General features: G+C 28.8%; 48 protein-coding genes, 3 pseudogenes and 1 other annotated feature. Of the genes and pseudogenes, 10 read left to right on the forward strand and 41 right to left on the reverse strand.

The window, feature by feature from the left end:
- The 4 genes from CSGHG_RS24865 to ord all read right to left on the reverse strand — a co-directional run.
- On the reverse strand, positions 1-200 hold a 200-nt coding region (locus CSGHG_RS24865), incomplete at its 3' end, for a LytTR family DNA-binding domain-containing protein (RefSeq protein WP_279232739.1).
- Between the two features lie 55 nt (positions 201-255).
- Positions 256-600 (reverse strand): response regulator, encoded by a 345-nt coding sequence (locus tag CSGHG_RS24870; RefSeq protein ID WP_279232740.1) that lies wholly within the window; start codon positions 598-600, stop codon positions 256-258.
- 90 nt (positions 601-690) lie between these two features.
- On the reverse strand, positions 691-2,004 hold the full coding sequence (locus CSGHG_RS09780) for a sensor histidine kinase (RefSeq protein WP_162130913.1): 1,314 nt from the start codon (positions 2,002-2,004) through the stop codon (positions 691-693).
- A 317-nt stretch (positions 2,005-2,321) separates the two neighbouring features.
- Positions 2,322-3,368 carry a 2,4-diaminopentanoate dehydrogenase gene (gene ord, locus CSGHG_RS09785; protein ID WP_010294545.1) on the reverse strand — a complete coding sequence of 349 codons (1,047 nt, stop codon included), beginning with the start codon at positions 3,366-3,368 and terminating at the stop codon, positions 2,322-2,324.
- A gap of 548 nt (positions 3,369-3,916) precedes the next feature.
- On the opposite strand from ord, the gene CSGHG_RS24645 reads away from it, so the two are divergent.
- Both CSGHG_RS24645 and CSGHG_RS25075 read left to right on the forward strand, forming a co-directional pair.
- Positions 3,917-4,105 (forward strand): lipoprotein intramolecular transacylase Lit, encoded by a 189-nt coding sequence (locus CSGHG_RS24645; protein ID WP_010294548.1) that lies wholly within the window; start codon positions 3,917-3,919, stop codon positions 4,103-4,105.
- Positions 4,106-4,193: 88 nt separating this feature from the next.
- Positions 4,194-4,559, forward strand: coding sequence for a lipoprotein intramolecular transacylase Lit (locus tag CSGHG_RS25075; protein WP_081496292.1), 366 nt, complete (start codon positions 4,194-4,196; stop codon positions 4,557-4,559).
- A gap of 94 nt (positions 4,560-4,653) precedes the next feature.
- Here the strand turns inward: CSGHG_RS25075 and CSGHG_RS09795 are convergent, their stop codons facing one another.
- The 7 genes from CSGHG_RS09795 to CSGHG_RS09830 form a co-directional block, all read right to left on the reverse strand.
- Positions 4,654-5,685 carry a hypothetical protein gene (locus CSGHG_RS09795; RefSeq protein ID WP_010294550.1) on the reverse strand — a complete coding sequence of 344 codons (1,032 nt, stop codon included), beginning with the start codon at positions 5,683-5,685 and terminating at the stop codon, positions 4,654-4,656.
- 71 nt (positions 5,686-5,756) lie between these two features.
- Positions 5,757-6,443, reverse strand: a complete 687-nt coding sequence (locus CSGHG_RS09800; RefSeq protein WP_010294552.1) for an early set domain-containing protein — start codon at positions 6,441-6,443, stop codon at positions 5,757-5,759.
- 198 nt (positions 6,444-6,641) lie between these two features.
- Positions 6,642-7,829: a pentapeptide repeat-containing protein gene (locus tag CSGHG_RS09810; protein ID WP_010294554.1), complete on the reverse strand. Its 1,188-nt coding sequence runs from the start codon at positions 7,827-7,829 to the stop codon at positions 6,642-6,644.
- Between the two features lie 83 nt (positions 7,830-7,912).
- The gene (locus CSGHG_RS09815) at positions 7,913-8,299 is read right to left on the reverse strand and encodes a zinc-ribbon domain-containing protein (RefSeq protein WP_010294556.1); all 387 of its coding nucleotides are present in this window, start codon (positions 8,297-8,299) and stop codon (positions 7,913-7,915) included.
- A 189-nt stretch (positions 8,300-8,488) separates the two neighbouring features.
- On the reverse strand, positions 8,489-8,716 hold the full coding sequence (locus tag CSGHG_RS09820; RefSeq protein ID WP_010294560.1) for a hypothetical protein: 228 nt from the start codon (positions 8,714-8,716) through the stop codon (positions 8,489-8,491).
- A gap of 257 nt (positions 8,717-8,973) precedes the next feature.
- Positions 8,974-10,329, reverse strand: a complete 1,356-nt coding sequence (gene brnQ / locus CSGHG_RS09825) for a branched-chain amino acid transport system II carrier protein (RefSeq protein ID WP_010294564.1) — start codon at positions 10,327-10,329, stop codon at positions 8,974-8,976.
- A gap of 132 nt (positions 10,330-10,461) precedes the next feature.
- Positions 10,462-10,722 (reverse strand) — a binding site (T-box leader).
- A gap of 821 nt (positions 10,723-11,543) precedes the next feature.
- Positions 11,544-11,981 carry an ACT domain-containing protein gene (locus tag CSGHG_RS09830; RefSeq protein ID WP_010294566.1) on the reverse strand — a complete coding sequence of 146 codons (438 nt, stop codon included), beginning with the start codon at positions 11,979-11,981 and terminating at the stop codon, positions 11,544-11,546.
- 415 nt (positions 11,982-12,396) lie between these two features.
- Here CSGHG_RS09830 and CSGHG_RS09835 point away from each other — a divergent pair, with 415 nt between their 5' ends.
- The 4 genes and pseudogenes from CSGHG_RS09835 (at position 12,397) to CSGHG_RS24180 (ending at position 16,499) form a co-directional block, all read left to right on the forward strand.
- Positions 12,397-13,605: a dicarboxylate/amino acid:cation symporter gene (locus CSGHG_RS09835; RefSeq protein ID WP_010294568.1), complete on the forward strand. Its 1,209-nt coding sequence runs from the start codon at positions 12,397-12,399 to the stop codon at positions 13,603-13,605.
- A 574-nt stretch (positions 13,606-14,179) separates the two neighbouring features.
- On the forward strand, positions 14,180-15,943 hold the full coding sequence (locus tag CSGHG_RS20445; protein ID WP_010294571.1) for a DUF3472 domain-containing protein: 1,764 nt from the start codon (positions 14,180-14,182) through the stop codon (positions 15,941-15,943).
- 19 nt (positions 15,944-15,962) lie between these two features.
- A pseudogene (locus tag CSGHG_RS24875) lies at positions 15,963-16,010 on the forward strand (hypothetical protein); the annotation flags it as partial.
- A gap of 171 nt (positions 16,011-16,181) precedes the next feature.
- A complete protein-coding gene (locus CSGHG_RS24180; RefSeq protein WP_235700139.1) occupies positions 16,182-16,499 on the forward strand; it encodes a putative mucin/carbohydrate-binding domain-containing protein in 318 nt (105 codons plus the stop codon).
- Between the two features lie 96 nt (positions 16,500-16,595).
- On the opposite strand, the gene CSGHG_RS23190 is transcribed toward CSGHG_RS24180, so the two are convergent.
- A complete protein-coding gene (locus CSGHG_RS23190; RefSeq protein ID WP_155844751.1) occupies positions 16,596-16,754 on the reverse strand; it encodes a hypothetical protein in 159 nt (52 codons plus the stop codon).
- A 238-nt stretch (positions 16,755-16,992) separates the two neighbouring features.
- Between CSGHG_RS23190 and CSGHG_RS09850 the strand changes: the two genes are divergently transcribed.
- Positions 16,993-18,216 (forward strand): HlyC/CorC family transporter, encoded by a 1,224-nt coding sequence (locus CSGHG_RS09850; RefSeq protein ID WP_026022304.1) that lies wholly within the window; start codon positions 16,993-16,995, stop codon positions 18,214-18,216.
- A 620-nt stretch (positions 18,217-18,836) separates the two neighbouring features.
- Positions 18,837-20,123, forward strand: a complete 1,287-nt coding sequence (locus tag CSGHG_RS09860) for a radical SAM/SPASM domain-containing protein (RefSeq protein WP_010294576.1) — start codon at positions 18,837-18,839, stop codon at positions 20,121-20,123.
- Between the two features lie 279 nt (positions 20,124-20,402).
- Here the strand turns inward: CSGHG_RS09860 and CSGHG_RS09865 are convergent, their stop codons facing one another.
- From CSGHG_RS09865 to rlmD, 23 genes and pseudogenes are all read right to left on the reverse strand, one after another.
- Positions 20,403-22,901, reverse strand: a complete 2,499-nt coding sequence (locus tag CSGHG_RS09865) for an ABC transporter permease (protein ID WP_010294579.1) — start codon at positions 22,899-22,901, stop codon at positions 20,403-20,405.
- Complete coding sequence (locus CSGHG_RS09870; protein WP_010294582.1) at positions 22,898-23,578, reverse strand: ABC transporter ATP-binding protein; 681 nt, start codon at positions 23,576-23,578, stop codon at positions 22,898-22,900. The genes CSGHG_RS09865 and CSGHG_RS09870 overlap by 4 nt, the downstream gene beginning before the upstream one ends.
- A 100-nt stretch (positions 23,579-23,678) precedes the next feature.
- Complete coding sequence (locus CSGHG_RS09875; protein WP_235700126.1) at positions 23,679-24,482, reverse strand: sensor histidine kinase; 804 nt, start codon at positions 24,480-24,482, stop codon at positions 23,679-23,681.
- A 116-nt stretch (positions 24,483-24,598) separates the two neighbouring features.
- On the reverse strand, positions 24,599-25,276 hold the full coding sequence (locus tag CSGHG_RS09880; RefSeq protein WP_010294585.1) for a response regulator transcription factor: 678 nt from the start codon (positions 25,274-25,276) through the stop codon (positions 24,599-24,601).
- Between the two features lie 591 nt (positions 25,277-25,867).
- Entirely contained in the window at positions 25,868-26,602 is a 735-nt protein-coding gene (locus tag CSGHG_RS09885) for a hypothetical protein (RefSeq protein WP_010294587.1), read from the reverse strand.
- Positions 26,603-26,608: 6 nt separating this feature from the next.
- The gene (locus tag CSGHG_RS09890) at positions 26,609-28,843 is read right to left on the reverse strand and encodes a gluzincin family metallopeptidase (RefSeq protein ID WP_010294589.1); all 2,235 of its coding nucleotides are present in this window, start codon (positions 28,841-28,843) and stop codon (positions 26,609-26,611) included.
- Positions 28,844-29,722 carry an ATP-binding cassette domain-containing protein gene (locus CSGHG_RS09895; RefSeq protein ID WP_010294591.1) on the reverse strand — a complete coding sequence of 293 codons (879 nt, stop codon included), beginning with the start codon at positions 29,720-29,722 and terminating at the stop codon, positions 28,844-28,846.
- A gap of 576 nt (positions 29,723-30,298) precedes the next feature.
- A complete protein-coding gene (locus CSGHG_RS09900) occupies positions 30,299-32,845 on the reverse strand; it encodes an ABC transporter permease (protein ID WP_010294595.1) in 2,547 nt (848 codons plus the stop codon).
- A complete protein-coding gene (locus tag CSGHG_RS09905) occupies positions 32,842-33,531 on the reverse strand; it encodes an ABC transporter ATP-binding protein (protein WP_010294597.1) in 690 nt (229 codons plus the stop codon). The genes CSGHG_RS09900 and CSGHG_RS09905 overlap by 4 nt, the downstream gene beginning before the upstream one ends.
- A gap of 82 nt (positions 33,532-33,613) precedes the next feature.
- Positions 33,614-34,601 (reverse strand): annotated as a pseudogene (locus CSGHG_RS20450) (sensor histidine kinase).
- Positions 34,588-35,274 carry a response regulator transcription factor gene (locus CSGHG_RS09915; RefSeq protein ID WP_010294599.1) on the reverse strand — a complete coding sequence of 229 codons (687 nt, stop codon included), beginning with the start codon at positions 35,272-35,274 and terminating at the stop codon, positions 34,588-34,590. The pseudogene CSGHG_RS20450 and the gene CSGHG_RS09915 overlap by 14 nt, the downstream one beginning before the upstream one ends.
- Positions 35,271-35,465, reverse strand: coding sequence for a hypothetical protein (locus CSGHG_RS09920; RefSeq protein ID WP_010294600.1), 195 nt, complete (start codon positions 35,463-35,465; stop codon positions 35,271-35,273). Before CSGHG_RS09920 ends, CSGHG_RS09915 begins: the two co-directional genes overlap by 4 nt.
- Positions 35,466-35,771: 306 nt before the next feature.
- Entirely contained in the window at positions 35,772-36,605 is an 834-nt protein-coding gene (locus CSGHG_RS09925; protein ID WP_010294603.1) for an undecaprenyl-diphosphate phosphatase, read from the reverse strand.
- The gene (locus tag CSGHG_RS09930; protein WP_010294605.1) at positions 36,605-37,354 is read right to left on the reverse strand and encodes an ABC transporter permease; all 750 of its coding nucleotides are present in this window, start codon (positions 37,352-37,354) and stop codon (positions 36,605-36,607) included. Before CSGHG_RS09930 ends, CSGHG_RS09925 begins: the two co-directional genes overlap by 1 nt.
- Positions 37,347-38,264, reverse strand: coding sequence for an ABC transporter ATP-binding protein (locus CSGHG_RS09935; protein WP_010294607.1), 918 nt, complete (start codon positions 38,262-38,264; stop codon positions 37,347-37,349). Before CSGHG_RS09935 ends, CSGHG_RS09930 begins: the two co-directional genes overlap by 8 nt.
- Before the next feature lie 154 nt (positions 38,265-38,418).
- A complete protein-coding gene (locus CSGHG_RS09940; RefSeq protein ID WP_010294612.1) occupies positions 38,419-39,033 on the reverse strand; it encodes a helix-turn-helix domain-containing protein in 615 nt (204 codons plus the stop codon).
- An 18-nt stretch (positions 39,034-39,051) separates the two neighbouring features.
- Positions 39,052-39,314: pseudogene (locus CSGHG_RS23595) on the reverse strand (transposase).
- 342 nt (positions 39,315-39,656) lie between these two features.
- Complete coding sequence (locus CSGHG_RS22680; protein ID WP_010294619.1) at positions 39,657-40,655, reverse strand: GNAT family N-acetyltransferase; 999 nt, start codon at positions 40,653-40,655, stop codon at positions 39,657-39,659.
- Positions 40,656-40,832: 177 nt separating this feature from the next.
- Positions 40,833-40,937 carry a cysteine-rich KTR domain-containing protein gene (locus CSGHG_RS25080; protein ID WP_412766365.1) on the reverse strand — a complete coding sequence of 35 codons (105 nt, stop codon included), beginning with the start codon at positions 40,935-40,937 and terminating at the stop codon, positions 40,833-40,835.
- A gap of 51 nt (positions 40,938-40,988) precedes the next feature.
- Positions 40,989-42,245 carry an erythromycin esterase family protein gene (locus tag CSGHG_RS09955; protein WP_010294623.1) on the reverse strand — a complete coding sequence of 419 codons (1,257 nt, stop codon included), beginning with the start codon at positions 42,243-42,245 and terminating at the stop codon, positions 40,989-40,991.
- 101 nt (positions 42,246-42,346) lie between these two features.
- The gene (locus CSGHG_RS24650) at positions 42,347-42,445 is read right to left on the reverse strand and encodes a cysteine-rich KTR domain-containing protein (RefSeq protein ID WP_081496310.1); all 99 of its coding nucleotides are present in this window, start codon (positions 42,443-42,445) and stop codon (positions 42,347-42,349) included.
- A gap of 227 nt (positions 42,446-42,672) precedes the next feature.
- Entirely contained in the window at positions 42,673-43,236 is a 564-nt protein-coding gene (locus CSGHG_RS09960) for an HD domain-containing protein (protein ID WP_010294625.1), read from the reverse strand.
- Between the two features lie 809 nt (positions 43,237-44,045).
- Positions 44,046-45,446 carry a 23S rRNA (uracil(1939)-C(5))-methyltransferase RlmD gene (rlmD, locus tag CSGHG_RS09965; RefSeq protein WP_010294627.1) on the reverse strand — a complete coding sequence of 467 codons (1,401 nt, stop codon included), beginning with the start codon at positions 45,444-45,446 and terminating at the stop codon, positions 44,046-44,048.
- A gap of 374 nt (positions 45,447-45,820) precedes the next feature.
- Here rlmD and CSGHG_RS09970 point away from each other — a divergent pair, with 374 nt between their 5' ends.
- Positions 45,821-46,735, forward strand: a complete 915-nt coding sequence (locus CSGHG_RS09970; protein WP_010294630.1) for a transposase — start codon at positions 45,821-45,823, stop codon at positions 46,733-46,735.
- A 384-nt stretch (positions 46,736-47,119) separates the two neighbouring features.
- Positions 47,120-48,142: a threonine aldolase family protein gene (locus CSGHG_RS09975; RefSeq protein ID WP_010294632.1), complete on the forward strand. Its 1,023-nt coding sequence runs from the start codon at positions 47,120-47,122 to the stop codon at positions 48,140-48,142.
- A 216-nt stretch (positions 48,143-48,358) separates the two neighbouring features.
- On the opposite strand, the gene CSGHG_RS09980 is transcribed toward CSGHG_RS09975, so the two are convergent.
- From CSGHG_RS09980 to CSGHG_RS10005, 6 genes are all read right to left on the reverse strand, one after another.
- Positions 48,359-48,718, reverse strand: coding sequence for a DUF1540 domain-containing protein (locus CSGHG_RS09980; protein WP_010294634.1), 360 nt, complete (start codon positions 48,716-48,718; stop codon positions 48,359-48,361).
- A 171-nt stretch (positions 48,719-48,889) separates the two neighbouring features.
- A complete protein-coding gene (locus CSGHG_RS09985) occupies positions 48,890-50,923 on the reverse strand; it encodes a methyl-accepting chemotaxis protein (protein ID WP_010294638.1) in 2,034 nt (677 codons plus the stop codon).
- A gap of 572 nt (positions 50,924-51,495) precedes the next feature.
- Positions 51,496-53,262 (reverse strand): pyruvate kinase, encoded by a 1,767-nt coding sequence (gene pyk / locus CSGHG_RS09990; protein ID WP_010294642.1) that lies wholly within the window; start codon positions 53,260-53,262, stop codon positions 51,496-51,498.
- A 110-nt stretch (positions 53,263-53,372) separates the two neighbouring features.
- Positions 53,373-54,344 (reverse strand): 6-phosphofructokinase, encoded by a 972-nt coding sequence (gene pfkA / locus CSGHG_RS09995; protein WP_010294645.1) that lies wholly within the window; start codon positions 54,342-54,344, stop codon positions 53,373-53,375.
- Between the two features lie 594 nt (positions 54,345-54,938).
- Positions 54,939-55,451, reverse strand: a complete 513-nt coding sequence (locus tag CSGHG_RS10000; protein WP_010294646.1) for a hypothetical protein — start codon at positions 55,449-55,451, stop codon at positions 54,939-54,941.
- A 111-nt stretch (positions 55,452-55,562) separates the two neighbouring features.
- The gene (locus tag CSGHG_RS10005; protein ID WP_010294648.1) at positions 55,563-57,182 is read right to left on the reverse strand and encodes a carbon starvation CstA family protein; all 1,620 of its coding nucleotides are present in this window, start codon (positions 57,180-57,182) and stop codon (positions 55,563-55,565) included.
- Positions 57,183-57,671 lie beyond the last annotated feature (489 nt).

Genomic DNA, 57,671 nt, shown 5'->3' on the forward strand with positions numbered 1-57,671 from the left:
TTTGATGCTATTAAGCATATTTCTCCATTTTTTAAATATATTAATTTTTCTTTAGTATCAATTTCTTTTATATAATTTTTATTTACTATGAATGACTTATGACATCTATAAAAATCTTCACTCAACTCTTTTTCCATATCTTTCAATTTTCCATAAAACTCTATTTGTCTTTTTATTCCATGTAGAATTATTTTATGCATATTATGTGATGTTTCAAAAAATAATATTTCATTATAATCTACATTTATAATTTTGTCATAAACTTTTATACTTATACTTTTTTACTTTTTCTTTATTTAATTTCCTCTTAGCTTTTAAAATACATTCTTCCACTCTTTTTTCTAATGTATTTATATCCCCTTTATATATATAATCCATAGCTTCTACTTTATATAAAAAAGTAAGATAACTCATCTCTAAATGTGCTGTTATAAATATTACTACTCCGCTAGAATCATATTCTCTTATTTTAGAGGCAAGTTCAATTCCATTAATATCCTTATTTAAATCAACATCTAAAAAATAAACGCCTACAGTTTCGCTATTCTTTAAATATTTGATTATATCATTTGGATTATCTGTAGAAATTTTAACATCCAAATTTATATTTTTTCTTTTGCTATTTTTTTATTATTCTATTAAATTTTTGTCTCTGACTTTTATCATCTTCACAAAGAAAAATATTTATAACTATCCCTCCATTGAATAAATTTCTAATGTCTGTATAAATTCCCCATTATTTAATTGAATATCAAATATTACATTTTCATATTTATCTAACACTTCTCTTAAATTACTAAGACCTAGGCCTCTATTCTCACCTTTTGTTGAAAAGCCTCTTAAGAATAATTTACTTATAGGTGGTAAAGCCTCTTTATAGTTATTTATTACTATTATCAAAATAGATTTTTTCTTTTTTATAATCCCTAATTTTAAAAATGGTTTTTCACATTGCAAAGAAGCTTCTATAGAATTATCTAATATAATTCCTACTACCCTACATAAATCTAAAATATTCATTTTCACCTCTTTTATAGGATCAAATATATCTATATTTAAATTTATTCCTTTTTCCTTTGCAACTATCATTTTAGATGACACTATACCTTTTAGTTCTAAAATCTCAATATTTTTTAAAACACATAGTTTAAAATTATTTGAATTCATTTCCTCACTTAAAGGTGCAATATTTTCATTAAAAAATTTTTTTAGTCCTACCATATCACCCTCATCTATATATCCGGCCATAGATGAAATAATATTTATATAATCATGTCTGAACTTTCTTACCCCTGCATATACTGATTCTAAATTAGATGTGTATTCTCTTAAATTTTTTAAATGTATTTTATCATTTTCAAATTGAATTTCTTTTCTTACAGTGATAAGAACTGAATAAATAATAAGTATTAATGTTATAAAATATATTAAAAATAGTGCTCCATTAAATTTAACTAATTTATTTGATATAGCAAAACTTTCGTTTAATATTATGTTTACATAATATATTAATAATGTTAATGATAATATTATTAACACCAAAACAGAAGTTTTAAATTTAAAGTAAAAATCTATCATAGATAAATTTTTTCTAAATAATTTTCCAACAAAATAACTTATAAAATAAACAGCTACATAGACCATAATCCAATCCACTAAAAGCTTAGTATATGTAATTTCAATATTTAAAGCTAAATCAACATTAAAAAAACCTATTTTTATCCAATCAACAATATAATCTCCTATAACAAAAGTTATTGTTGAGAAGATTACGGTCATAGTACCTAGTAAAAGTTTTTTATTTTTTATATAGTATACTATTATCAAAATTATATTAATAATAATTACTGGCAAGCAATCGCTTACATATGTAGGTAAATATTCTTCAAAATAAGTAACTGTTATTGTTATTATATCTATTACTGCTAATATTAAAATAGTCTGTTTTATATTGAACTTTATATTTGATATGTTTATAAAACTTCTATAAATAATCGTAGACAAAAGTATTATATATAGTATTAACATTTTAACCACTGCCTTATATTTATTTATTAACAATATTATATATAAGTTAATTAATACCTTATTTTAATATAACATAAATTATAAATTATTTACATATCCATTTATTACTCATTGTAAATATTTAAATAAATTTATAATTTTACCTAAATATTTTATTTTTTTCTTTAATTTTAATTTATTTTTTTAATTTACTTAACTTTATATATTTTAAAATAAGATTATTTTCCACAAAAAAGCAGCTTAAAACTTAATTTCAAACTGCTTTTCACTAAAAAATATACTTATATTTCTATTTATTTTTTAATAAAATCCCTATAATCTCCCATTATGGCTCTTGGCACTGGTAAGTCTATCATTGTTTTTAACCCTGGATCCGCATTTATAACATGAGGTATCATATTCACACACATAGCTATAGTTCCAAGACCTCCATCAACCTCTGGCTTAATTGACATACTAACCTCTGGAGTTCCTTTTATTGTTATATAATCTCCTGTATATGTTCCTTCCATTTCAGGTTCAATTTGTTGAGGATGTATCATATCTATTTTCACTTCTCCATCAACATAACCTTGTCCTACCATATTTACACCTGCCACATCCCCAGCTGCTGCAAATCCATATGGTGCTTTTCTATCTACTTTAGTTATAATAGGACTCATTTGTTGTTCAAATTTATCAACTTTAAAACCAATAGCATCCCCAATCATTCTTACTGATTCTGCAAATCCAACATGTCCTGCTAATTTGCCACTTTCAATCCCTTTATTAAAATCTTCAACTGATAAACCTACTCCTTGTTCTTCCATAACTGCTGGTCCAAATGGAGATAAACTATTTACTCTTTTAGCTTCTATATGTTCAACATCTGTCATACATCCTGTTAAGCATACAACTAATAAATCCATTATCAACCCTGGGTTAATACCTGTTCCTAAAATTGATACACCATTTTCCTTAGCTATTTTATCCAATTCTTTTGAAATCTCTGTATTTTGTGCCTGTGGATAAGACATTTCTTCTGCTGTAGATATTACATTTACTTTTTTTTCTAAGGCAAACTTTAATTTTGGAAAAGCATTTTTAGTAAAAGAATCTGTAGCACATATACAAACATCACAACTTTTTTCAGTCAAAACATCTTCGATATTAGCTTGCACTACTACATCTTTTCTATTGCCCTTTTCAATATTTAATATATCAAATATACTCCTGCCCGCTCTTTCTGGATGCATATCACAAACTCCTATTATTTCTACACCCTTTCTTCCTAATAAAACTTTAGCCATACCACTACCCATAGCTCCAAATCCCCAAAGTGCTACTTTTACATTTTCCATATAACTTACCCCCATTTTATTTCTTATATTTTGAAGAAATCTTAACTTAAAATTACTTTATAAGCCTTTTAAAATTTAAATCAAATTAAAATTCCAAGCATGTCCTATTTATTCATATAAATATTAGAATATAAATCTTAAATTTATACAAATCTAAATAGCTTATATCATAATTATCATGCAAAATTCGTGCCAAGATTTTATTGAAATAACCTATCATATTATAATAATTATTATAGTAGTTATTGATTTATACCATCATTTCTTAAATTTACTTTTCTAATCTGCAACTTATTTTGCTTAAACATACCTCTTTCATTACAGTTTTTTCTATATATCATCTGAATTTTTAAAAATAGCAACTTTTTTTGCCTTCAAGTGCATATTTTTATGCTATTTTTAATTAATACATTCATGCATATCCACTATTATGAAATTTAATAAAACTTTAACATTTTAATTTATCCTTTCTTAGTTTTAATTGAATATTTGTCTTTTAAAAATGGAAAACTATTCATATATGTTTTTTATTTTTAGGAGGAATTTATGTGAATTTTAAATATATATTTTTAAACTATTTTTTGGCATTTTGTATAAGTATATTTATAATAATATCAGCAGTATTCTCAGTATGTATGTTTAAACCGTTATATTATTTTGATATAAACGCATTAAACTTACAATCCAGAATGCCTATATCTATATATGAAATCAAAAAAATTATAACTATGCAGTAGATTATATATTAGAAAAGACAGATGATAATTTTCTTTACCTTCTCTACCATCTTCTGAAAATGGTAAAACTCATTTTTATGAAGTTAGGATGATATTTAAATCATTAAAAAGTTTATGGATTATTACTTTTGGAATTAGTATTTTATATGGAATATTTAAAATTATAAATAAAGATTATTTATTTTTTAAATATAGTGGAAATATACTAATTACATTCTCAGCATTAATAGTATTAGCATCCTTATTTAACTTTAATTATATTTTTACATTGTTCCATAAACTATTTTTTAATAATGATTATTGGATTTTCAACTCGTCCTTAGACCCCATAATTTTATTGTTACCAGAAAAGTTTTTTTATCACTGTTCAGTTATTATATTATGTATAACCAGTTTATCTGGAATAATCTTTAAATCAATTTACCAAATTTTCAAAAAATCAAACTTGAAATAATAAGTATTTTATTATTTTCCATTGATGTACATATGAGTTTATCAATTAAATTTTTAAAGTAAAGTCTGTAGTATAAATCTACAGACTTTATTTTTTATGCTAGAATAGAAGTCATTCTTATACTTTCAGTATTATCCTCATATCCTTTTTTAATTTCTTCATTTAATTCATTATATCCTTTAATTACTGTATCTTTTATATTGTTTTTAGCGCTATCTATACTATTGTATATGATTTTACTTGCATCTTTTACTTCTTTTGATACTGTTTTTGCTGTGTTAACTACCTCTTTACTAATTGATATAACAGACTTAGTGACTTTTTCAATATCAGACATAGAGTTTTCTATAGTATTTTTTATATTATTATAATCTTTTTGTACAACTTCATATCCCTTTGAAATTGTATTAGGAATTCTTTTTATAGGCTCTTTTATCGAATCTATTCCACCCTTTATAGATGCACCACTTTCAAACACCTTACTTATTATCCCAATACTTGGATTATCAATTGTCGCTTTAACACTAGCAACTGTAACCCCTACTTTTGCTGCTACTTCCATAACATCTGCCCCTACAGAAACTGAGGTTTTTATTGTTGTATTAATTAAAGATGTAGCAGAATTTTTAATTTCTTCTGCTGCTTTTTTTAAATCGACGACTGTAGTTGTTACTTGTTTAACGGTACTAGCTACTCTTGAAGCTGTGTCTGTTATCTTATTCGAAACAGATTCTGAAACATCTTTTAAAGTCTTTGCTACCACTTTAGCAGTATCCCCAATAGTTTTTGAAACAGCACTTACAGTTTTTACAACACTTTCACTTACTGACACTGCTGTTTTAACAAAAGTCTTCACATTACTAGTAACAACTGATAATCCATCAGATACTGATTTGAAAAATCCGGATATTGAACTTTTGGTTGCATTTTGTTCTTTATTTACCGTGGATGAGTTACTACTTAAATTTACAATTGACTCTTTGTAGTTTTTCTCTAATTTTTTTACACTAGTAGCTTGTACATTTGAACTACATTTACTCCTCTCCACATCTTTACTATTTGTTTTGCAACCAGTTGTTTTGTTCATAATACTTGCATTTAAATTAACATTACTAGTTACTTTCATAACATTTTCACTTCCTTATCTTATTTTTTCTATATAAACTCTATATAAATAAAGAATATATTAGCAGTTTTTTAATATATCATTTGCCCATTTGCAGAGTAAGCTCCAGTTTCTAATAAAGTAAATTCATCTTCTAAAATAAACTCACCATCTATAAAAAGTTTGATTTTCCAGGTTCCTAATTGATACTTTCTACTTTTATTATCTAAATCCATCCAAAACCACAATGTTATAGCTTTCTTATTTTCTGGAGGATTAAATAAATTATTTTCTGTTATTTGGAAAAGTTCCCCAATAGGGTTATACCATACTGTAGTTACAGCATGTAATCCTGTAACATTTGTAAATTGAAACCTTGTTACAACTTTCTTATCCAAAATAGTATTGAAAGTCTTTTTATTTACTAATATCTCATCTTCACTTACAGTTGAACTTATATCGTATTTCTCTATATGTGTAGTATACTGAGTATTATTGTACATTCTTTCATTTTTATCATTAATAATGATAGTGGACCAAAGCGATTCATTTTCATCTGGCAAATAAATATTAGCTATTGGATCATTAAGTTTTAATTCTTTATTGATAAGGAATTTGTATTTATACTCTCCTGGTTGTAATACACATTTTAAAACCCATATGTCATTTTCTTTTACCATTATTCCATCATTTGGATTGAAATTATTAAACTCACCTATAACTGATATTGTACTAACAGGTAAATATTCATTTTCTTCATACTTAAAAATTACTTCCATATAAAATACCTCCTAACTGTTTATTAACTTTTAAAATAACCTTTATTTTAATTCCATAAAATAAAATTTTTCTTATTACATCTATTTTCGTTAATTTATTGATAACATTTATCACTTCTTTTTCTACATAAAAATACACTACATAAAACTTATGCAGTGTACTTTTACTTAATTTTTTATTATATATTTAAATTTATTTTATCTAACTAATTTTTTAGTTAATGTACCTATTCCAACGCCCATCATTATTACACCTATACAAGTTTCAATATTTGCCAAAAAGTATGCATCTGGGATTGGCTGTGCATTATTTACTCCAAGCCCAGCAAACATTCCAACACTTAAATTTAATGCTTCATTAAAATCAAAAATAAATGTTGATAGTTTAAATCCATCATTTAAAAAGGCATATTTTATAATCTCACTATCAACTTCAATACCTACTATTAAATAAGCTATTGCAAAAATCAGCATTATTCCAATAGATGTATATATAGCATATAATGGTCTTTCACCAAAGCCACAACTTATCCAATTTATTAGAGCTCCAAGTCGTGGTAATGGTCTTAATGTCTTTGATTGTGTTTTTTTTGCTAAAAAATAATACTCACCAAAATTATTTTTCATTTCATTTTCCTTAAATTTATCTGCTAAGGTTTCATAAACCATATAAATGCCTTCATATTCATTTCTTGTACCTTTTTTTAATTCAATTTTATCAAAAAAAGTTTTTTCATCTATTTTACTCTTAAATTTATCTTTAAAATCTAAATCTTCTATATAGGTTTTTGTAAGTTTAAAGCAAGATAAATCTACATCTTTAAATGTTATCTTACTTAGGTATGAATTAATTATGATTACAGAACTCATATCGCTAAGTTCAAAGTTTGTATCTTTTATATTACAATTATCAAATATAGCATAGTTTAATAAACAATTATAAAACCTTGCATATATATCACATCCATTAAAAGTACAAGAAAAATTATCATTTTTATTCAATGATGGTAACTTATCCGTTTCTTCCTTTATAAATATACAGTTTTCAAAAATTACTCCTCCACCATTTAAACTACATTTATTAAAGTAACAGCCTATAAATTTACAGTCTTGAAACTTTATATTATGAAATTTGCATTTATCAAAGGTAGTACATATAATATCTATACCATTAATTTGCTCAAATTCTTCTTCATTTTTTACTCTACCTTTTCCAAAAGTAGTTTCTTTAAAATCTTTAAAACTATATTTTTTATCCGGATTATAATTTACAGACATGTTTTTTGTATTTCTTATTTCATTAAACAACTTCTCATTATTATTATTTCTATTACTTAGCTGGTTTTTTAGTGCTAGCCTTTCCTCTTTAAAATTTATATAAGCCATTTAAACCCTCACTTTTAATTTTTTAATAAATAATTTTCATTATTTATATTCTTTCCAAATGGCCTTATTTTATAAATTACAATTTACTTTATCTTTTCTCCACAGTAAGGGCAATATTTAAAATTGTTTTCCACGACTTTACCACAATTTAAACAAATATTGTCATGTGAACTAATTTCATTTACTCCTTCTACAGGTTTTAAATCCCAATAATTAAACTTAACATCTTTGTCTTTTTCAAAACATTTTCCTTTTTCAGTTGAAATTTCATAAATAAAATTACATCCATTGCATACCACATAATACTTCTCATTCCACTTAAAAATCGGTATAAAGAAAAAATGGAAAAAACTAAATGTCTTTATAACCCTTCCTCCTAAACCAGTATCACAATTTCTGCAAGATATATCATTTAAATTACCTATTTCTTCTTCTTTTCTTTCTATTCCAAATACGCCTATAAAAAACATATGCTCCTCCATATTTAATTTGAAATTTTTACTTCCGCTTCTTTTATACAAAATCTTATACTTTAATATGTTATATGTAAAGATATACGCATGCTTATTTTCATACGAAAAACTTAAAGCTATGAATTATTTTATTAACTCATAGCTTTTACATTTATAATTACAGTCATTAACTATTTTAAATTATATTTATTTTTTAAATCTTAGAACTTGAATACCTGTAAAAATTCCATATATAATAAAAATTACTGAAATTAATCTTATACTAACACCTAAATTACCGTCCTCATTAATAACAAGCAATATTAATGCAATACTAATTAACAACACAAATATAGATAAAAACATTAATTTATGTATATATCCACAATTTAAAATTTTAGCTATAAAAATAATAATCGCAATACATATTAACATTATTCCTATTCCTAAATTACCTCTTACTCTGTTCCTTTGATATCTATTTTAATATAACATAATTTTATTATTCTAATGAAACAAGACTAATTTATCTCTTCTTTTAAATATCATATATTGATATACTATATTTTTAAACATTAAATATACACTTTTATGTATGGTGACAGTCATTAACTATTTAAAATCATATAACAATGCAACTCATCATAATATTTCTATTTAAAATATCTTCTTTTATTAGTCCTATTTATATTTTATCCAACCTCTACCAACGATTTTTCTTTAACAACAGAAAGTGCTATTCCTAAAAGCATTCCGACTACTGCTGGTACTACCCATCCTAACCCCTTTGAATAAAGAGGTAAACTACTACATAAATTTGTAACAAACCCTAACTTTACACCTACTTGTCCTAGTGAATCAACTAAACTTACAATTCCAGTAAACAATATAGTTAAACTATAAACTATAGAACTCTTATTAAATAAAGTATCTAACATTGATAATAGTATAAGCATTAATGCTATTGGATAAATTGCATTTAGTATTGGTACAGATATTGATAAAATTTTTGTTAATCCCATATTTGCAAGTGTCATACTAGAAATACATAACACTCTAACCCAAGTTTTATATGATATTTTATTATTTAGTGATTGAAAATATTGGCTACAAGATGTTATAAGTCCAACACTAGTTGTTAAACAAGCTAAAGTAAATACAACAGCTAGTAATACAGCACCTGGTCTACCAAATATATACATTGTCACATTTGTTAACGTCTGGGCTCCATTTTCAGTAGTTCCAAATATTTCACCACTACTTGCACCTAAATATGCAAGCATTGAATAGATAATTACTAACAAAATTCCAGCTATTGCTCCAGCCTTTATTGATGTTGAAACTATGACCTTTTCACTTTTAACTCCTCTCGATTTTATTGCTAGAGCAATAACTATTCCAAAGTTCAAAGCTGCTATAGTGTCCATAGTTAAATATCCATCTAAAAATCCTTTAACAAAAGGAGAAGTCATATACTCTCCTACAGGTTCTCCGAAACTTCCTAATGGCTTAAATAGAGCACCAACAAATATAACTAATATTAAAATTAACAAACTAGGTGTCAATACCTTCCCCATACGGTCTACTAATTTAGCTGGTGATAAGGAAAGCCAATAAGCTATCATAAAAAATATAAATGTATATAATAACAACGCTAATGTCTTTGATACACTCTGTGGCAGATATGGTGCTACTACCATCTCAAAAGGTAAACTCCCTGCTCTTGGAATTCCTAAACAAGGTCCTATAGATAAATATATTAACACTGTAAAAATTATTGCAAAAATAGGATTAACTCTTTTAGCAAGATTAGTCAAACCACCACATTTAGCAACAGATATTACTCCTAAAATTGGAAATCCCACAGCTGTTATAAAAAAAGCTCCCATACATATCCAAGTTTTTATGCCAGCTGATTGTCCTAAAAATGGTGGAAATATTAAATTTCCAGCCCCAAAAAATAATGAGAATAGCATTAATCCTATAAGTAATAAATCCTTTTTTGATAAATTTTCATTTGATAAATTTTCATTTGATAAGTTTTTCATTTACAATTTCCCCCTCGTTTAAACATAACTTCTTTTCTATAACCTATAATATCAATCTCAATTTCCATGAAATCCCCTCCTTTAATAAATAAAAATTATAAATTTTTATAAAATAAAAAACTCGCCCCTAAAATAAGGGACGAGTTAAATCGCGTTACCACCCTAATTCTATAAAATAATCTATAATAAATAGACCTTTATAGCTCTTAGTTACGTATCTATCAATACGCTTATCTTTTAACGGTGAAAGAATCCGGTAAAACTTACTTAAACTAAATTCAGTTTTACTTCTCAGAGATGATTTTCCACTATACCTTGAACATTGGCTTACAGCAAAATGCCAACTCTCTGTAGAACAAAATATTGCTTACTTTTTCTCTTCATAGAATTTATTTTGTTATTTATTGTTTTTATGTTATACTCATATTTATTTTTTGTCAATAGCTAAATTTTTAAAATATTTTTAATTAATAAAAATTTAAATTATAAACATTTTATTCTTACGTTGTATATTTCGTATAACTTTTTTCAACTTTCCACTATTTTAGGATATATATTTAACCATAATAATTTATAAATTTATTTATTCGTATTTTACTTTAATTACTATGCTTTGTATTCTCCTTAAACACAATTTTCTCTTTTTGTTTTTCAGCTTATTTTTTATTAAAGCTTTATTCTTTATTATTGGCCTTATTACTTAAATTAACAAAAATAACGTTGTAATTCTAAAGCTTTTCTTTATATTTTAATTTTAACTAAGTATCTCTAAAAACTTAATAAAAAACTCTTTATTTTTTATTTTCCTTTGTTATAATACTAAATGAATTAACATAACTTTTCTTTACAGATAAAATTATTATAATTTATATTGAAAATATGTTAATTTTATTATTAAAAGCTTAAAACTTATTTATAGATAAACTGGTAATTCTATATTAGTTGATACTTTTAAAAATAAATTAAACACTAAAATGCTAATTACTCTCACGATACATGTGAAAGTGTATCTTAATTAGATAAATTTAATTTAGAAGCAGTAGACATACTGTTTATGACATTAATTTAAATCCTTATTAAAAAATGATTAAGTATTGCGCGCTTAATCATTTTTTTGTTTTTTGTACAATCTTATCTAATTTATATATTTTTTCTATACATTCTTTTATCATTTATGGTGACAGTCATTAATTTTTTTGTATTATACCATAATATTATTCAATAGCTATTAAATTTATTTTTATAACCTTACTTAATAATTGCATTTCAGCTATAAGCTCTTCAATATCACCTTCAAGATTTAATATATCTAAAGTTATTGTTATATTAGCTGCTCTATTTATAGGAATATCCTGATTTATTGTTATTACATTTCCTTTAAACTTTACTATCGTCTCAAGTATTTCAGATAAAGCACCATATTCGTGACTTGCTAATATTGAAATTGTAGCTTTTTGACCTTTTACATCCTCTGTCATCAAAAAAACCTTATCTCTATATTTATAATATGCACTCCTACTAATACCTACTACTTTAACTCCCTCTGTTATATCCTTTACATGTCCTTTGTATAACAATTGTTTAACCTCAACAACTTTACTGAATATTTCCGGTAAGACTTCACCATCTACAACAAAATAATTGTTTTCCATATTATTCCCCCTTAATTATTAATCCTAAAATTTTTAAACATCCAGTTTTTTAATATAAAGTTACTTTAGAACTTTTTAAAAATATAGCAACCTATGCATTCTATTCACCTATTATATTTTACAATTATTACTCTTTGTACTCTTCATAAATACAATCTTTTCTTTTTGTGTTTTAGTCTAATTTCTATTAAAGCTGTATTCATGATTATTGGCCCTATTCTTTAAATTAACGAAAATAAAGGTGTAATTCTAAAGGTTTTCTTTATATCTTTATTATAACTAAGTATCCCTAAAAATTTAACTAAAAACTATTTATTTTTTATTTTACTTTGCTATAATACTAACTACATTAACACAAACATTCTTAATTTATCAAATTATTACAATTAAACTATAAAAGGAGGTTAATTGACTTATGAAAAAATTAGGACTTATACCAAAACTTATAATCGCAATAGCACTTGGAATTATTTTTGGAGCATTCTTTCCAAGAAGAGTAGTGGAGATTCTAGCCACCTTCAACTCAATATTTGGAAACTTTTTAAACTTTGTTATACCTCTTATAATTGTTGGATTTATAGTTGCTGGAATAGCTGAATTAGGGACAAGCGCCGGAAAGATGCTTGGAGTAACTACCCTGTTTGCATATGTATCTACACTTATAGCTGGATTCTTTGCATACTTTGTAGCCTCTAAATTATTCCCATTTTTTATAGCTACTACAAAAACTTTATCAAATGCAGTTAATCCAGAAGATCATTTACTTAAACCACTTTTTGAAATTGAGATGACACCTTTAATGCCTGTTACAACAGCATTAATATTAGCATTTCTTCTTGGTTTAGGTATTGCAGCTGTTAAAGGCAAAACTTTATTAAATGCATCGATAGAATTTCAACATATAGTTAAGAAAACAATAGAAAAAGCTATAATTCCATTATTACCAATTCACATAATGGGTATTTTTGCAAATATGACTTATGCAGGAGAAGTAAGCAGAATATTGTCTGTATTCTGGAAAGTATTCTTGATTGTACTGGCAATGCATATATTAATGATAATATTCCAATTTGCAGTAGCTTGTTTGGTTGGTAAAAAGAATCTTATATCTTGCTTAAAAAATCAAATTCCTGGATACTTAACTGCAGTAGGTACTCAATCCTCAGCAGCTACTATTCCAGTAAACTTAGAATGTGCTGAAAAAAATAATGTATCTAGAGGGGTTAGAGAATTCGTAGTTCCACTTTGTGCAACTATACACCTATCTGGAAGTACAATTACTTTAACATCATGCGCTATAGCTATAATGTTATTAAATGGCATGGCACTATCATTTAGTCAATTTGCTGGTTTTATAGCTATGCTAGGGGTTACAATGGTTGCAGCCCCAGGAGTTCCAGGTGGTGCTGTAATGGCCGCACTAGGAGTCCTTCAAACAAATCTTGGTTTTAGTGAAGCTCAACTTTCTTTAATGATTGCTCTATATATAGCACAAGATAGTTTTGGTACTGCTTGTAACATATCTGGAGATAATGCAATTGCTATCTTAGTTGATGCTTTTAAAGATAAATTAAAACCTAAAAATGCTAGTTACTCTAAAGATACACCTGAAAATGTATCTTAATTAGATAAATTTAATTTAGAATGCAGTAGAAATACTGTTTGTGACATTAATTTAAACCCATACTGAAAAATGATTAAGTTTTGCGCACTTAATCATTTTTTATTGCCTGCATTTTCACTGATACATATATTTATAAAAACAATTCTTTTTTATACTTCTCCTATTGAATTACCATAGAAGCAGTTTTTTAATGAAACAATCACATATTAAATTATAATTACAAGCACATACATATAATTTCTTTCTATATAATACACATAAAAATTTAAGATATTTTTTCTCCTATAAGCCTTATAGCGCTTTTCATATTTTAAGTTCTAAATATAAAAACTACATTTAGTATCTTATTCTCGAATATTCTCATTTTATTTCTAAATATGTTGATTTAAATACTAATTTCATTTTTATTGACAAATTGTGAATTTTTTTTAGGAACAAATGGTTTTTTAACAAATTTATATACAATATGTAAAAATTATCTTATTATATTAAATATAAGTTAGTAGCGCAAACTTATATTAATACACCAAAAATTTTCAAAATTCATAATTTAAAAACAAGGAGTTGATAATCAATGAAAAGAAAATCTTTATTAATTGGTGTTATTGCCCTGTTAATGGGTATAAGCATTGGTAATTTTAAAACAGCCCATGCACACACTAACGCAACAGGAATGTATGTTAATCCTACAAATGCAAAGCCGTCGGATATTATTACTAATGATTGGAGTGCAATTAAAAACCCACCATATACATATTGGGCAGTACACAATTGGAATGCAGGAGGAGAAGCAGGTGGTTATGCTGGTTTCCAGCAGCGTGCTGACAGGCGTACAGCTCATTTTGCAATTTGGGATCCAGTATCGGTTAGACAGCCAATTGAAGCAGAATATCTTTCTCCCAATTCTACTTCATCCCGTTTTGGCGGTGAAGGTGAAGGAATGAAAGTTGAAACAAATTATAATTGGCAACCCAACAATTGGTATAAAATGACCATGCGTAATTGGCAAGAAGATGGACACACAAAATTTGGTCAATGGATACGGGATGAATCTACTAAACAATGGAAACAGATAGCTATTCTAGATTTTCCAGTAGCAAATGTTAACTTTAATTGGGGTACTGGAATGTTCCAAGAAGACTGGGCAGGAAATGGTCACCAAGAAAGAGAAGCTAGATTAAAAAATTTTTATAGCAGAAATGTTTCTGATAGCTTATGGAATTCTTTAAACAAACAAAAAATAACTAGTCAATATCCTAATATGAACTGGAATGGGGGAGGAAATTCAGAATATGTTTGGGTTAGTGCAGGTGGTAATGCCAAACCATCTATCAGTAGTGGCCAAGTATTTCAATTAAATCAACCTAATACACCTAATGTTGGGAATTTAGATTTTGATATCACAAATAAAAAATACGAAAATGGGAAATTAAACATCTCATGGAAATTAAAAGAACAAAGTACACCTCAATTTAAAGGTAAAATAGAAATTTACGATAACTCTAGCATGACAGGTACACCTATTAAAACTATTAACAACATAAAATCCTATAAAAATGAAATAAACGAAGTTGCTAATTTAAATATTTCAAAGGGACTGTATGCTAAAGTAATATTAACAGATTTATTCGATAACACAGTTACTAAGACTGCTACTCTAATTAATGGAAATGGAGAAGAAAATAAAGGTTCATCTTTTACATTTGATTTTAAAGGTTATAGTGACAAACAATTTGCTAAACTTGATCTTGACCTTACAAATTTAACTAGTAAGCTTACAGTTGAAAATATTAAAACTCATTACTACTTTAATGATAGCTATGCTTCAATTTTAATTCAAAATGAATATGGACAAACTATTTTTGATAAAGACTTTATTGGTAATAAAGTAAACGAAGCTATGGTAAAAGATATACCTCTAAAAGAAGGTTATTATTTAACAGTTAAACATAGAGAGTATTCAAATAGGTTATTTATAATTAATAATGATAAAAACTTATCACTTAATAAAGGTGCCACTAATTCATATAAAATTAGTAAAAATCAATTAAATCCAATTGATGAAAACGATATACCAACTCCTGATAAAAATCCTTACTTAGGTGAAAATTTTAACATTACATTTAAAGGTTTAGGTGATTGGATTTTTGGGGAACTAAATTTAGATTTAATATCTAAACAAGCTAATCTTAAAATAAACAAAGGTGAACCACATGTTTATTTTACAGATAGTTATGCTTCAGTTGTAATTAAAGACACTGAAGGAAATAATGTTTATTCTGAGGATTTTATTGGAAGCAAAACGAATAATGCTTTACTAAAAAAACATTTCAATTAAATCTGGCTACTATATAACAATAAAACATAGAGAAGCAGATAATCGTTTAATAATTACCAATACAAACAATAATTTAGAATTAGATAAAGATAAAAACATAACTTATAAGATAACTGATGTTGGATTAGTTAAATGTTCAGAAAATGAAATCCCTACTCCAAGTAAACCAACTTATTATGGAAATGAATTTAACACAGTTTTTAAAGGATATGGTGATAGGATTTTTGCAGAAATGAATATGAATTTAGATGAAAATCAAGCAATAATAAATATATCAGAAGGTATAGTTCATAGTTATTTTTCAAATACCTATGCTTCAGTTTTAATTAAAAATTCTCAGAATGAAACTATATATTCTAAGAATTTTATTGGAACTAATAACTACTCTAAAAATAGTGAGACAGTTTCTATTGATGAAGGTAGCATAATTACAATTACTCATTTAGAATTTAGTAATAGATTACAACTAATTAATACAGAAAATCAAACTGAATTAGAAAAAGGTTCTTCTGTTACTTATCAAGTTATAGATGGTGGCTTAAAGAAACTTGATTAACAAATCAAGTTTTCCACTACTCAATAATATATAAACAAAAGAACTATTACTTAGCTAATATTTAAATTAATCAAGTAATAGTTCTTTTATTTTTATTTATATATATCTACATACATGTGTTCTATCAGGACGAATTTCTCCACCACATTCGCCACATATTCCTATAACTTCATATGCATAACAAATCACGCTAGTTGATAAAATAAATCCTGCTACTAATCCCCCTAAGACTACTTTTCTTAATTTTTTACTCATAATAATCCCCCTTTTTATAATTTACTATAGCTCTTATATTATCAATATTTTGAAAAAAAGTAAATATATTTATTATATGCTTTCGTTAACTTATTTTAAACATTTTATTAAATTTAATTTTAATTTTTATAGACAATTATGGATTAAAAACTTACATATTACAGATAATATTTTAAAGTAATAAATTTTCAAACGAGGTATTTACTATGAATATAAATAATAGTGGAAAAATAATTATATTATTTTTCTTTTAGCATTATCATCTTTCTTTTCAGCATCTGAAACCGCACTAATGTCTTTAAGTAAATTAAGAGTTCGATACTTAGTTGATCAAAATATAAAAAATGCAGATATTGTAAGTAAGCTAATTGATAATCCAAACAAATTGTTAAGTGCTATACTGATAGGTAATAACATAGTAAACATTGGTGCTTCTTCATTAGCCACAGTAATTGCAATTGATTATTTTAGTAGCGCAGGAGTTGGTATTGCAACAGGAATAATGACAATTCTTGTATTAATTTTTGGTGAGATTACACCAAAATCATTTGCTGCAAATGACCCTGAAAAAATTTCATTAAAAGTATGTAAGATAATATCTTTAACTATAATTATTTTAAACCCTATAATAATTATTTTTAATAAGTTAACTGAACTTATACTAAAATTACTAGGAAGTAAAAATAATTCTAAGAAACCTTTTATAACTGAAGATGAATTAAAAACCTTAGTTAATGTTGGACATGAAGAAGGCATATTAGAGATTGAAGAAAAAGCTATGATTCATAATGTTTTTGAATTTACGGATTTACAAGTAAAAGATATTATGACACAAAGAACTAATATAATAGCTATTCAATTATGTACTCCATATGAAGATATAATGGAATTATTCAAAGAAGAACATTTTTCACGTATACCTGTATATGAAAATAATGTTGATGAAATTGTAGGTATACTACATCTAAAAGATTTAATTTTTCATAATATTGATAATGATAACTTTGATATAAAAAAACATTTAAGAACACCTTACTTTACTTATGAATATAAACCTATTTCTGAACTTTTTTCAGATATGAGAAAAAAAAGAGTTTCTCTTTCAATTGTTCTAGATGAATATGGAGGAACAGCAGGTCTTATATCAATTGAAGATTTAGTAGAAGAAATTGTTGGCGATTTAGATGATGAATATGATGAACACACTAAAAATATAGAAATAATAAATGAACATGAATTTTTAGTTGATGGGTTTACTAAACTTTCTGAAGTTAACGAAATTCTAGGTTCATCTATTGAATCTGAAGATTTTGATACTATAGGTGGTTACATAATCGGCGAATTTGGTTGGATTCCTCAAGAAGGAGATATGATAGAAGTAGAGGACTTAACTTTTATTATTGATAAAATTGATAGAACTAGAATTTCCTTAATAAAAATAATAAAACATCCTAAAATTTAATATTTTTAGGATGTTTTATTATTTTTATTCTTATATTATTTTGCTATTTCTTACTTATAATTCTACAAAAATTTATTAGAAATTTGTTTAATTAGACTTAATACATTTATACTATTCTTGAATTTTGTCATAATTTAAAATAAATTTTTTCTACATTTTTACAATTTGTTAATTGTAATACCTTTTATTAGTTGGTATAATTTGGATAAATTAAATATTGCAAATACTGTTTTCTTCTACTTATTAAAAACTTAGATATACTTATTATCAAAATCACTAAATATTAAACATCATTTACTAACTTTAATTTAAGTAGTCTTAGTTTAAATTAAGTAGTTTATAAATAATTTAAGAAAGGGGGAACTCCTATGAAAATAATTAGAAGGAAAAATAAATCTGCTAATATAAAATGCTATTATCCATTACCAGAACATGCACCATGCCCAAGATACGGACTGTAGTTTTTTACAACTATTAATAATGACATACTTACCACCGGTTAACGCCGGTGGGTTAAATTTATTACTATAAGATTCCAAGTACACTTTTTTATAATTAATTTTATATAAATCCAATTAACATTTTAATATCTTTAGTTCTTATAAGGAAGGAGCTTATTTATGGATTATAAAATCTCTCGATTCAATATAGTAGTGCCAGTAGACAATAGCGATGAACTTATTTTATTTAATTCAAGAGAATGTTCATTTGTTGTTTTAGATAAAGAAACTCAAAATTTTTTAACGGATATAAATAAAATTAATGAATATGATGACGAAGTTGTAGAAAACTTAATTGATTTAGGATTTATAGTTAATATAGATTCAGATGAAATTGAAGATTTAGTTGAATCAACTCAACATGCACGCTTAGCAAATGAATCTTTATCAATTACAATAGCGACAACACTAGATTGCAATATGGCTTGCCCTTATTGCTTTGAGCATAAAAACAAAAAATATTTAACTGAAACTACTGCAGATAAAATAATAGCATTTATATTAAATAAATTATCCACAAACCAATTTAAAAAGTTACTAATTACTTGGACCGGTGGAGAACCATTATTAAATAAGGATATTATTAAATATATAACTGAACCTATAACAAAACATTGTATTGAAAATAAAATAGACTACCATGCATCAATAATTACAAATGGATTACTTCTCACAGAGGAAAACGCTAAATTTTTACAAGAAATGAAAGTTAGAGATGGACAAGTAACCTTAGATGGTTTTGAGGAAACTAATAATAAAAGAAGAATTGCTTTAAATGGTTATAATAGTTTTAAAACTATTTTAAAAAATATAAATGTTGCCTGTACATATTTTGCTATAGTAATCAGGATAAACATTGATAATAATAATAAATATGAAATTAAAGATTTACTATCTTACTTATATAATGATTTAAATTATAAAAGTAACAAAAAAATTTCAATCACTCTAGCTCCAGTATCTGGATGTGATTCTGCCCTTACATTAGATGCCTATTATAAGTTTTATAGAGATATATACGAAGATTATATGATTGATGATAAAGTTGAAAAATTTTATCCCGTTCCTTTAAGTTTTGCTTGTGGAGCACTTTGTAAAGATTCTTATGTAATTGGACCTGAAGGAGAAGTGTATAAGTGTTGGGAAGAAATAGGACAAAAAGAGTTAACTATTGGTACAGTTGATAATCTATGTGATAATTGTGAGCGCTGTCAACAATATTTGAAAGATTTCTGGCCTAAGGAATGTGAGGAATGTTCATATTTACCTATGTGTCACGGTGGATGTCCAATAAAAAGAATAGATAATAATAATAAACCTATCTGTGCACCCCAAACTCAAGCTATGGATATATATTTAAAAAAATACTATAAACTTTGGGAAAATGAAACTGAAGAATGTTCATAAACAACAAATTAATCACCAAATTTATTATACAATCTTAAATATATAATAAATTTGGTGATAACTTTTTTTAATATGTTTAAATTTTTAAACTATAATTTAAACATATTATCCTCTCTTGTTTTAAACAAATAAAAAATTTATAGATTTATATTACTATTATAAAAATAAAAATATTATTATTTATTTAAATTTATTCTTTTATAATCATTACATTTTTACATTTAACAAAACAATTAATTCTATATCATGATTATTTTAAATATGCACTTTTTAACAATTTTATAATCCATCAACCCTCAAAAGTTCTACAACACTTTCTTTACCCATAAAACAATAGGAAATATATGGAGTCAACAAACCTAATACAAATAATATTGGAAAGATGATTACCAGTGATGAAAAATTAAATTTGAAGTTTAAAAACCAAATTTGATTGCATAGTGGTCTCACTATAAATAGTGAGCTTCCTATGCTCAATAAGATAGAAATTACCAAAGTAAATATGACATAATAACATCCTTCTAAACATAGCATTTCAACAAGCTGCCTTTTGGTCATACCGATACTTTGTAGTATTGCAAGTTCTTTGCGACGAACCAGAATACTAGTTAAAATGGTATTGATAAAATTCAAAATACCAATTATTCCAATAATGAATGCAATAGTGCCTCCAATCAATATGATTGTATTCTTAATATCTGTAACACCTGCTAAGGTATTGAGTTTAGACTTATAACTCATTGTTGGTTCAACACTATTCGTATAATTTTTTAGAAATTCCTCCATATCAGCTTCTTTATCTTCTGTAGCATCAAAAACATAACTCATAGTATAGGTATTGCCAGTAACTTTTTTATAATCCTCCACTGGAAGAAAAAAGCAGGAGTCCACCCAATCATAAGTATTTCCCTCGTTTGCAATAACATGTCCAAGTACAGTTACTTCATGAATATTACCATTATAATTCAATTCCAATTTATCTCCAATACTATGATTCATACTTTTCATGTCCTTATGACCGCGGGAATCTACCCAAACCCCCTCTAAGATGTACTTCCCTGTTGCAAGTTTCTCTATATCTATTTCACCATCTACTAATTTCATACGGGAAAATGGAAATTCATCCATACCATATATATGTGTAGGAAATGAACCGTCTTTCTGCTGATTGCTGCAAGTTTGTTTAGTGGTTTTGCTTGTGTATGTAGCTCTACAGCCGTATTGGCGACCACCGGTTTTAAATCCATCATGTTTTTCTACAGCAGTTATAAAACTTTCGCTAAGGGCACTTTCTGCATTAACTTTGTACTGAAAAAACAAGTCGGTATTACCGATGCAAAAATCTGAAGTATTGGCATTTTTGAGAGCATTCTCTGGATCTACGCTCTGCGAAAAATTAAAAACTGTGTTAGTTAGCACTATGCTAAGCGAAAGACTTATAATAACTAGCACAGTACGTTTCTTATTTCGTCCAAGATTTGCCCATGCCATCCTCTTTTGAGGATTTCCATTCCTTGTCTTCTTCTTTTTTTTCTTACCATTGTTAAAATTGTAATCAGTATAGGAAACAGCTTCCATTGGGGATACTTCTGCCGCCATTTTTGCTGGCTTTCGAACGCTTATAAATACGGTAATTAGTGTAAATATAGATGCCAACATAAAAATAAAAGGATTAGTCGATACAATTGCTGTATTCCCCTTAAAACTAGATTGTATCAGTAACGTTGGTAGCAATGCTTTCCCCATTAAAAAACCGCCACAAAGCCCCAAAGGAATGCCAAGTAATGAAAGCATCACGGCCTGTCGGTTAATGATTTCATAAAGTTGACGTCCTGTGGTACCAATAGTTTTCAATAGCCCATAAAAGTGCATATCATGTAAAACAGAAATTTGAAAAATATTATAGATGATTAAATATCCTGTGAATACAACTAACAATAAGGCACAAGATAGTGCACCAGCTGTTCCAATCCCCATTGTTGTATGCTTGGACAAGTACCGTGGGTTAATTCCTGTATTTATATAATTTTGTGCATTTAAATCCATAGAAAATCCGCTATCTTTCACTACCTTCTCCAGGTCTTTTTCAATGTTTTGTTCATCTTTAAATTTTATAATTCCAGTAATGGTTCCAGTTTCTTCCCGATCTTGGCGGTAGGTGCTTTTCAATTCATCCAAATGATCATTAACATAAGCCTTAGATGCAATAATGGTACCATTCCTCACACCTGGATAACTCTTCCACCAACCGGCAAGTATGAAATCACGTGTAACTTTTTTATTGTGGATAGTAATCTCTAGTTTTATATGAGTTCCCAATTTTTGTGGGATATCAAGCATTTCTAGTGTTGTCGTATCGGTGATAATCTCTTTTTCTGTCTGAGGTTTATGCCCAATTGTAGGCTCAACAAACGCATATTTCAAACCAAGATCATCATAATACCAAAACTCTGTGTATCGCTTCATAAGTGATTGATTATCTACGCTGTCAGCAAGTTTGCGACAATAGGCAATTTCCTTTATCAAAGAATGACTGCTTATATTGTCATACTCTGATTCAGTCATATAATTTATACGCGCTTGTCCATCACCACCAGACATTATCATGTCAGCACGCTGTATACTTTTTACCATACCAAACCCCATAGTAAACATACCGGTAAATAAAAGTGAAGTTAGTGCAATTGCAAACACAGCTATAATGTTGCGTGTTTGGGCAGAGTTAAAATTCTTAACTGCCAATTTGCAAATTATCTTTCTGTTTTTCACTCGAATCATATGGTATCACCACCTGATATTTTTCCATCTTCTATACGAATAATACGGTCTGCAAGCTGTGCAAGCTCTTCACTATGAGTAATCATAACAATAGTCTGATTGAATTTTTTTCCTGTCACTTTTAAAAGCCCTATCACATCCTGACTGGCCTTGCTATCTAAATTGCCAGTAAGTTCATCAGCAAGTACAATAGCTGGTTTTGTTGCCAATGCTCTTGCAATAGCAACCCGTTGCTGCTGTCCACCAGAAAGTTGATTTGGTAAATTTTCTAGTTTGTTCTCAAGGCCTAGCACCTTAATAATTTTATTTATATAACTTTTGTCAGGCTTGTTACCATCTAACTGTATAGGTAGTACAATATTTTCATAAATATTTAGCATAGGCACAAGGTTAAAACTCTGAAATACAAAGCCAATTTTACGGCGTCGGAAAACTGTCAATTCTTCCTCTTTCATTTTAAAAATTTCTTTGCCATCTACCATTACATTTCCACTAGTTGGACGGTCAAGACCACCTAGCATGTGAAGAAGTGTAGATTTTCCACTACCTGATAGCCCTATTACTGCGATAAATTCACCGTTTTCTACGGAAAGACTAACACCATCCAGCGCACGTACAGCCATTTCTCCACTCCCATAATATTTTTTTAAGTTTGTCGTTTCCAATATGGTTTTCATAGTGTCCTCCCCAAAATTTACATCAAAATTTTTCTTATACAAAAATAATAACAAAATTTTCTTTCCACATTCTTTCTGAAATCTATCAGTTTTGAAAGATTTATCTTTTCTCTGTTGGTAGAAAAATAGAAAAGGTAGAACCGCCTCCTTTTGTTCCAGACACCTTAATATAACCTCCTCCGTTAGATATAATTTCTCGTGTCAGAAATAATCCTAGTCCCACACCTTCATACTCACGTACCTTTGCAGAACGGTAAAATCGCGTAAATATTTTTTCCTTTTCATCTGTTGCTATACCAATCCCTTTATCTATAATATCAATCCGAAAAAATAAATCATAGGATACAGTATAAACTTTGATGTTGCTTTTTCTAGGAGAATACTTAACTGCGTTATCCAGGACATTATAAATTGATTCAACAGTCCATTTTGGATCATAATAAACCGTACCATTTGTTAACTCAATTTCAATTGTAATCTCTTTTTCTTCTGCTTTAGGCAGTATTGAGTCAATAACAGCATAAATCAACGCTTTCATGGTACCCTTTTGAGGATTAACAGTAATAATCCCACTTTCTAGACGAGAAATTTTCATTAAGGCTAGTATTAGAAAATCAAGTTTTTCGGCCTGAGTAGCTAGTGCTTTTGCGCATACAGTACTTTCTTCTGGCAAATCATGTTCCATAAGAATCTGTGAATAAAGAAGTATATTTGCAACTGGTGTTTTAATTTGATGGGATATGTCAGAAATTAAATGCTTGATATTTTCTTTTTCCATACTCATATTTTTTGAAGATACAGCACAAGATGATAAAAAATGAGACATTTTTGCCTCTATAGCTGACAATACAGATTCATCAAAGGTATTTTCAGTAAAATCTCCATCTATAGCACTATCTAACATAGTGGTCAAGGAATTCATAAGCCGACGCATTTTTCTACGATATAGAAGGATGATGAAAATTACAAGAAACATTGAAATGACTAAGAAGATCCCTATTATAAAAAAATACTTATCCATCACATTACCGACCAAGTATAACCAATGCCGTATACTGTTTTAATATATACAGGTGAAGAAGGTGTGTCTTCTAATTTATCACGTAATCTCTTAACTGCAACTGACAGAGCATTTTCATCTACATATACAGCATCATCCGTCCATACGGCATCCACCAATTGCGCCCTTGTAAGAGTATGTCCTCTATTTTCAAGTAAAATACGTAATAATTTTTGTTCAGTTTTGCTCAATTCAATGGAAATGTTATTTTTTAAAAACTCCATTCTTGTAAAAGAGAATTGAAATTCATTAATTGATATTGAATCAACAATAACAGGTGCATTACTTCGAAGTCTAGCACCTACCCTTGCCCTTAGAATCATCAAACTAAAAGGCTTGGTTATATAATCGTCTGCTCCTAACTCAAGACCTGTAACCACATCTATTTCCAAATCATTTGCAGTAAGAATTATTACTGGAACAGCAGAGTCCCTTCTTAACTCTTTTAAGAAATTCAATCCATTTCCATCAGGCAAGTTGATGTCAAGAATGATAAGATCAAAAGTATTGTTTTCAGTTTCTCGCCACGCAGAATGCAAATCCTGTACTTGTACAAATGTAAATTCACTGTCTTTTAAAGCGAGCGCTATCCCGTTCGCTAAGGACAAATCATCTTCAATAATTAATATTCGTTTCATTTATGGTTGTCTCCCTTAACTAATTCTCATTAGGTTTTCCCTATTACTATTGTATAAAAATGTAATTTCATATTTTATAAAAATTCAATACTAAATTTAATTTTCTTATCATTTAAAAATTTTCTTCTTAGTATTGTAATAAACCTATCATCATTAAACTATGTCTTTATTGATTTTAAATTCAAAGTTTATTTACATTTATTCTACAATCTTTTACATATTCCTCTAACTTAATTTTTAGATTTCATTTTAATTACACAAACTCCAACACTTTTATAAAAGATATATAGAAGATATGAATTTTTTATTAAGCTTGTATATAATAAACTTCTAAATTCTTTTTTAATAGCTTAAAAATTACCTTTCTACACTTTCTATATTTTAATCTTCAAATAGAAAACGACGGTTTTGATTGTTATTTCAAAACCGTCGCATGGCCCTATTTGGGCCACAAAACGTCATCTGCCACAACTGCAGTTTTTCATTACTGTAAGACAGCACTCCTTTGTAATTTACATTACTTCTGTATGATTGATTCTGTATTCTCAATACAAAAATTAGCTTTTGCCTTAATAGACTTATACTAATTTTTTAAGATTTTCTAGAAAGCTTCTTAAATGAAGCTACATATAAAACTATTCCTACTAGAATAAATAGCAACCTACTCATTATAAAACTTAAAGATAAACTAAAAACAGGTTCACCGAGACTATCAACGGGTAAAACTGTAGGCATATAAGTCACATACCCTTTGGCAAAAATATCAATAAAAGGTGTGCTATTAAAACTTATCAATGACAAAATCAAAACAATTGGAATCCAAGCATAAAGCAAAGTTTGGCTTTTGCTACCTAAAAACATACTCGTTCCAAAAATAAACACAAAAGTGGGAAGTAGTATTATTAAGCTCGGCAATAAAAAGTTTAGAAAATTAACAAAATTAAAAGTTGTCTTGTAAAATACCAAACTTATTAAAATACAAAATACAGCAATAATTAAGTAAGAAATAAACAGAGCTAAACTTTTTGTAGCCAAATACTTTTTCTGTGGTAAAGATGTACATGAAGTAATTTCTCTTACTCTTTGTTCATTTCTAGAAAAAAGCCCTGTACAAGAAAGCATTAGAACTAATAACATAATCGTATTTATGTCACACAAAAACTTGCAATAACTCCACTTAGAAAAAGGTGCCGTACCAGAAACACCTTGTATTATTTCTGTATAGAGGTTAATTACTGAAAAGAAAAGTGCAATTATGAAAGTTATCATAAACATTTTCGAAAAAATTATTCTTTTCAATTCGTATTTAAGAATCTTTATATTCATTGAAAGCTACCTCCTTGTAACACCAGTAATATTTAAAAACTCAGAAAAAGATAGTTTTTTATCTTTTTTATCATAATATTCTTTGTATATTTCTTTCATGGAATTAAAGTAATTGTCTTCACCAATTTGATTATAAACATTGTAAACTGTGAGTGGCCCCAAAGCATAACATTTATTGCCTCTTAAAAATAATGAGACGTTGTACTTTGGAATCATCGATAATTTGTTCATGTATTCAGGATTTCTTTGATAAAAATTTCGATTTAATTCATTTGCTCCTTCTTTCCATTTTTTCAGCATTAAATTTTCTGCATAATCTTTTCCAAACTTGTTTTTTAAGAATAAATAAGTGCTAAAATCCGCAAAAGCTTCATTGGACCATTCATCGTGATTTTTATCTATTTGATTATCGCTGTTTTCGTTAGATACATCTATTCCACCGCCCCACCATTGATGAGCAATTTCATGCGTCAACACAGCAAAAGTGTCAGAAGAAGAGGCTTGCGATGAATCCAGATTGGATTTTTTTGTTAAACAATCTTCGAAAATACAAGAAATGTTTCCTGCTTGAACTCCACCTCCGCCATGTACTCCTGATGTTACAACTACTTTAAGACTCTCTCTGTCTAGCTGCCCAAATTTTTCTGAAAAGAACGAGAATATATCAAGCGTGTCACTTCCCTTGGATTCAAATTCTTTGCTCGCAGCCAATGGATAGAAAAACTCCACATTTGTACCACTTACATTTCTTTCAAGTATTCCATATCGTCCAGCTGTCAAAGATAAGTCACTTAGTTTATCACAAGAAAAACTCCAAACAGTAAAACCATCGTGTTCAGAAATTTTGCGATTTTTATCTCCTTGAGTTATGACTGTAAATTTTGAGTCTATTTTTATTGTCCCTTCAATAATCCTATCATTTTGCTTTACACAAACAACTGGAGCAATCATAGTGCGCCTTAGATTTACATAATTTTTGCTAATTCCTGCGGAAAAATCTGCATTTACATTTAAGGCTTTCGGTGTACCAGAATACCTTATACTTAGTTTAGCTTTAGTGTTTTTAGGAATGCTTGCTTCAAAAACGTTGTTACGTTTTGCGCTATCTAAAATTTTAGATGAAACCTGTGTGTAGTTTATGTCTACGTTGTCTAACTTAATCTCATTAATGTGGTAGCCGTCTGCTAATTCAAAATATATGTTTTGAGACTTATCAGTGCTGTTTTGCAGTTCTTGAAAATAAGCCCCTGTAGCATAATTTTTGTTTTTTTCTATCTTAAGATCTACAAATATATTTGAAGTTCCTATGACATTAGTGCTTACAGGCGTGTCTTCGCTACCACCACTAATCACTGCTGACATTAAATCCCCAAGCGAAACTGCTTTAAAAATTGGTTCATTTTGAAAAACAAAAAATGCTCCAAAACTAGAAATCAAAAAGCAAATCAGTAATATTTTATATTTTTTACAGTTTTTTAAGAGAGATTTCAATACTCCTTTTTCATAACATCTATCGCACAACATTCCAAATAAAAATATTGACATAGCTACCGATAACCCAAACAGCCTATTCCAGAACATTCCTAAAACGGTATTCCCGTTTCCGAAATTTTCAGAAAGTCCATTAGCACCTGTCTGAACCCACATATATTGATAATCAATAATTCCTGCAAAAAAACTAAAGAGCACTGTTAAAAACATAATAATGCAGGTTATATTAATTTTCCTAAATATAAGATAAAATCCTGCAGTAATAAGAGTTGCCAACACAATCGAACCAAAAATTATTAAGGAGTAATTGATCAAGAAATAACTAAAATTGTTTAGACTACCCATGTTAAATATATAGTGAGGGATCATAATTATCATTGAACCCACTGTTGAAATAAGACCTGCACATATTAAGCCTGTAATTTTGGTTAAATTTATCTTTATAGAACTTGATATTGGTTCAATTATATAATTGACTCTAAACCTACGTATTTTGTCAAACTCAAAAACTGTTAGCGCAGTAAACGCAAGAGTTGAAAGCACTGCCCCTGCCTTTGCCGGAAAAAGTATCGTTTGAGATAAAAGAGTAGAGCTATTTATTCCAAATATCAAACTGCTAATATCTTCGTTAATGTACGGCGAAATCAGTGCACAAATCAAAGGAAAAGCTGACGTCAACAAGATTATTATTTGAGTAAATCTGGACTTTAGAATCCTCTTTGTTTCATAGGCAAAAAATGTATTCCTCATTTAATGGACACCCCCATTGTGTATGACATATGTATATGCATCTTCGAGGGTAGGCTCTATCAGTGGAATAGAGCTTTCTATTTTTTTGCCGATAACACGACAAGAGACGCCATTACCTGTAAATAATTTGGATGTGACTTTGTACTTACCCCCAATTCTTTTTTCTAGAGCCTCGTTATCTTTTTCCTCAATAAAACCAACATGTCCGTGTACAGTTTTTATTAAATCCGGCGAAGTTCCGTCAAATAAAATCATACCGTTATTAATTATTATAATTCTATTGCAAATGGCTTGTATATCATCGATGATATGAGTAGAAAGTAGCACTATTTTGTCATTTGCAGTCTGTGAAAATATATTTCTGAATTTAATTCTTTCCTCTGGGTCAAGCCCAACTGTAGGTTCATCTAAAATGATAAGCTCAGGATTTCCAAGTAATACTTGTGCTATACCAACACGTTGCCTCTGACCTCCTGAAAGAGTTTTAATTTTTAAATTTCTTTTTTCCTGCAAATTAGTCTGTTCAATAGCTTGTTCGATAATACCTTTCACGTTGTTTTTAATTTCTTTTAATGCACACATGTAATCCAAAAACTCATAAACGGTTAATTCGTCATATAAACCAAAGCTTTGCGGCAAATAACCCAAATGCTTTTTGAGTTCTTTTTCGTGTTTTTGGATTGAATTACCGTCAATAATTATTTCGCCAGCTGTCGGTATTATCTTCGATACCAATAGTTTCATAAAGGTACTTTTTCCAGCACCATTTGGACCCAAAAGTCCTATAAAACTCGGGCTGTTCACTTCCAAACTAATGTTACTTAGTGCCTTTTTCCCTGTTTTGTATTTCATACTCACGTTTTTGATACTGATTTCCATAAATACTTTTGCACTCCTTTTTTAGTATATTTTTATTAACTGTAAACTTAGACTTTTATATAATTATTCAATATAGGTTTTGAATCAAGCTATGTCGGACCGTCCACACCACCGATGTTGTGAAACAATATGGATTTGCTGTAGACCTTACATGAATTTTCAATTTTTCAACATTCCATTATGTAAATTTCCTTTCTCATGGTTTATCTATATATTAGAATCTTCAACTTACATCTGTGTGACTTTCAGGTGAGAGATTCGTCACTTTGGCAAAGGAATGGAAAATATCACAACGACTACTGGAGGTTATTAACAATTTATTTTGCTAATACCCCTCTGAGTTTCTAATTTTGAAAAAGGAAAACGGCGGTTTTGATTGTTATTTCAAAACCACCGCATAGCCCTATTTGGGCCACAAAACGTCATCTGCCACAACTGCGGTTTTTCATTACCACAGTTACGCACTAATTTACTTTATTTGTGTAGTATAAATTCTATGTTTTTAGATATAAAGTGTATTTTGAGAAAATCGTTAACAACTTGAATAGATGTTTTTTATTAAATTAATATATGTTATCAAGACATATCATCTCGAAGTGCATCAATAATATTTTCCTTTTTTATCTTATTAATGGTATATAGCATTGTAATAAACACGATGAATAAAACACCAAACACACTTATTCCAATGCTTACCCATGGAACCACAAAATCGATATCGTCTGTTACCATTACTTTATGAATTAGCCATGAAGTAATCATAGCTATAGGAAGTCCAAAGAGTAACGCTCTCACTCCATAAAAGATACACTCAAAATTCATCATCTTCTGAAAATCATGCTCAGACATTCCCACAGATCGAAGCATAGCAAGCTCTCGACGGCGCAACTTAATATTTGTGGAAATTGTGTTGAACACATTTGCCACCGTAATTAGTGATATCATACTGATAAAAGTATACGCAAACACATTAGCAATGAAGATATAATTGCGATTATCATCCATTAATCCATACATATTATATAGATTATACTGGGATGTAACCCCCTCACTCATGATGATTTTTTCCATTTCTGCAACTGACTGAGTAGGATTCTTTGATTTAAAGCTCATACTTTTTATTCCTGTAGAAATATCAGAAGATGCAAATTCATTTTTCATCGAATAAGGAGCCAACACCATAAAGGAAGTTTGCTTAATCTCTGAACTTATATCGCTTGGGGGGCAATCAGGTGGTACAATTTTGACAAATGTAATATCAACGTTTTGCCCCTCTATCATCTTTGACTTGTCCTTAATTTCAGGAATTAAAGTAACATTAGTAGAAGAACTCTTGAAGATATCAATAGTATCATCCACCCCCTCAATCATAGAAACAGCAATCATTTTTGCATTTTCCCCAGTATATTTTTCTGTAGGTAAACCTAGATCTTTGATAATATTCAGGTAAGTACTGTCATCAAGAAACTGCATATCTACTGGTAGATTCGCCGTTTCATACTGAGAATACGAACCTTTATAGTTCAAGTAATCCTTTGTAAGCTCACTTGTTTTAACAATGGATGAATAGGTTATACATTCTTGATATAATCCTTCATAAACACCATTAGCAGTTTTAAACTTATCGTAGAGCTGTAGCATTTCGCTATCCTTCATGTTCTGTGTGGAAAAAATGATATCATGTTCAGTAAACTCTAACGTCTGATTTGACATTTGTTTCAGATCAACTACCAAAACACTTGTAGATATAAACAACACTATACTTAAAATAAGTGATAGTACTATGCTGCGATAGCGTTTTTTATTTCTTTTAAAGTTTTTCAATGCAAGGGTTCCTTCCAAACCACAAATGCGTTGTATGAGATTTGATGTTTTAACAGCTTTAGATTCAATTTTCACCTCATTTGTTTGTCGAATACATTCCATTACTGGTGTGCTAGAAGCTTTTCTTGCTGGAATGTAGGCTGAAATCAAAATGGTAACCATACTTACCACTGCTGCAACAATTATTGCAGTTGTAGACAACGTCAAAGTCAAAGGGATGTTGAGATAGAGAACACTTGTAAATTTTTTAGCAACAACGGAAATTACAACACCAATACTGCCTATACCAACAATAACTCCAATGGGGATGCCAATTACGCCAATGCAAAGTCCTTCAAACAGCACCAAATTTCGTAGTTGTTTTTCTGTAGCTCCAACAGATGAAAGAATTCCAAACTGCTGCATACGTTCGTTCAATGACATATTAAACGAATTATAGATTAGAAAAATTGAGCCTAGCATAATAATTGCCAACACAATACCACCAACAGAATACATAAATATATTTAATAAGTTATTGTCGGAAATGCCTATAAAGCGCAACACATTATCATTCAAAACATAAGTATGATCTTTAATACTACTTATGTATGAATGAACTTTATGGGGATTTTTTAATGTTATAAACATACTGAAGCTATCCGTCTTGACTTGTTCATCTACTTTGGTTATCAAGGTGTATCCCGGTGCTGAAGACTCCTCAAAGACAGGTCTTCTGCAGATACCTACAACTTTATAATTTCTCTCATCTTGTGTCACAAGATTTTCACTTCCGTCGGTATATGGGTCACTCTGATTAAGCTTGTCTTTTCCACTCATACGACTTCCCACTGCCAATGAAAGAGTATCACCTACTGCAAATTTAACTCCTCCATCTGTTGAAACTTTCCCCGAAACAAGAATTTCTCCACTATTTTCAGGTAATCTCCCTGAAGCCAGAGTTATGGGTAAAGTATCAAAAGCTTCTTCGCTGAATCCAGCTATAAAAAGATATGGTTTTTCAGGATTTTTGCCACCATCAAGTGCTACATATCCAATATTTTTAAATGTTGCGGTATTTGCAACTTCATCATTATCTATCTGTTTCTGTACAAAAGAAGAATTAACGTCTAAGAACGCTACGTGCCAATCACCATATTTCGATATGGCACCATTTTTCATATAGTTTAGCAAAGTAACACCAAAGGTAATGACTGCCGTTATCATAGCAGCAGATAGAATAACTCCTATAATAGTTACAAGTGTTCTTGTTCTACTCTTTTTCAGTCCTTGCAATGCAACTTTATTGAAAATGTTCATGAACGAGTCACCTGTCTCTCATCACGTACTACTTTTCCATCTGCTATGCAGATGATTCGATCTGCTTGCAGCGCAATATTTTCATCATGTGTGACAATGATAAGGGTCTGGTGATATTTGTTATGGCTTTCTTTCAGTAAATGGATAATATCCTGTCCATTTTTACTGTCTAAGCTACCAGTAGGTTCATCAGCAAGCATAACTGCTGGTGCATTCATCAATGCACGTCCAATGGCAACACGTTGTTGCTGACCTCCAGAAAGTTGGTTTGGTAAATGGGCTCTTCGTTCTTTTAAGCCAAGTAAATCTAGCAGGTCATTTAGTCTTTCATCATTAACCTTACGCTTATCCATAAGTATAGGCAGAGTAATATTTTCCACTACATTTAGCGTTGGTATCAAATTATGAAACTGATAAATCAATCCAACCTGACGCCTGCGGAAAATAGCAAGTTTTTCATTGCTCTGTCCATATACATCTTGTCCTTCTAAATATACCTTTCCACTTGTTGGTACATCCACTCCCGCGATGGCATGTAGAAGTGTAGATTTACCAGAACCAGAGGAACCGATAATTGCTGTAAATTCTCCTTTTTTAATAGTAAGTGAAACATGATCAAGGGCGGTAACCTGGTTTTCACCCTTGCCATAGACTTTGCATAAATTTTCAATCTTTAAAAATTCCATTATGTGAGTCTCCTTTCTAATGGTTTACCTATATAATAGAATCTTCAACTTACATCTATGTGACTTTCAAGTGAGAGATTCGTCACTTTGGGAAACGAATGGAAAATATTGCACCACCCTGACGGTGATTTTTTGCAGTAATTGTCCCGCCCTGCCGTGTTATAATCATCTTACAAAGAGCCAATCCAATTCCGTATCCTGTAGCATTTGGGTTTTTTCCACGATAAAATCTGTCAAACAAACATGGTAAATCTTCTTTTTCAAATCCCCTACCACTGTCGTGAATAGCAATCTCAGTAAACAGTGAATTGTCAGTACATATAATCTCAATTTTTCCATTTTCGCCTGCGCTTTCCATACAATTTTTCAGGATATTTTGAATTGCTTCTGAAAGCCAGCCTGAATCACCCTGAATAACCACACCTTTAGATACATTTATTTGCAAATCAATATGGTGCAGTTCCATTGGTATTAGCAAAGGGCGAGCGGCAGCGCATATCAAATTATTTACATCTATCTTTTCACATTGAAACACTACAATACCTGCGTCTAAACGAGATAATTTTAATAGGGAAGTGATAAGCCAATCCATACGTACAAGCAATTCCTCTGTTTCCCTAATTAATGCTCTCCTTTCATTTTCCTCGGGGTTATTCGTAAGCAATGACAAAATAAGATTCACAGATGTGAGAGGAGTACGAAGTTGATGGGCTATGTCAGCTAGCGAATCGGCAAGATGTTTTTTTCTTTTTTAGTGCATCATTTTGTTCCCTAATACGCATCGTCATTTTTGTTATCTCACTTTGTAAGATAGAAAGTTCACCTTCATCCGATTCACTAATATACAGATGGTCATCATTATGAAGCACACGATCGATTTGATCTGAAATTTGTGAAATACTTTTATATCGATCTTTGGTAAATACAAAAAACGCTGTTCCAAATGCAATAACAGAAACAATTGTAAGTATTCCTGCTTCTTTATTTATTACAAATCCCAGCGTCACATTGATGGCAGCTATTAATGAGAATAAAATGGTAAACTGTCTAAATTCTCTATTCCGAAGCATGTTCGCCCCCCAATCTATACCCCATTCCTCGAACGGTTAAAATTATTTGCGGTTTTGCTGGATCATTCTCTATCTTTTCTCGCAAACGTTTAATGTACACAGTTAGTGTATTATCATTGACAAACTCTCCTGCAGCATCCCACAATTCGTCAAGTAACTTACCTCTGGTTATAATACTTTTAGAATTACTAATAAACACCAGCAATAATCGGTATTCTAATGCTGAAAGAAAAACCTCTTTACCATTTTTTTTAACAATACCACTTGCCGTATCCACATGAAGCCCAAGAATCTCAAAATCCGTTCCAGAACGCCCACTTTTTCGCAGGGCCGTTCCAATTCGCGCAATCAATTCACGTGGACGAAAAGGTTTGGTGATATAGTCGTCTGCACCCATATTCAGCCCAGTAACAACACTTGCTTCATCGCCAGAAGCTGTAAGAAAGATAACGGGAACATCTTCTGTTTCTTTGATTTCCGTGCAAACCGTAAAACCATTTCCATCTGGCAAAGAAATATCAATTAACGCCAAATCAAATTTATTCTCAGTAATGGTTACAAGTGCTTCACTACGAGTAGAGGCATGAATTACTGCAAATCCCTCAGAACGAAGTAAAAGCATAAGGTTTTTAGCGATTGCTTTATCGTCTTCAACCAAAAATATCTTTTTCATTCATTTTCACCAGCCTTTACTTTATTACCTCTATATCGTTCATCAACTGGTTTTTCAGCATCAATTGGAATAAGCCATGTATTTCCTATTTTTTTAGCCCCATTAATACGTATATTAGAGCAATAGTACTCTACCATACTGTCTGTAATCCCCCAATTTTCTCCTACTTCTTTTGTCGTTATATACTCCACCCATAACACCTCCATAATTTCATTATATTTCTTTTTACAAAAACATACAACTTCAGTTATAAACTAACATAAAGACTACCAACACTTGATTTTTACTTTAGTTATAGACTTGAAGATTAATATAAAAAACTTAAAAAAATAATCAATGTAATAAAAAATACTCTTATCAATGTCATCTAATTTTATGATTAATTTAAGTATGGTGTTCATATTGAGATTAAAGGATAAAAAAGCACACTGATCTGATAATATTTCAGATTAATGTGCTTTTTTATTTTATTAATGTGGTGAAATTATGCTTACACCCTACATTATAGCAAAGTAAATTAACACCACTATTCCAAGTACAATTCGATACCATCCAAATACTTTAAAATCATGTTTTTTGATAAAGCTCATTAAGAATTTAATTACAAAGATGGACACTATAAACGCCACCAACATACCAATAATAAGAATAGCTAGTTCTATATTTGTAAAGTCAAATCCAAATTTCAACAACTTTAAAGTGCTAGCCCCAAGCATGGTAGGTACGGCAAGAAAGAAGGTAAACTCCGCTGCAGCTACTCGTGATACCCCTATTAACAAAGCACCTATAATCGTTGCTCCGGAACGAGAAGTACCAGGAATTAATGATAACACTTGAAACAACCCAATCATAAACGCTGTCCTATAGCTTATTTTTGCAAGTGTTGCCGTAGTAGCTATACGCTTTTTGTTCCAGTTTTCAATAATAATAAATAATACCCCATAAAAAATTAACATTATTGCAATTACGATTGGGGTTTGAAGATGTGCATCTAAGAAGTCATCAAATAAAACCCCAATGATAGCTGATGGTATACAAGCTACTGCAACCTTAAACCACACATAGATGATATCCTTTTTGATAATGGATTGTGATTTATTTTCAAATTGAAAGGGAAACATCTTTTTCCAAAACATAACAACTACAGCAAGGATTGCTCCAAACTGAATGACAACAAAAAACATTTCCTTGAAGGCTTCACTCATATTAAGAGTAATAAACTCATCTACAAGGAGCATATGTCCTGTACTACTGATAGGTAGCCATTCCGTAATCCCCTCCACTATACCAAGAAATATAACTTTTAAAATTTCAATAAAATTAAGCATCATTATTTCAAATCCTCCTTTTTGAAGTAGTTAAATGTCAATAAAAATCCAACTATAGATACAAAAGCAATAATTGTTATTCCTAAAGTAATTGAATAACCTGTGCTTTGTAATTTGCCCTTTATCAGAAAAAAAGTAGCTGTCCATGGGTATAATGCTCCAAAATCTTGATTTGAAAGCGCCGCACTCCCCATAACGATAACTGCTGAAGCAATTACAGGTGCAACAAATCCTTTTGTTTTTAGAGCGATATAAGCAAAGGGAGAAACTGTTAAATACATAAGAATACTAGCAACTAAATACTTAAAAAGCCACTCAATAGAAATAAGTAAATTATATCCTACCATGTCAAATATAGAATTATATATTCCTGATAAAATCAGAATACCTGCCCAAGTTACAAAGTTAAGTATAACAATCAAAAAAAACAGGGTGATAAACTTTCCCAGCAATAATTTTGTTCTTGAAATTGGTATTGGTAAAATTATTTTTAATGTATTTTCTATATACTCACGACTAAACAAATAGGCGGTAATTACCACATAAATCATCATATTACTTAGTAACATCATATACAGCAAACCGTTATCATAAACGTTAGTCAGTGTTATAACACGCTCTGGGTGCTGAAAGTGTGTTTGCAATGATTCTATAAACATCATAAATGGCGTGGACATAGCGCCTAGAATACTGATAAGCACCATTTTTGAATTTTTTAACTTTAGTAATTCACAGTAAATAAGACTACGCAATATTGCCACCTCCAATCAATTCAGAAAAATACTCCTCCAAATTTTCCTTTTTTACATTTATATTTGTTACTAATAATCCATTTTCTACAAAAGTTTTGTTAATTTGCCCAGAACTATGAGTGAAGTCATAAACTTTTATTGTATTGCCTTTTATCAAGTAATCTTTAATTTGATAGTGCTTTTCTAATATCTTTGCAGCTGTTGTCCCGTCAGACAGATTAAATTCAATATACCTACGATTACGCTTGTGAAGTTCTTCCATGTTGACTTCCTCTATCAATTTACCCTCATGCATGACACCAATAGTATCTGCAAGCTGTTCAATCTCATTTAAAACATGGCTTGAAATAACAATGGTAGTATTCCTACTGTGACTTAACTCAATCAGTAATGAACGAATTTGAGAAATCCCAATAGGATCAAGTCCATTTATTGGTTCGTCTAGAATTAATAATTCAGGTTTATGCATAATTGCTGCAGCAATGCCAAGCCTCTGTTTCATTCCTAATGAATAGTCAGCAAACACTTTCCTTGTTTCCTTTTCTAATCCAACAATCTGAAGCGCCTCTTGTATTGAATCTTTAGAAAGCTGTCCTCTCAATTTGGCAAGAATTTGTAAATTTTCATATCCTGTCAAATTATTATAAAAACCTGGTGTTTCAATAATTGATCCTATTTTTCCATAAAGTGTGGGAGTGTTTTTTTTATAATCTGTTCCAAACAATCGAATTTCTCCTCCTGTCGGATAAACAAGCTGTAACATCATCTTCATTGCTGTAGTTTTCCCTGCTCCATTTCTGCCAAGCAAACCATAGATTTTTCCCTTTGGTACATGAAGATTGATGTTATCAACAACGGTAGCACTTCCATATATTTTTGTAAGGTTTTTTGTTTCAATAATAGTTTCCATATCATCGATCCCTTCTGCTATTTTTTATTTTGTGTTTAACATAATTTTATTGTGTGGCTTTATGTCCTAAAAACCAAGAAACCTATCGTCACAATAGAAAAAAAGCTCTGACACTTTTCGTGTCAGAGCCTATTTTCAAAGGTTTATAGTTTTTTTACTTTGTTTCATACTGCTTCAATAATACAAATATTTTTATCGTAAAAATCAAAAATAAAAATGTTGTAACATATGGTTCTTTTGCCATAGAAAAAAAACAGATTGCTGCAATGCTTAGTGCGACAGAACATTTTGTTATGTATATGCACAATAACTCTTTATCAAGTCTGATAAAGATAAGTTTAGCGATACCAATACTAATCAAAGCGATAAATATACTCCAATAGATTGCAAGATTTATTGATGTAGTTTCTGTAAATGAAAGTAGGTTCACTGAGTAGATATAGTTTTCAACAGTTTTTCCATATAACGGGAAAATAATAAACATAATCGCCATTAAATCTAGTACAGCACCAATCATATTATAAACTTTTTGCATATTAGAACTATTTTCTGTTTCCGCAAGACTAATAAGTTCCTCACCAGATAACAATTCATCTATAGAAACAGAAAATAGTTTAGATATACATTTTAGCGATTCAATGTTGGGGTAACCTTTTCCACTTTCCCATTTTGAAATTGCTGCCCTTGATACATATAATTGCTTTGCAAGTTGTTCCTGTGTTAAATTTCTCTGTGCTCTAAGTCGTTGTAACTTTTCATTAAATTCCAAAATAAACCTCCTTCTCTTTTAATATGCTATATCTTCTTGTATTTGATTTTTTATATATTCTTTTATTACCTTTTGCTTCTTCAAACTGTATCAACATAATATACCTTACACCAAAATTGTCTATTTTCATATATGTACTTTTAATTGACATGTCTATGAAATATCATCAAACTATAATTTCTACTCCTTTATGTTCACATAACTTTCTTAATATAGTTCCTATATCTACTTTAATTTTACCGTATATTATCTTTCTTAATATACTTTGGTGCAAAAAATATATGATGTTTGCAACTCTATTTTACATAATGTTGCAAGTTCTATTTTCCCACTCAGCTGAAGGAAAATAGATGACTTGCAGGCATACTTTATCTTAAACAATTAGGAGGATACATCTTCTTCGACATTCAGCCATCCTTTTAGATTCTAAGCCATGTTCTTAGAGTAAGGTTTCAAGTTCTCTTATTATTGCTTTGATTATGACTATATTAATTATCCTCCTTTTGTTTTCTTATGACATTTATCGGTAAAGATTATTTATGTTAGACTCCTTTAAAAGATTATTCTCTCTTGGAAACAGGAGAATAGGACAGTGATGCATAATCATTTATATCAGATTCACTTTATAGCTTTTTCTTTAAAAAATACTGTACTATACCATTAGGATAATCATCAAGTTTTCCGAAAATTTCATAACCACATGCTTGATAAAACTCTGGTGCTTGATAGCTAAGACTACAGGTGTGAGATAAAATACAACCATTTTCTTTTGCTATTTTCTCTGCTTTTGATATAAGCTTTTTCCCTAATCCCTTTCCTCTATAGTCTTTATCTATCCACATTATTTCGATATAAATACAAAAATTAAATGTATCACACAATATAGCACCAATAGTTTTCTCACCATCTTTTAAATATATATTTATGTCAATAGCTGGTTTTTTCAATAACCCATTAGTTCCCTTAGTATTATGCTCAAAAATTCCTTTTAAAACTACATCTAAATCTTCTTTAGTATGGGTGTTAGTCATAGAGATACCTTCAGTTAACTTATCGTTAAAAGCAAGCCCACCCTTTTCATAACTACGAGAATTTAATTTATCCTTCAACTGCTCTATAAGATTATCAATATTCCAACTAAATACATCAACAAGTACCTCTTTTCCTTTTACAGTTTGTATAACTTGTTTAACTACTTCCCCTCCAAGATACTTATAGAATTTACTTGACTCACTCTCGTGAAAATTATTGATTATTAACTTGTTTACCCCATAATCTTCAAATTCAACTATAATAGTTCTTATTAATTTTAACCCCAATGCCATTCCACGATATTCTTTTTTTACATACAAATAATTTAATTCAACACCATGTTCTGCATCTTCTTTCTTAGCTAAACTCCCACCTACATATCCTAAAAATTTATCTCCATCAAAAGCACCGTATATACGTCTAATATCCTGGCACCTCTTATCGTTTATCCAATTTGATACAAAGGTAAGCTCCTTTTCTATTTTCATGGAATCATAAGGAATAATTCCCGCAAAGTCATCATTCCAACAGTTATAATTTAATTCTACAGCAATTAGCAATTCTTCGTGTGTCAACTCACGTATTATCATTCTTTTCCTCCCTTTATCCACTTCTAGAAGCATTAGCGAACTGTATTAAAGTAGCAATCACTATCAAAGATTAATTGACTAATCCATATATAACAGAAAGAGCCGATGAGATGAGATTTTCAATACTCAAACTATCGACTCTGTGTCTTTATGTCTGTCTTTTTAATTATATACTTATTAAAGTTTCCTGCTTACATTTGGATAATATAATAAAAATTTATCTAATGTTGTATTTTCACAAATTTTAATCCTTGTTTTATTTCCCCATATAGAACAGATTATCTAATGTTTGTTATCAAATTATTATACCTTTTTATATTTAGGAAATATCATTTATTGAATTAGCGTTGTTGGATGAACTTTTTTGAAAACCACCATTCCGTTAAACGTATCGCTTGGAACAATATTTGTTGTATAAAATGATTTTAAAAGTTTTTGCCAACCTGAAATTCCTACATTTAACGTAGTAAGCTTTTGTTGTCCATTCAAAAGTTTTTGCCAATGTACATCATCAATTACTTTTGAGAAGTCAATATAGTAAAAATCACTCTCCATTTTGTCAAGCAGACTATTAAGTTCATTTCGATTCTTAACTTCCATAATACTAAAATCCCCATTACTGCCTTGTGAATTGAATTCCGTATCTTCCGCATCTGTTCCAATAGCGCAATAATCTTCTCCTAAGTTCTTAGTCAGTAATTCACCCAAGCAAGTATAGCCAGAAGCTGAAGTTTTACCTATATGACCATTATGCCCGTTAATAAATATTACACTACCATCCCCATGTTGTAAAAACCAATTCACTTTTTCAAACATATACTTATCTCGCAAAGCATTATAGTCGGCATTATTACTTAATACTGTTTCGCTACATTCATATATTGTATTCGCACTTTCTCTTGCAAAATCAAAAGCAGTTTGTCCAGAAATAGCTACAATATCTGTTTCAGAATCATCCATCTCTTTCAATAGCTCTAAAACATCCGCCTTAGAATTATTCAAAATCTCTGTACTTAAATCCAATCTTGCTTCATCAGTTAATTGCGAAAAGGCTGTTTTATATTTTTCACTTAATGTAGGTGCAGCCATATCCAATACGGAAAACAAGTATTCTTTATTGTTATCATATCTCTGTATATCCATTCCATAAAAGTGCAAGTCTTTTCCATCTTGGGCAGTTTCATTATAGGAACGCATCCACTCTACCAAGCTAGCCATTTCATGTGTGCGATAAATATTAAATCCAATTTCTCCAACAACATCTTCAGCAGTTCCTTCTCCCCCATGAATATAAGAATCTACCTTTAACGCTCCTCCAAAGTCACCTTCAATAATGAATGTTCTACTCTCATTGTTTTTGACTAATGCTTTGAATACTTCTGCTTTCATCTGATGGTATTCTTTTGCACCGTGGCTTGCTTCTCCAAGTCCTACAACCTGTACATTTTTTGATACAGCAAAAGTGCTGATATCTGTTTGTAAGTCGCTTAAGTTCACTGGTGCTGTAGCTGTTCTATTTCCACACCCTGTAAATATAGTAATGCTTAATGCCACTATTGTAACAATATTTAAAAAACTTTTTTTATTCATTATTTAATTCCTTTCATAGCTATTGTTATTTTACTGTTAAAATCTACATAATACAAAGAGCGGATAACCACATTTATTACTGTGTATTATAGGTTCTTCGTCTATGCGTCTGTCTCTTTGATAATGGAAATATTGATTTGTTTAACAGAAATTAATGTTTCCCGTTTACATTTAGAATAGTGTAACAGAAAAAATGTGATTGATTTTTAAATTAAACCTATTCATGTTCTTTATTGCGTTTCTTTTCAATTCTTTACTAACCATTCATGTTGAATATGTACATGTCCCTATTATTAATATCAATAATCGTACGGAGTTCTACTTCTTTTTTCTTCCTTATGCAAAATACTTGCTATCGCTTCTTCTTTTGTTACAAACAGCCGCTGCCTCCATAAATATCAGTAAACCTAATATTTATAGCAAAGTTTTAATTTTCTTCATCAATTTTTTTCATGGTATCTTCACGAACAGCTTGTCTTAAGGATTTCAAATAATCAGAGAATGCAACCTTATCATCTGCGTAAGTTAGATTGAGTTCAAATTCTTTCGGAATCCAAGTAGACAAGTCAGACACATTGTGCTGAATCAATGCTTCAAGTCCATCAATGGCTTTATAAATCTGTGCTTCAGCTGTTTTACGCTCTGCCATTTCCTCATAAAGTTCTCGCATTTCTACTGCATATTTCTCTGGCAAGGAATTAACCCAACTATACAGTAGCTTTTCTTCGTTCAGTTCGTGGTCTAGGTTTTTTTCAAAAGTAGGAATATCTCCAGTAAAACATTCTCCCAAGTCATGAATAATGCACATTCTAATAACCTTATCCATATCAACCTCAGGGAACTCATCTCTCATAAAGAAAGCCATCAAAGTCATCATCCAACTATGTTCTGCAACACTCTCGTGTCTTCCTTTTGCAGTATAGCAATGGCGTGTTGTATCTTTCAGCTTTTCGGCTACCAATAATGCATCCAATAATTTTCTTGCTTTCATATTCATTCCCCCTACAAATTCAAGGTAGTATCAAGTCTGACATACCTGTTTCTTATTTGAAATTTCACATTTTCAAAGGTTATGTCATTTTTCAAAATAAAAACAATGCCCCCCCTATTTTCGTTTATAATTAAATCAACACAAAGCAAATATCTACGAAAAAAGGTCATTGTTATGGTTTCAATTACATTTTATTTGCTATCTATTACTCAATGCCAATATAAAAAAAATCTATTTACTTTTAAATTTTATTGAATTCATGCCAAGTTATAAAGAGTTTTCAAGTTTCACCTCATACTAATTTACGCAATATCTGCCATTATCAATGATTTTCATAGTCTCTTTCACATAGACATTCCTCCAGCCAATATAGAAGAAATAACTGTGTTTTAGTCGACATCACCGTTTTTAAGTGCATATTCATATAACAAGTCAGTTAAACTTTCAAAATCATTAGCATACTATTATTCAACGACATAAAGATCAAATTAATAGACAACTCTATCTCACTATAAATGCGGAATCATTTCAAATAGATTTGCATATTTATATTCAATAAATTTCCTTTTTAGTTTTTCTCATACTATTATTACATTACTTATATTAAAAGTAAAGTATTTCACAAACACAATAAATAGCTAAAACTATACGGTGTCATAGTAATTTATCAACAAACCGGTATACTTATACACATTTAACATCTGAATTTTCCTGTAATAGTGTTGACAGATTTTAAAAAATAAATTACCACCATATATAAAATTATGGTGGCAATTTGATAAAAATATCCCTTTATGTTTTATTTAATCTTATAAATTCAATAGTTTAGCTTTTTCTAATTTAACTACAGTTTCAACATGAGCAGTTTGTGGAAACATATCTACTGGTTGTATTTCTAAAGTTTTATATCCTAGTTGTTGTAATATATTTAAATCTCTTGCTAATGTTGCTGGGTCACAAGATACATAAACTATTTTTTTTGGTGCCATTTTAGCTATTGAATGTAATAAACTTTCTTCACAGCCCTTTCTTGGTGGATCAACAACTACTACATCTGCTTTAATTCCTTTTTCTATTAATTTAGGAATCTCATTTTCAGCTTCTCCCACTATAAACTCTGTATTTGTAACATTATTTTCTTCTGCATTTTTTATAGCATTTTGTATAGCTTGAGGTATTATCTCTACCCCATAAACTTTTTTAGCATTTTGTGATAAGAATAGTGAAATTGTTCCAGTTCCGCAGTAAGCATCAAATACAATTTCATCTCCTTGTAAATCGGCATATTCTAAAGCTTTATTATATAGAACTTCTGTTTGTATTGAATTTATTTGGAAAAATGATAATGGAGATATATTGAACTTAAATTCTCCTATAAAATCAGTTATAGTATCTTTTCCATACAAAGTTTTACACTTTTGACCTAGTATTACATTAGTTTGCTTATTATTTATGTTTTGTATAATACTATCTATTCCTTCAATATTATCTTTTAACATACTAACCAATTCTTCTGAATATGGAATACTATTTCCATTAGTAACTACAACTACCATTACTTCTTCAGTTTTAAATCCTTTTCTAATCATTATATGTCTAACTATTCCACTATTCGTTTTTTCATCATAAGTTTGTATATTAAATTTTTTCATCCATTCTTTTACTACTCTTATAACCTTATCTCCAACTTCATCTTGTATGTAACAACATTCCATATTTATTATGTCATGACTTCTTGGGGCATAGAATCCAACAACGATTTCACCATCTTTATTCTTTCCTACTGGAAGTTGAACTTTATTTCTATAGTTATATGGGTTTTCCATACCTATAGTATTATGTATTTTTACATCTTCTAACTTACCAATTCTTTTAATAACATCTCTTACTCTTTCAGTTTTGAAACTTAATTGAGCTTCATATGTACTATGTTGAAGATTACAACCACCGCATCTTTTATATGTACTACAGACTGGTTCAGTTCTTGATTCAGATGAAGACAGCACTTCTATAAGCTTTCCTACACCATAATTCTTATTAATTTTTATTAATTTAATTTTTACTGTTTCATCTTTTAAAGCTCCTTCAACAAAAACAGTAAAATTATCTATTTTTCCAACACCTTCACCTTGATGACCACTATTCTCTATTTTTATTATATACTCCTTATTCTTTTCAACGGTACAATTCAATATATTATTTTTACCCATAAAATCACCTTTCCTAAATACACATTAAATAACTGTGCATTGAATTTTATATAAATGCTTAAATTGATTATTCCCTTTATTTTTTCAATTATAACTTATTTATTCTATTCCATAGTGAAACAATTATTTATTTTTATAATTTAAATTACTCTCTATAAAACAGTACATCCATATATTTTAACAAACTTTCTTTTAATTTAAAAGAAATTAACCATATATAGATTTTTAAATTTTTATTCAAGTTATTACTCTCGATTAAAAACATCTATACTGTCAATACTCATAATAAAACAAGCTTTATTTATCAATTTAAAGCCATATAAGATTCTTATGTTATTTATGACATAAAATAGATATTTAAGGAGTGTATTAAAGTGGGAAGATATGCAAGAAAAAAAGCACCTCATGCCATATACCATATTATTATAAAAAGTGTGAAGGACAGGTTATTATTTAATTGTGATGATGATAAAAATATGTTTATGATTAAACTAAAAGAAAGTCAATTAAAGTATCCATTCAAATTATATGCATTTTGTTTAATGGATAATCATGCACATCTACTTATAGATTCACAGAATCAAGATATTTCTGTAATAATGAAAAGTTTAAATTTAAGATATGTTAAATTTTATAATAAAAAATATGATTTAGACTCTAGACTATGCAAGGAAAGATTTAAAAGTGAAATGATTACTACTGATGAGTATTTAATAAATGCTTCTATGTATATTCATAGAAACCCAAAAGATTTACCAGGATTTTTAGAACGACCACAAGATTATGTATTTTCAAGTATGCGTGTTTATTTAGGAGGCAAAGATGAATTTGATGTTTTAGATGTTGATATGATACTAGAAATAATGTGTAAAAATAAAAGAAAAGCTAGAAAAGAATATAAAGAAGTATTTGAAGCTACAATGAATCAACAAATATCAAACTTTAAAGATATAAAATTAAAATTTAAAATTAAAGATGAAAAATTTACTAATGAAAAAGGCATATTAAAACCTGAATTATCAATAAAAGAAATTACTAATTTTGTAGCCAAAGGAGAAAATTTAAATCCGAATGAAATTTTCATCAAAAATAGAAGTAGAAATCAAAATGCAAGAGCAATGATTTCTTTACTTGCAACAGCACTTTGTGGAAAAACCTGCAAAGAAATAGCTGCAATTTTAGGCAACCTAACTTCTAGTAGAGTGTCACAACTTGGCAACAAAGCAATTGAACTAGTTTTAACCAATAACAAATACAAAATGCTCTTTGAAAAATTTATAAATTTTTAATTTTTATTGAAAATAATATCTATAAAAATTTTAAAATAATTTTATGATGAAGAATAATAATAAAATGGACAAGCTTATGTTTTACTACCATAATTGAAACTTATTTAAATATTTTTCATTATTATAAGTGACACTCATTAAATATTTTTAACAACTTAAATACTTGTAATAGTACTTACACTTACCTATGGTGACAGTTATTTATTATTTCATATTATTTTTTTATTTTTATTAATTAATAACTGTCACTTTAAATATATTATTATATTATTAAATTAAATAAAAATAGTTGAATTTTAAAAATTCTTTACTTATACTTCAATTAAATAATATTTTATAATTTTAGCTGAATAACCTAAAAAATAAATACAAAGGAGATTTATAATGTTATATAGTTTTAAAAATGATTATAGTGAAGGTGCGCATCCCCAAATTTTAAACTCTTTAATAGAGTCAAATCTTACCCAAGAAGAGGGGTATGGAAATGATACACATACCCAAAATGCCATTTATAAAATAAAAAGCTTAATAGATAATAAAAATATTGATATTCATCTAATTTCTGGTGGTACCCAAACAAACTTAATTGCAATTGGTGCTTTTTTAAAGCCTTATGAAGCATGTATATCTGCAAATACAGGACATATTGCTGTCAATGAAACTGGTGCAATTGAATATACTGGACATAAAGTTATCACAGTAGATTCAAATGATGGAAAGGTAACTCCAAATAAAATTGAAGAAGTTTTAAATTCTTATGGAAATGAACATGTAGTTAAACCCAAACTTGTATATATCTCCAATCCTACAGAACTAGGTACTGTCTATACAAAAAATGAACTAAAAACATTAAGCGAGTTTTGCAAATCTAATAACCTAATTTTATATGCAGATGGTGCAAGACTTGGTTGTGCACTTTGTGTTAAAGATGCAGATTTAACACTATCAGATATGTGCGATTTTACAGACTCATTTTTTATTGGGGGAACTAAAAATGGTGCCCTTCTTGGTGAAGCTTTAGTTATTAAAACTGATTTTTTAAGAGAAAATTTTAGATATCATCTAAAACAAAAAGGTGCTCTACTTGCAAAAGGAAAACTTCTTGGGATACAATTCGAGGAATTATTTAAGGATGACCTTTACTTTCAATTAGCAAATCATTCTAATATTATGGCAAATCATTTAGCTAATGGGTTAAAAGAAGCTAACTGTGAATTTTTAATTGATTCTCCAACGAATCAGATTTTTCCTATACTAGAAAATAATTTAATTGAAAAATTACAAAAAAAATTTGGCTTCTATGTATGGAAAAAAATAAATGATACTCATTCAGCTATTAGATTAGTTACATCTTGGGCTACAAAAGAAGAAGCTGTAACTGAATTTATAAATGAAGTTAAAAAATAAAAGTAACTTATTATATTTGAGTGACAATTATTAATTAATGATTGTCACTCAAATACTTTGTTTGCAATATTTAATGAGTGTCACCTTATGTAAAGTTAAGTTAATTTATTTTATATATTTAATGTCTGTCACCTTATAACACCAAAAGAAAGAACTATATTCTTAAAGCTATAGTTCTTTCTTTACACATATAAAAATATACAAGAATACCAATCTCTATTTTTTAAATGTTGAACATTCTGTTCTTGTGCTTGACAATGCAGTTTGACCATTTATTTGTATGTAATCTGCTGAACATACATTTCCTATGTTATATACGCAATTTCTTGCATCACATTCTATTTTGGGATACATTTCTATAGACGTATTAGTAAATGCTTGTTTTATTTCGCCTTGAATATTCATATTAAACATGTTAGCTAATGAATTTTTAAGTCCCTTTTCAGCGAAGGAATCACATTGAGTAAATGCACTACTTTCAGCATTTCCCCCTCTTATTTTAATTACACTGGCGCCACACAATCCATTAGCATTATATAAACAATTTTGGGCATTACAACTTAAACTTCCATTCATAAAATCACATCCTTATTTAAATTCTTTTAAATAATAGGTTTACCTATCTATATTGTGTGAAATGAGGAAAATTTTATGTATGAAAATTAAAAGTTAATATTTATTTTAATTTATAGCAATAAAACTCTAATTAAATTTTAGTTTTTAAAATTTAATTAGAGTTTTATACTTTTAATCTACTTTAAATAATTCAACTGTTTCTTTCATAGTTTTAGTCATATCAGTTAAGTTTAATGCTGAACTTGCAACTTCTTCTGATGACGCATTCATTTCTTCTGCTATTGCAGCAATTTCTTGTGATGATGCTGAAATTTCTTGTGATATAGACATAACGTTCTGTACTTTTTCATTTATACTTTCTTTACTTGTAACTATTTCTCTTACTAACCCCTGACTATCTGTAATTTTAGGCGTTATATTATTTACAGCTTCTTTTATTTTCTCAAAGCTACCTACAGCACCATTTATGATTTCACTTTGAGATTCTATCTCTCCTTTAACAATTTCTGTAGTTTGAACCATTATTCCTGTTTCATTAAATACAGTGTTTAATAATTTAGTTATACTATCTGCTGATATTTTGCTTTGTTCTGCAAGCTTTCTTATTTCATCTGCTACAACAGCAAATCCTTTTCCACTTTCTCCTACTCTTGCAGCTTCTATAGCTGCATTTAAAGCAAGTAAATTAGTTTGTTCTGATATACTATTTATAAGAGTTATAATCTCATTTATCTTATTTATATTTTCTTCAACAGATTTTACCTTGTCAACTAAACTTCTAAAACCATCATTTACATTTGATACCGAAACTGTAACCCTTTGCATATCACCGTTGCTTTTTTCAGATAAAGTATAAATTTCCTTATTTTCACTACCTATTTCATTTATAGATAACATAACCTTTTCTATCCTATGGTTGAAATCTTCAAGCATTGAAACCATGCTACTTACATCTTCAGATTGATTTTGAATTCCAGTGGAAACTTCTTGAATTGAATTTGCAACTGAATCAGTTGAACTTGCCATTTCTTCAGATATACTAGCTAAATTTTCACTATAGTTATCTATATTTTCTGCATTTTCTCTTATAGATTTTATAGTAGAACTTACAGAACCTTGCATAATTTTCATTGCTTTTCCCATTATTCCAAGCTCATCCGTTCTTTCTATTAACTTTTCATCTATATTGACGGTCATATCTCCATTTCCTATAATATTTAATGCATTAGTAGCATTTTTCAGTCCCTTATTTATAGATTTAATTTGATACATTATAAGAATACTACCTATAACTAAACAAATTAAAGCTGCAACAAAGGAACTTACTTGTATTGTTTTAACATCCTTTAAAACTTCATTTTTTTCTATCTTAATTCCTAATGTCCAATCAGTATCAAGAATATTGTTATAACTTAAAAAAATATTTTTACTACCATTGTTGTATAATTCTATACCTTTTTCATTTTTAATCATATTATCTAAAACTTTATCAAAGCCTTTTAAGCTTTCTTCTGTTTTACAAGCTTCTTTTAAATTTACTGTTCCTATACGAGATATATCTTTATCCCCTACAATTGCACCATCATTACCTACAATAAAAGCTTCTCCTGTCTCTCCTATTTGAATATTTTTTACAATTTCATTAAAAAAGTCTGCCTTTTCAATTGCAACTAATACATTTATAATTTGTCCATTTCGATCTTTTATTGGTGATGCATATGCACTAACTATTGCTCCATTATCTTTTTCATTAATACTAGGACTTGGCGCACTTACAGATACTTTCCCACCTAACGCTTCTTTGAAATATTCTCTTTTACTTATATTAGTACTACTATCATTAAATTTAATATTTCCATCCTTATCAGCTATACCGATTCTTAAAAATCCATTTAACTTTAAAACTGACTCTAATGTTTTTAATTTTTCATCTACCGATAATTTATCATCTATCACCAAATCATTTGCAGATAAATTTTCAACAGCTTTTTTACTTATTTCTAATTTTTCATGTATGTATTTTGAACTCATTTCTGTAGTTTGTGGTAATGTCGAGTTTAATAACCTATTCAATGCATTTTTAGCTATAAAACTTGATATCACAGATAAAGATGTACATATAGCAAAAGTTACTAATAAAAATACTGTTAGTAACTTAGCTCCTATGCCTTTAGGCTTAAAAAAATTTTTAATTTGTTTTTTCATTACACTCACCTACTTAAATTACTTTTAGTTAGATTTTTTTAAAAGCTTGTTTTACATATATGCTTTTTCTCGTGTATTTTTATGAATTCTTTATTATAATTAAAATTTGTTTTTATAATAGATACTATTATAGAGAAACAAACTCCAATTTAAATTTATTCAATAACTTTAAAATATTTCCATATAAAATTTAGTGTTAGGTTCTAAATGTTTCAAATCATGTCTCACTACTTTACTTATCCAAGTTTTAGAATAGATAATTTTTAAAATCAACTTGAAACATTATAATATACTAAAATAAAAAAAACACCCATGATGGGTGTCAATAATAAATCAGTTGCCTATTATATTCTTTTTAATTTTATCCATGTTTTTACAACTTTATTCACTATAACAACATAAATAAATTAAAATACAATATAATATTATATCAAAAAAATAATATAATAAACAGTAGATTTTATTTTTTATATTTATTTCTATGTTAACTTTTTTAGAACTAATGAAATATCTAAAATATTATCTATATTTTTCATAAAATAATTTACTTTTATATACTTATATTTAAACTTTTAGTGACTAATATTAGCTCTTCCAGAGTAAACTATTCCTACACCTTTATTTGAATGTAATGTTATAAATGCTCCAGTCTTTATTATTTCCATGGCATCCACTGCACTATATATTATTGGAATATCTTTTGCTGTGCAATCAATAACTACACTTGAGCTCATCTCATCCTCTTCAACAATTATTCCTGAAACTTTATCTATAACTTCACAGTATTCTCTACCTAATCTTTTTACGACAAGAATTTCTCCTTCATCTATGTTATCTATTGCTTCCTTGACATTATCCACACATAATGCTGTTCCATAAGCTGTAGTCTCTATAGTTCCTGTTCCTTGAATTAATATATCGCCAATAACATGAACTTTCATCATATTAGTACTTCCTACAAAGTTAGCTGGGATACCTGCTACCATTACAACTAAATCCCCTCTTTTTACATATCCTTTTTCTAATGAAACTTTTGCACAGTTTTCCATAAGTTCATCTGTATTATCTATTTTTTCTGCTTGTATAGCATAAACGCCCCAATTTAATGCTAAACTTCTAGCAACTCTTTCACTTGGTGTTACTGCTATTATTGGACACTTAGGTCTATATTTAGATACTTGTTTAGTTGTGTGTCCACTTTGTGTTGCAGTTATTATTGCTGATGCATTTAATTCTGCTGCTGTTGTACAAGTAGCTAAACTTATAGCATTAGAAACATTTGGTATATGACTTTTTCTACTATAGTTTAATTTTGAATCATAATTTATATAATTTTCTGATGTTCTTGCAATGTTTGCCATTGTCTTTACAACTTCAACAGGATATTTCCCATTTGCAGTTTCTCCACTTAGCATTATAGCATCTGTTCCATCAAATATAGCATTTGCAACATCAGAAGCTTCAGCTCTTGTAGGTCTTGGATTTCTTATCATAGAATCTAACATTTGAGTTGCTGTTATTACAGGTTTTCCAGCTATATTACATTTCTCTATTATCATCTTTTGTACTACAGGAACTTCTTCTGCTGGTATTTCAACACCTAAGTCACCTCTAGCAACCATTATTCCATCAGAAAATTTTATTATATCATCTATATTATTTACACCTTGTCTATTTTCTATTTTAGAAAATACTTGTATATGTTCTGCTCCTGCCTTAGATAAAACCTTTTTTATATCTAAAACATCAGAAGCTTTTCTTATAAATGAAGCGGCTACTACATCAACATCATTTTCAGCTCCAAACCTTAAATCAGCTATATCTTTTTCAGTTAATGCTGGCAGATTTATTGCCACATTAGGAACATTAATACCTTTATTGTCACCAATAACTCCAGTATTTTTAACTATTGTATATACTTTAGTTCCTTCTATTCTTTGGACCTCTAAAGCAACAAGTCCATCATTAATTAATATAGTATCTTTAGGTTCAACATCTTCATATAAATTTCCATAAGTAACAGAGCATTTAGTTTCATCACCTATAATTTCTTCCTTACAATGTATAACAAACTCGTTATCTTGTGTTAATTCTACAGTTCCATTTTCAAATTTATGTGTTCTAATTTCTGGACCCTTTGTATCTAATACTATAGCTATATATTTTTTCAGTTCACTTCTAGCTTCTTTTATCATATTAATTCTATTTTTATGTTCCTCATGGCTACCATGAGAAAAATTAAGTCTTGCTGCGTTCATTCCACACTTCATAAGCTCTTTTATAATTTCTTTATCATCTGTTGTTGGTCCTATGGTGCATACTATTTTAGTTTTTTTCATATTTTTTTGCCTCCTTAATAAATAGACTTAAACTTTTGTTTATCCTATTTCTCTCCTATCGATTTAATATTTTTTCATTAAGTTTAATAATATTTTTTCCATACAGTTTATTAGTATGATAAAATTCGTGCTATATGATACAATCTTTTATCAAAGGTTTTTTCCATTTCTAAAGCTTCTTTTATATCCATATCTATTATTTGACCATTTTTAGTTCCTACAGCTCTCCCACTTGCACCTTCCATTAAAAGTTCTACAGCTCTTACTCCTAATTTTGAAGCAAGTATTCTATCAAATGCACTTGGGTTTCCACCTCTTTGAATATATCCAAGAACTGTTGCTCTACACTGAAGTCCAGTTACATCTTCTAAATCTTTTGCTAATTTTTCTGCTCCACCTATATTTTTTGCAACACCTTCTGCTAATATTATTAAATTGTGAAGCTTTCCTTTTCTTTTACCTTCAAATATAGAAGTACATATTTCTTCAAAACTAAATTCTACTTCTGGTATTATTACGCTTTCTGCTCCACCTGCAATTCCTGCAAATAAAGATAAGTCTCCACATTCTCTTCCCATAACTTCAATTATACTAATTCTTTGATGTGAAGTAGATGTATCTCTAATTTTATTTATACAATCTAATATTGTATTTAATGCTGTATCAAAACCTATTGTGTAATCTGTATATGATAAGTCGTTATCTATTGTTCCTGGTATTCCTATTACTGGCACACCTAGTTCTGATAAGAGTTTCGCACCTTTAAAAGAACCATCACCACCAATTACCACAAGTCCATCTATTTTAAAAATATCCATTACCTTTTTAGCACGTTCTCTTCCCTCTGGAGTTCTAAACTCTTCGCTTCTAGCAGTTTTAAGTATTGTTCCACCTCTGTGAATTATATCTGATACGGAAAATCTTTGCATTTCAACAATATCGCCTTCTATAAGACCATTATATCCATTTTGTATTCCTAAAACTCTTAAGTTATTATCTGTACCCATTCTTACTACTGCTCTTATTGCTGCATTCATAGCTGGAGCATCTCCACCACTTGTTAAAACACCTATAGTTTTCATTAATAATGCCTCCTTTGCTTCTTACTTTTTATTAATTACATTTTGTTAAATTTAAAAATTATTTATATGAATTTTTTAGCATTGTAATAATTAAATTAAAATTTTGACAAATTAAATTATGTGCATATTATAGGGTCCTAAGCTTAATTTTAAACTTATTCATTTATTGATGAGAAAATTCAAATTAGTATTTTACTCATAATTAATATCTTAGTTTATTTAAAAGTTGTGATGATTACTAATAATTATATTTCTAATAATAAAAATAATTTTGAGTTTTAAAATTCATTTTTAGTTTTCTCTATTACTTTTAACTAACTTATTAATTTAATTTTTTCCTCTTATTAATTTGACCAAAAATATAAACTTTAAAACAAAAATTTCCATAACTTTATACTTTAAATTTTAAGCAAATTAAAAGATTTAATCAATAACTTTTAAAACTTTTGTTTATTAATTAATCTGTATTTATATTCTCCAACCTAAAAAATATAAATACATTTTAGCATAGTTATTCTATATATTATTATAAAGCAAATTTCAAAGATTTATTAGATTATATTTTGAATAAGATATTAATCTTTAAATATACTATTATACAACATTTTCTAATTTATTTAAGTATATTTTCTCTAATTCCTTTGCTTTCTTGCTTGTATACACCTTTTCTTTTTCTAAATCAATAACAACTAACCTTACTTCTGTTATACCATAAAAATAGAAACAATGAGTCTTTTCACATTTGAATTTTTTTATAGCTTGTACAGTGTTTGGGGAAAGTGTTTTTTTACAAAGCAATATTAATGTAATATTACTTTTTTTATGTTCAATATGTGGTTTTACAATTTCTTTTACTAAGTTTTTACTATGTTGTGAGAATTCATCTACTATTTTTTCGTCTAAATTATCAATTTTCTTAACAAGACAATATTCATTAACCTCAAACTTATCAATTATATCCTTTTTAGTTATAAAACTTCTTCCTGCAACATCTTTATAATGTGCATATAAATCATACTTTTTTTTACTAATTGTTTTATTCTTTGTAACTTGAAAATTTTTTTCATACATTTGTTCTAACTTTTTCATATAAGCTATTGAGTTCATATTAAAATTCTCCTAATAAATTAATCAGAATATAAAATTTGAAAGAAACTAGCTATTTATTTTATTAATTGCTAGTTTCTTTCTATAATAAAATTAAAATCAGTTTACTTTTTAATTAGTTTTTGCATTGTTTTTTAAAATCTTTAATTGTCTATATGACTCTACCAATAACATTATTGCTACTATTAACAATAATGCTCCTAATATTCCTAAGATTATGCTACCACCTGTAAATAGGTTTTGATATATTAATATTAAAAGTGCTGATACTGTTACTATAAACATAAATATCATAGGTATTATTGCCATAGTATAATTTTTTCCAACCTTCATAAGCCATGTACTTAGTGCTAATAATGCTAAAGCTGCTAAAAGTTGATTTGCAGATCCAAATATAGGCCAAATCTTAGTATATCCATATAATGTTAATAAACCTGATGCTGCTACTGTTATTATAGTTGCAAACCATTTATTACAACAAACTTTTTTTATTTTTTTATCAGAATCTGAAAAAGTTTCTTGGAAAATATATCTTCCTATTCTTGTTGCTGAATCCAAACTAGTTAGTGCAAAAGATGCAAATGTTAGCATAATAAAAACTTTCCCTACTTTTACTGGCACCCCAAAGCTACTCATAAAATTTGCAATACCACTAGCAAATACAGCTGCCGGTGCACCTTCTACACCTTTAAATGAGGCTACAGCTATTAATGCTATAACTGCAACTATTCCCTCTATAAGCATTGCACCATATCCTACAAGTTTTGCATCTCCCTCTTTATTTATTTGTTTTGAAGATGTTCCAGAACCTATAAGAGAGTGAAAACCAGAAACTGCACCACAAGCTACAGTTACAAATAAAAATGGAAATAAGGTTTCACCTTTTGCAGTTGTAAACCCTGCAAAGCTTGCAATTTCTAAAGTAGGATTACTTACAAATATTCCTATTGTTCCTAAAATCAACATTGAATATAGTAAAAATGAACATAAATAATCTCTTGGCTGAAGCAATATCCAGACTGGTAAAATTGATGCTGCTGCTATATATATTATAAGTACTACCATCCATGCCCCTTTAGATAATTTAATTATTGGGAATAAGTATCCAACCCATACACATAAAAATAATAAAATAACTCCAACTACCGTTGATATACCTACACCTTTACCTTTTTTATTAACAAAAAATCCAAACCCTACTGCTAATATAATGAAAAGCATTGATGCTGTTCCCGCCTGTGCACCAGCTAAATTTTCTGGGTCATATGCAAATGAACTTGCACATATATCAGTAAATGCTGCAACAACTAAAATTAATGTAGACCATGCAAAAATATTAAATAATAATTTTCCTTTTTCTCCTAAAGTAGTTTTTATTATCTCTCCTATGCTTTTTCCATCATGTCTTATTGATGCGAAAAGTGAACCAAAATCATGTACTCCTCCAACAAACACACTACCTACTAATATCCATAAATACACTGGTAGCCATCCAAATACTGAAGCAACAATTGGCCCAGTTATAGGTCCTGCACCTGCTATAGATGAAAAGTGATGTCCTAACAAAACTCTTGCATCAGCAGGCACATAATCCACATTATCAAACTTAGTATGTGCAGGTGTCTTTCTATTAAGGTCTATACCCCACTTTTTAGCAAGCCAACTTCCATAGGTTAAATAAGCGACAATAAATATCACTATAGCTCCTAAAAGCAAAACTATAGCATTCATAAAAAAGCCTCCTTTAATATAATATTGAACATGTAAAATAACACTTATAAAATCCCAATACAAATTTTGTAGAAATTTATATTAAAATGATTTTCTAAATGTTTTTAACACATCCTATGTATAAAATTTCAAGTTCTATTTTTTTTGTTCTTTACAATATATATATTTATTTACTTTTCATTTATGTGTAATAAAAAAAATTAAAGATTTAAATATAAAATAAACTATATCTATTGTCAAAAATATAATAAAAAATGATTAATTTAAGAATCTAATAAAATATGCTTCTATATAATCCTTTTAAAGAAAAGATTTTATTATTTTAGCTGTTTACTATAAAGAAATCATTAAATTTATATATGATATAATGTTATTAATTGTAAAATTTATTATTATGTATTCATTTAATGGTAATAAAAATCTGGTACTATATCAGTAACTATTTAATAACGATAGGAGTGAGAAAATGGGTGATTTAAATCTTCGTCT

Origin of the sequence: Clostridium senegalense JC122 (genome assembly GCF_000285575.1) — a bacterium.
Lineage (GTDB): Bacteria > Bacillota > Clostridia > Clostridiales > Clostridiaceae > Clostridium_J > Clostridium_J senegalense.

Bases quoted from the DNA above. Each gene is read 5' to 3' on its own strand.
- CSGHG_RS09935 (WP_010294607.1), bottom strand. From the start codon at position 38,264: ATGGAAACTATTATTGAAACAAAAAACCTTACAAAAATATATGGAAGT.
- CSGHG_RS09955 (WP_010294623.1), bottom strand. From the start codon at position 42,245: ATGAATAAAAAAAGTTTTTTAAATATTGTTACAATAGTGGCATTAAGC.
- CSGHG_RS09860 (WP_010294576.1), top strand. From the start codon at position 18,837: ATGGATTATAAAATCTCTCGATTCAATATAGTAGTGCCAGTAGACAAT.
- CSGHG_RS25075 (WP_081496292.1), top strand. From the start codon at position 4,194: ATGATATTTAAATCATTAAAAAGTTTATGGATTATTACTTTTGGAATT.
- CSGHG_RS10000 (WP_010294646.1), bottom strand. From the start codon at position 55,451: ATGAACTCAATAGCTTATATGAAAAAGTTAGAACAAATGTATGAAAAA.
- CSGHG_RS09980 (WP_010294634.1), bottom strand. From the start codon at position 48,718: ATGAATGGAAGTTTAAGTTGTAATGCCCAAAATTGTTTATATAATGCT.
- CSGHG_RS09960 (WP_010294625.1), bottom strand. From the start codon at position 43,236: ATGAAAGCAAGAAAATTATTGGATGCATTATTGGTAGCCGAAAAGCTG.
- CSGHG_RS09865 (WP_010294579.1), bottom strand. From the start codon at position 22,901: ATGATTCGAGTGAAAAACAGAAAGATAATTTGCAAATTGGCAGTTAAG.
- CSGHG_RS09915 (WP_010294599.1), bottom strand. From the start codon at position 35,274: ATGAAAAAGATATTTTTGGTTGAAGACGATAAAGCAATCGCTAAAAAC.
- ord (WP_010294545.1), bottom strand. From the start codon at position 3,368: ATGGAAAATGTAAAAGTAGCACTTTGGGGATTTGGAGCTATGGGTAGT.
- CSGHG_RS09820 (WP_010294560.1), bottom strand. From the start codon at position 8,716: ATGTTAATATGTATTGCGATTATTATTTTTATAGCTAAAATTTTAAAT.
- CSGHG_RS09870 (WP_010294582.1), bottom strand. From the start codon at position 23,578: ATGAAAACCATATTGGAAACGACAAACTTAAAAAAATATTATGGGAGT.
- CSGHG_RS09795 (WP_010294550.1), bottom strand. From the start codon at position 5,685: ATGAAAGTAACTAGTAATGTTAATTTAAATGCAAGTATTATGAACAAA.
- pfkA (WP_010294645.1), bottom strand. From the start codon at position 54,344: ATGAAAACTATAGGTGTTTTAACAAGTGGTGGAGATGCTCCAGCTATG.
- CSGHG_RS09810 (WP_010294554.1), bottom strand. From the start codon at position 7,829: ATGGCTTATATAAATTTTAAAGAGGAAAGGCTAGCACTAAAAAACCAG.
- pyk (WP_010294642.1), bottom strand. From the start codon at position 53,262: ATGAAAAAAACTAAAATAGTATGCACCATAGGACCAACAACAGATGAT.
- CSGHG_RS09880 (WP_010294585.1), bottom strand. From the start codon at position 25,276: ATGAAACGAATATTAATTATTGAAGATGATTTGTCCTTAGCGAACGGG.
- brnQ (WP_010294564.1), bottom strand. From the start codon at position 10,329: ATGAAAAACTTATCAAATGAAAATTTATCAAATGAAAATTTATCAAAA.
- CSGHG_RS24180 (WP_235700139.1), top strand. From the start codon at position 16,182: ATGAATTTAGATGAAAATCAAGCAATAATAAATATATCAGAAGGTATA.
- CSGHG_RS23190 (WP_155844751.1), bottom strand. From the start codon at position 16,754: ATGAGTAAAAAATTAAGAAAAGTAGTCTTAGGGGGATTAGTAGCAGGA.
- CSGHG_RS09875 (WP_235700126.1), bottom strand. From the start codon at position 24,482: ATGTTAGATAGTGCTATAGATGGAGATTTTACTGAAAATACCTTTGAT.
- CSGHG_RS20445 (WP_010294571.1), top strand. From the start codon at position 14,180: ATGAAAAGAAAATCTTTATTAATTGGTGTTATTGCCCTGTTAATGGGT.
- CSGHG_RS09985 (WP_010294638.1), bottom strand. From the start codon at position 50,923: ATGAAAAAACAAATTAAAAATTTTTTTAAGCCTAAAGGCATAGGAGCT.
- CSGHG_RS09905 (WP_010294597.1), bottom strand. From the start codon at position 33,531: ATGGAATTTTTAAAGATTGAAAATTTATGCAAAGTCTATGGCAAGGGT.
- CSGHG_RS09815 (WP_010294556.1), bottom strand. From the start codon at position 8,299: ATGTTTTTTATAGGCGTATTTGGAATAGAAAGAAAAGAAGAAGAAATA.
- rlmD (WP_010294627.1), bottom strand. From the start codon at position 45,446: ATGGGTAAAAATAATATATTGAATTGTACCGTTGAAAAGAATAAGGAG.
- CSGHG_RS09895 (WP_010294591.1), bottom strand. From the start codon at position 29,722: ATGGAAATCAGTATCAAAAACGTGAGTATGAAATACAAAACAGGGAAA.
- CSGHG_RS09975 (WP_010294632.1), top strand. From the start codon at position 47,120: ATGTTATATAGTTTTAAAAATGATTATAGTGAAGGTGCGCATCCCCAA.
- CSGHG_RS09830 (WP_010294566.1), bottom strand. From the start codon at position 11,981: ATGGAAAACAATTATTTTGTTGTAGATGGTGAAGTCTTACCGGAAATA.
- CSGHG_RS09890 (WP_010294589.1), bottom strand. From the start codon at position 28,843: ATGAGGAATACATTTTTTGCCTATGAAACAAAGAGGATTCTAAAGTCC.
- CSGHG_RS10005 (WP_010294648.1), bottom strand. From the start codon at position 57,182: ATGAATGCTATAGTTTTGCTTTTAGGAGCTATAGTGATATTTATTGTC.
- CSGHG_RS22680 (WP_010294619.1), bottom strand. From the start codon at position 40,655: ATGATAATACGTGAGTTGACACACGAAGAATTGCTAATTGCTGTAGAA.
- CSGHG_RS09900 (WP_010294595.1), bottom strand. From the start codon at position 32,845: ATGAACATTTTCAATAAAGTTGCATTGCAAGGACTGAAAAAGAGTAGA.
- CSGHG_RS09925 (WP_010294603.1), bottom strand. From the start codon at position 36,605: ATGATGCTTAATTTTATTGAAATTTTAAAAGTTATATTTCTTGGTATA.
- CSGHG_RS09885 (WP_010294587.1), bottom strand. From the start codon at position 26,602: ATGAATATAAAGATTCTTAAATACGAATTGAAAAGAATAATTTTTTCG.
- CSGHG_RS09800 (WP_010294552.1), bottom strand. From the start codon at position 6,443: ATGGAAGTAATTTTTAAGTATGAAGAAAATGAATATTTACCTGTTAGT.
- CSGHG_RS09835 (WP_010294568.1), top strand. From the start codon at position 12,397: ATGAAAAAATTAGGACTTATACCAAAACTTATAATCGCAATAGCACTT.